The organism is Rhodococcus sp. NPDC060086 (assembly GCF_042730275.1).
In the GTDB taxonomy this organism is placed as follows: domain Bacteria; phylum Actinomycetota; class Actinomycetes; order Mycobacteriales; family Mycobacteriaceae; genus Rhodococcus.
In genome coordinates this window covers 1-43,017 of record NZ_JBHWWZ010000041.1, presented here as the reverse complement: position 1 = coordinate 43,017, position 43,017 = coordinate 1, and the positions used below count along the sequence as shown (strand labels likewise).

42 protein-coding genes, 5 tRNA genes and 1 pseudogene are annotated in these 43,017 nt (G+C 65.9%); 26 read left to right on the top strand and 22 right to left on the bottom strand.

The annotated features are described in order from the left end of the window. Positions 1–482, bottom strand: a pseudogene (locus ACFWB0_RS19645) (cytochrome P450); the annotation flags it as partial. 86 nt (positions 483–568) lie between these two features. Between ACFWB0_RS19645 and ACFWB0_RS19640 the strand changes: the two are divergent. The 8 genes from ACFWB0_RS19640 (at position 569) to ACFWB0_RS19605 (ending at position 7,757) form a co-directional block, all read left to right on the top strand. Next, positions 569–1,168, top strand: a complete 600-nt coding sequence (locus ACFWB0_RS19640) for a TetR/AcrR family transcriptional regulator (RefSeq protein WP_378492132.1) — start codon at positions 569–571, stop codon at positions 1,166–1,168. 210 nt (positions 1,169–1,378) lie between these two features. Beyond that, positions 1,379–2,848 (top strand): aldehyde dehydrogenase, encoded by a 1,470-nt coding sequence (locus tag ACFWB0_RS19635; RefSeq protein ID WP_378492131.1) that lies wholly within the window; start codon positions 1,379–1,381, stop codon positions 2,846–2,848. A gap of 41 nt (positions 2,849–2,889) precedes the next feature. Beyond that, complete coding sequence (locus tag ACFWB0_RS19630) at positions 2,890–3,639, top strand: SDR family oxidoreductase (RefSeq protein ID WP_378492130.1); 750 nt, start codon at positions 2,890–2,892, stop codon at positions 3,637–3,639. Further along, positions 3,636–4,523, top strand: a complete 888-nt coding sequence (locus ACFWB0_RS19625) for an NAD(P)-dependent oxidoreductase (protein ID WP_378492129.1) — start codon at positions 3,636–3,638, stop codon at positions 4,521–4,523. The genes ACFWB0_RS19630 and ACFWB0_RS19625 overlap by 4 nt, the downstream gene beginning before the upstream one ends. Further along, positions 4,520–4,888 (top strand): carboxymuconolactone decarboxylase family protein, encoded by a 369-nt coding sequence (locus ACFWB0_RS19620; RefSeq protein WP_378492128.1) that lies wholly within the window; start codon positions 4,520–4,522, stop codon positions 4,886–4,888. Before ACFWB0_RS19625 ends, ACFWB0_RS19620 begins: the two co-directional genes overlap by 4 nt. Continuing rightward, positions 4,885–5,991 (top strand): TIGR03857 family LLM class F420-dependent oxidoreductase, encoded by a 1,107-nt coding sequence (locus ACFWB0_RS19615; protein ID WP_378492127.1) that lies wholly within the window; start codon positions 4,885–4,887, stop codon positions 5,989–5,991. Before ACFWB0_RS19620 ends, ACFWB0_RS19615 begins: the two co-directional genes overlap by 4 nt. Further along, positions 5,988–7,025, top strand: coding sequence for a phosphotransferase (locus tag ACFWB0_RS19610; protein WP_378492126.1), 1,038 nt, complete (start codon positions 5,988–5,990; stop codon positions 7,023–7,025). The genes ACFWB0_RS19615 and ACFWB0_RS19610 overlap by 4 nt, the downstream gene beginning before the upstream one ends. A gap of 81 nt (positions 7,026–7,106) precedes the next feature. Next, the gene (locus ACFWB0_RS19605) at positions 7,107–7,757 is read left to right on the top strand and encodes a class I SAM-dependent methyltransferase (RefSeq protein ID WP_378492125.1); all 651 of its coding nucleotides are present in this window, start codon (positions 7,107–7,109) and stop codon (positions 7,755–7,757) included. 45 nt (positions 7,758–7,802) lie between these two features. Here ACFWB0_RS19605 and ACFWB0_RS19600 read toward each other — a convergent pair whose 3' ends face one another. From ACFWB0_RS19600 to ACFWB0_RS19565, 8 genes are all read right to left on the bottom strand, one after another. Beyond that, the gene (locus ACFWB0_RS19600; protein ID WP_378492136.1) at positions 7,803–8,876 is read right to left on the bottom strand and encodes a prenyltransferase; all 1,074 of its coding nucleotides are present in this window, start codon (positions 8,874–8,876) and stop codon (positions 7,803–7,805) included. Between the two features lies 1 nt (position 8,877). Next, positions 8,878–9,609 (bottom strand): class I SAM-dependent methyltransferase, encoded by a 732-nt coding sequence (locus ACFWB0_RS19595; protein WP_378492124.1) that lies wholly within the window; start codon positions 9,607–9,609, stop codon positions 8,878–8,880. Beyond that, positions 9,609–10,841 (bottom strand): glycosyltransferase family 4 protein, encoded by a 1,233-nt coding sequence (locus tag ACFWB0_RS19590; RefSeq protein WP_378492123.1) that lies wholly within the window; start codon positions 10,839–10,841, stop codon positions 9,609–9,611. Before ACFWB0_RS19590 ends, ACFWB0_RS19595 begins: the two co-directional genes overlap by 1 nt. 185 nt (positions 10,842–11,026) lie before the next feature. Continuing rightward, positions 11,027–11,100 (bottom strand) — tRNA-Asp (locus tag ACFWB0_RS19585). Positions 11,101–11,205: 105 nt separating this feature from the next. Next, positions 11,206–11,279 (bottom strand) — tRNA-Phe (locus tag ACFWB0_RS19580). A 38-nt stretch (positions 11,280–11,317) separates the two neighbouring features. Continuing rightward, positions 11,318–11,391, bottom strand: a tRNA-Asp gene (locus ACFWB0_RS19575). A gap of 54 nt (positions 11,392–11,445) precedes the next feature. Further along, positions 11,446–11,518: transfer RNA gene (locus ACFWB0_RS19570), tRNA-Glu, on the bottom strand. Between the two features lie 109 nt (positions 11,519–11,627). Continuing rightward, positions 11,628–12,269, bottom strand: a complete 642-nt coding sequence (locus tag ACFWB0_RS19565) for a TetR family transcriptional regulator (protein ID WP_378492122.1) — start codon at positions 12,267–12,269, stop codon at positions 11,628–11,630. Between the two features lie 235 nt (positions 12,270–12,504). Here ACFWB0_RS19565 and ACFWB0_RS19560 point away from each other — a divergent pair. Beyond that, a tRNA-Lys gene (locus ACFWB0_RS19560) sits at positions 12,505–12,577 on the top strand. 61 nt (positions 12,578–12,638) lie between these two features. Here ACFWB0_RS19560 and ACFWB0_RS19555 read toward each other — a convergent pair. Next, the gene (locus ACFWB0_RS19555; protein ID WP_378492121.1) at positions 12,639–13,283 is read right to left on the bottom strand and encodes a hypothetical protein; all 645 of its coding nucleotides are present in this window, start codon (positions 13,281–13,283) and stop codon (positions 12,639–12,641) included. Between the two features lie 127 nt (positions 13,284–13,410). Between ACFWB0_RS19555 and ACFWB0_RS19550 the strand changes: the two genes are divergently transcribed. The 6 genes from ACFWB0_RS19550 to phoU all read left to right on the top strand — a co-directional run bounded on the left by ACFWB0_RS19550 (position 13,411) and on the right by phoU (position 20,334). Next, positions 13,411–13,866 (top strand): hypothetical protein, encoded by a 456-nt coding sequence (locus ACFWB0_RS19550; RefSeq protein ID WP_378492120.1) that lies wholly within the window; start codon positions 13,411–13,413, stop codon positions 13,864–13,866. Between the two features lie 69 nt (positions 13,867–13,935). Further along, a complete protein-coding gene (locus ACFWB0_RS19545) occupies positions 13,936–14,556 on the top strand; it encodes a DUF937 domain-containing protein (protein WP_378492119.1) in 621 nt (206 codons plus the stop codon). 249 nt (positions 14,557–14,805) lie between these two features. Beyond that, a complete protein-coding gene (locus ACFWB0_RS19540; RefSeq protein ID WP_378492118.1) occupies positions 14,806–15,762 on the top strand; it encodes an acyl-ACP desaturase in 957 nt (318 codons plus the stop codon). 163 nt (positions 15,763–15,925) lie between these two features. Further along, entirely contained in the window at positions 15,926–17,068 is a 1,143-nt protein-coding gene (dusB, locus tag ACFWB0_RS19535; protein ID WP_378492117.1) for a tRNA dihydrouridine synthase DusB, read from the top strand. Positions 17,069–17,477: 409 nt separating this feature from the next. Next, complete coding sequence (locus ACFWB0_RS19530) at positions 17,478–19,544, top strand: LCP family protein (RefSeq protein WP_378492135.1); 2,067 nt, start codon at positions 17,478–17,480, stop codon at positions 19,542–19,544. An 85-nt stretch (positions 19,545–19,629) separates the two neighbouring features. Continuing rightward, positions 19,630–20,334: a phosphate signaling complex protein PhoU gene (phoU, locus tag ACFWB0_RS19525; RefSeq protein ID WP_378492116.1), complete on the top strand. Its 705-nt coding sequence runs from the start codon at positions 19,630–19,632 to the stop codon at positions 20,332–20,334. Between the two features lie 104 nt (positions 20,335–20,438). Here the strand turns inward: phoU and pstB are convergent, their stop codons facing one another. The 6 genes from pstB to ACFWB0_RS19495 all read right to left on the bottom strand — a co-directional run bounded on the left by pstB (position 20,439) and on the right by ACFWB0_RS19495 (position 26,355). Next, positions 20,439–21,215 carry a phosphate ABC transporter ATP-binding protein PstB gene (gene pstB, locus ACFWB0_RS19520; RefSeq protein ID WP_378492115.1) on the bottom strand — a complete coding sequence of 259 codons (777 nt, stop codon included), beginning with the start codon at positions 21,213–21,215 and terminating at the stop codon, positions 20,439–20,441. A gap of 51 nt (positions 21,216–21,266) precedes the next feature. After that, positions 21,267–22,175, bottom strand: coding sequence for a phosphate ABC transporter permease PstA (gene pstA / locus ACFWB0_RS19515; RefSeq protein WP_378492114.1), 909 nt, complete (start codon positions 22,173–22,175; stop codon positions 21,267–21,269). Positions 22,176–22,178: 3 nt separating this feature from the next. Then, positions 22,179–23,228, bottom strand: coding sequence for a phosphate ABC transporter permease subunit PstC (gene pstC, locus ACFWB0_RS19510; RefSeq protein ID WP_378492113.1), 1,050 nt, complete (start codon positions 23,226–23,228; stop codon positions 22,179–22,181). Between the two features lie 95 nt (positions 23,229–23,323). After that, positions 23,324–24,442, bottom strand: a complete 1,119-nt coding sequence (gene pstS, locus ACFWB0_RS19505) for a phosphate ABC transporter substrate-binding protein PstS (protein WP_378492112.1) — start codon at positions 24,440–24,442, stop codon at positions 23,324–23,326. A gap of 237 nt (positions 24,443–24,679) precedes the next feature. Then, the gene (gene mshD, locus ACFWB0_RS19500; RefSeq protein WP_378492111.1) at positions 24,680–25,615 is read right to left on the bottom strand and encodes a mycothiol synthase; all 936 of its coding nucleotides are present in this window, start codon (positions 25,613–25,615) and stop codon (positions 24,680–24,682) included. 17 nt (positions 25,616–25,632) lie between these two features. Beyond that, positions 25,633–26,355, bottom strand: a complete 723-nt coding sequence (locus ACFWB0_RS19495) for a winged-helix domain-containing protein (RefSeq protein ID WP_378492110.1) — start codon at positions 26,353–26,355, stop codon at positions 25,633–25,635. Between the two features lie 134 nt (positions 26,356–26,489). Here ACFWB0_RS19495 and ACFWB0_RS19490 point away from each other — a divergent pair, with 134 nt between their 5' ends. From ACFWB0_RS19490 to ACFWB0_RS19460, 7 genes are all read left to right on the top strand, one after another. Further along, the gene (locus ACFWB0_RS19490) at positions 26,490–27,272 is read left to right on the top strand and encodes an LmeA family phospholipid-binding protein (protein WP_378492109.1); all 783 of its coding nucleotides are present in this window, start codon (positions 26,490–26,492) and stop codon (positions 27,270–27,272) included. Then, entirely contained in the window at positions 27,269–27,694 is a 426-nt protein-coding gene (locus tag ACFWB0_RS19485; protein WP_378492108.1) for a TlpA family protein disulfide reductase, read from the top strand. The genes ACFWB0_RS19490 and ACFWB0_RS19485 overlap by 4 nt, the downstream gene beginning before the upstream one ends. Before the next feature lie 57 nt (positions 27,695–27,751). Then, positions 27,752–27,838, top strand: a complete 87-nt coding sequence (locus ACFWB0_RS19480; protein ID WP_378492134.1) for a putative leader peptide — start codon at positions 27,752–27,754, stop codon at positions 27,836–27,838. Between the two features lie 132 nt (positions 27,839–27,970). Further along, on the top strand, positions 27,971–28,423 hold the full coding sequence (locus ACFWB0_RS19475) for a DUF4395 domain-containing protein (protein WP_378492107.1): 453 nt from the start codon (positions 27,971–27,973) through the stop codon (positions 28,421–28,423). Positions 28,424–28,477: 54 nt separating this feature from the next. Beyond that, positions 28,478–29,311, top strand: a complete 834-nt coding sequence (locus ACFWB0_RS19470; protein WP_378492106.1) for a sulfurtransferase — start codon at positions 28,478–28,480, stop codon at positions 29,309–29,311. Positions 29,312–29,316: 5 nt separating this feature from the next. Further along, a complete protein-coding gene (locus ACFWB0_RS19465; RefSeq protein ID WP_378492105.1) occupies positions 29,317–29,622 on the top strand; it encodes a DUF1416 domain-containing protein in 306 nt (101 codons plus the stop codon). Positions 29,623–29,833: 211 nt separating this feature from the next. Next, positions 29,834–30,487: an FABP family protein gene (locus ACFWB0_RS19460; RefSeq protein WP_378492104.1), complete on the top strand. Its 654-nt coding sequence runs from the start codon at positions 29,834–29,836 to the stop codon at positions 30,485–30,487. Between the two features lie 23 nt (positions 30,488–30,510). Here the strand turns inward: ACFWB0_RS19460 and ACFWB0_RS19455 are convergent, their stop codons facing one another. From ACFWB0_RS19455 to ACFWB0_RS19430, 6 genes are all read right to left on the bottom strand, one after another. Further along, positions 30,511–32,247, bottom strand: coding sequence for a BCCT family transporter (locus ACFWB0_RS19455; RefSeq protein WP_378492103.1), 1,737 nt, complete (start codon positions 32,245–32,247; stop codon positions 30,511–30,513). Positions 32,248–32,563: 316 nt separating this feature from the next. Next, positions 32,564–34,210 (bottom strand): thiol reductant ABC exporter subunit CydC, encoded by a 1,647-nt coding sequence (cydC, locus tag ACFWB0_RS19450; protein WP_378492133.1) that lies wholly within the window; start codon positions 34,208–34,210, stop codon positions 32,564–32,566. A gap of 50 nt (positions 34,211–34,260) precedes the next feature. Next, entirely contained in the window at positions 34,261–35,973 is a 1,713-nt protein-coding gene (gene cydD / locus ACFWB0_RS19445) for a thiol reductant ABC exporter subunit CydD (RefSeq protein ID WP_378492102.1), read from the bottom strand. Beyond that, positions 35,970–37,007, bottom strand: a complete 1,038-nt coding sequence (gene cydB / locus ACFWB0_RS19440; RefSeq protein ID WP_378492101.1) for a cytochrome d ubiquinol oxidase subunit II — start codon at positions 37,005–37,007, stop codon at positions 35,970–35,972. The genes cydD and cydB overlap by 4 nt, the downstream gene beginning before the upstream one ends. Before the next feature lie 9 nt (positions 37,008–37,016). Continuing rightward, positions 37,017–38,537 carry a cytochrome ubiquinol oxidase subunit I gene (locus ACFWB0_RS19435; protein ID WP_378492100.1) on the bottom strand — a complete coding sequence of 507 codons (1,521 nt, stop codon included), beginning with the start codon at positions 38,535–38,537 and terminating at the stop codon, positions 37,017–37,019. A 195-nt stretch (positions 38,538–38,732) separates the two neighbouring features. Beyond that, positions 38,733–39,587: an aminodeoxychorismate lyase gene (locus ACFWB0_RS19430; protein ID WP_378492099.1), complete on the bottom strand. Its 855-nt coding sequence runs from the start codon at positions 39,585–39,587 to the stop codon at positions 38,733–38,735. Positions 39,588–39,642: 55 nt separating this feature from the next. Between ACFWB0_RS19430 and ACFWB0_RS19425 the strand changes: the two genes are divergently transcribed. The 4 genes from ACFWB0_RS19425 to ACFWB0_RS19410 all read left to right on the top strand — a co-directional run bounded on the left by ACFWB0_RS19425 (position 39,643) and on the right by ACFWB0_RS19410 (position 42,792). Further along, positions 39,643–40,773, top strand: a complete 1,131-nt coding sequence (locus tag ACFWB0_RS19425) for a YgfZ/GcvT domain-containing protein (protein WP_378492098.1) — start codon at positions 39,643–39,645, stop codon at positions 40,771–40,773. Continuing rightward, positions 40,770–41,441 (top strand): MOSC domain-containing protein, encoded by a 672-nt coding sequence (locus ACFWB0_RS19420; protein WP_378492097.1) that lies wholly within the window; start codon positions 40,770–40,772, stop codon positions 41,439–41,441. Before ACFWB0_RS19425 ends, ACFWB0_RS19420 begins: the two co-directional genes overlap by 4 nt. Next, the gene (locus ACFWB0_RS19415; RefSeq protein ID WP_378492096.1) at positions 41,438–42,394 is read left to right on the top strand and encodes an asparaginase; all 957 of its coding nucleotides are present in this window, start codon (positions 41,438–41,440) and stop codon (positions 42,392–42,394) included. The genes ACFWB0_RS19420 and ACFWB0_RS19415 overlap by 4 nt, the downstream gene beginning before the upstream one ends. A 194-nt stretch (positions 42,395–42,588) precedes the next feature. Next, on the top strand, positions 42,589–42,792 hold the full coding sequence (locus ACFWB0_RS19410) for a DUF3073 domain-containing protein (protein WP_378492095.1): 204 nt from the start codon (positions 42,589–42,591) through the stop codon (positions 42,790–42,792). The last annotated feature ends 225 nt before the right edge of the window (positions 42,793–43,017 follow it).

Here is a 43,017-nt window from a genome sequence, read left to right as displayed (position 1 = left end):
TCGGCAGGTGCTCCGAGCAGCGCGGCGATCACCTCGAGCGGCAAAGGTGCGGCCGCGACCGGAACGAAGTCGACGACCTGCCCGTCGCGGCCCGCTTCGATCAGGTCGTCGACCACGCGCGCACAGATGTCGCGAATGTGGCCCTCGAGCTGCTTGATCACGCGCGGTGTGAATCCGCGGCTGACGAGCTGACGCAGCCGGGTGTGATCGGGCGGGTCGAGATTGAGAAGCATGGAGGCCTGCTTGAGCCGGGTCTCCTCGTCGAATTCGTCGATCTGGGTGGAACCCATCGCGGTCGAGAACGTGGTGTCGCGCGAGACGCCGATGACATCGGCATGGCTCGTCACCGCCCAGTACCCCGGCCCGTCGTCCTCCGGTTGCCAGTAGACCGGGCATTGCCGGCGAAGGTCGTCGAAGAAGGCGTGCGGGACGCCCTGGGTGTAGAGGTCGGGGTTCTTCAGATCGATGTGGGATGTCGTCATGGTGCGCCTCACGAGTCGGTGGCGAACGGCTATCGTCTATAAACTACATATCTTCGTTTGTAATGGAAGCCCCTTAGAATGAATTCATGGCACGTGACAATTCCAAGCCCATCCGACGACGAACTCTCACGCGCGACAAGGTGATCGACGCCGCCCTCGCCGCCGTCGACGAGTCGGGATGGGAACAGCTCACGATGAGCACGCTGTCGAGCCGGCTCGGTATCGTCGCCGCCTCGCTCTACAACCACGTCCGCGGCCTCGACGACGTCCGCGCCGCGGTGCAGGCGCGCGCGATGACGGATCTCGGGCTTCACCTGCGCGAAGTGGCGATGGGCCGTAGCGGAAGAGCGGGCCTGCGTGCCCTGATCGACGCACACAGAGCCTGGGCCACGGCCCACCCGAGGCGTTACCAAGCGCTCACCACTGCTCCGGTCGATCGGGCGGCACTCATCACCGCCGGACTCGATGCCAACGGCGCTCTGGGGTCCATGCTGCACTCGTGCGGAGTCCCCGAAGAACGGGCGCTCGAAGTCACGATCGGGATGTTCTCGGCTCTGCACGGCTTCGCGGTCCTCGAGAGCAGCGGGTTCCTCGGCAACGAGATCGATCTCGACCGAATCTACGAATCCGTGGTCCAGGGCGCGCTCGCCCACCTACCCACCCCCTCCGCAGCGACATCGACGTAAACTGATTACAGTCGTCCCCAGATGGGGAAGCGTGCGCATACGTTCGAGCGTGCAGTTGTTGTCGATTCTCACGAGGAATACGACAACAACTGCACGCTCGCTCTCGTCGTATCAGACTCCCCCGTAACGACATCCATTCGAACCATTGCATTCTCGGAACATGTCGAACTATAGTCCAGACACCTGTCCAGAACGTAAGGGAATCGTCTGATGACATTGCGCCCGACCGACAGTTCCACGCTCCTGATCGACGGAAAGCTCGTCCCCGGCAGCGACGGCACGTTCGAGATCCTCGATCCCAGCACCGAAGAGGTCCTCGGCCACGCGGCCGACGGCACCGCCGCCGATCTCGACGCCGCCATCGACGCTGCGCGCCGCGCCTTCGACCACACCGACTGGTCCCGCGACCACGCCTTCCGCGCGCACTGCCTGCGGCAACTTCGCGACGCCATCCGCGGCCACATCGAGGAACTCCGGGAGATCACGATCGCGGAGGTCGGCGCACCCCGGTTCCTGACCTCCGGCGCCCACCTCGAAGGGCCCGTCGACGACCTGCTGTGGTTTGCCGATCTCGCCGAGAACTATTCGTGGAAGAAAGATCTCGGCAACGCCTCTCCCATGGGGATTCCCACCCATCGGTATCTGCTCCGGGAAGCCGTCGGCGTGGTCGGTGCGATCACCCCGTGGAACTTCCCTCACCAGATCAACTTCGCCAAGATCGGGCCCGCACTCGCCGCGGGCAACACCGTGGTGCTCAAGCCCGCCCCCGACACACCGTGGTGCGCAGCGCTGATCGGCAGGATCGCCGCCGAGGAAACCGACATCCCGGCAGGCGTTCTCAACATCGTGACCTCGAGCGACCACCGCATCGGAGCGCTCCTCGCCGAAGACCCGCGGGTGGACCTGATCTCGTTCACCGGGTCCACAGCCACCGGCAAGTCGGTCATGCGGGCCGCGTCGGAGTCACTCAAGAAGGTCTTCCTCGAACTCGGCGGAAAGTCTGCATTCGTCGTACTCGACGACGCTGATCTCCGCGCGGCATGCTCCATGGCGGCGTTCACCGTTTCCACGCACGCCGGGCAGGGTTGCGCGATCACCACGCGCCTCCTGGTGCCACGCGCCCGCTACGACGAGGCCGTCGCGGCCACCGCGAAGACACTGCAGAATCTGCGCCCCGGCGATCCACACGACCCCGGCACCATCTGCGGCCCATTGATTTCGGCGCGGCAGCGCGAACGCGTCGAAGGTTACATCCGCCTCGCTGTGGAGGAGGGCGGCACGATCGTGGTCGGAGGTGGACGACCCGCCGAACACGATCGTGGCTTCTTCGTCGAACCCACCCTGATCTCGGGCCTCGACAACTCTGCGCGCACGGCACAGGAGGAGATCTTCGGACCGGTGCTGGTGATCCTGCCCCACGACGGCGACGACGATGCGATCCGCATCGCCAACGACTCCCCGTACGGGCTCTCCGGCGCGGTGTACGGCACCGACCCCGACCGCATCGACCGGGTGGTCGCGGGAGTCCGCACCGGCACCCTCGGAGTCAACGGCGGCATCTGGTACGCCGCCGACGCACCGTTCGGTGGTTACAAGCAATCCGGGATCGGCCGGGAAATGGGGCTGGCCGGATTCGAGGAATACCTGGAGACCAAGCTCGTCGCAGAACCCGCGAACTGACTTCGTCGCCCACCCGCGACACATCCGAAAGGACCAGCACCATGGCCAGATTCACCGGTCGCACCGCGATCGTCACCGGAGCCGCCCAAGGAATCGGCGAGGCGTACGCACGAGCGCTCGCAGCCGAGGGCGCATGCGTGGTGGTCGCCGATATCGATGCCGAGCTCGGCGAGCAGGTCGCCAAGCAGATCGTCGTCGACGGCGGCGCCGCCACCTTCCTGCCCGTGGACGTCTCCGATCCCGATTCGGCAAAGGAACTCGCCGAGAAAACCGTCGAGACTTTCGGCGGCATCGATCACGTCGTCAACAACGCCGCGATCTACGGAGGAATGAAACTCGACCTCCTACTCACCGTGCCGTGGGACTACTACAAGAAGTTCATGAGCGTCAATCTCGACGGTGCCCTGAACATCACCCGCGCCGTGTGGCCGCACATGACGAGCAACGGCGGGTCGATCGTCAACCAGTCGTCCACCGCCGCGTGGGTGTACTCGGGCTTCTACGGGCTCGCAAAAGTCGGAATCAACGGCCTCACACAGCAACTCGCCGTCGAGCTCGGCGGATCGAACATCCGCATCAACGCTATCGCACCCGGACCCATCGACACTGAAGCCACCCGAACCACCACCCCCTCGAACATGGTCGCCGACATGGTGAAACAGTTGCCGCTCAAGCGGATCGGCACCCCCGACGACCTCGTCGGCATGTGCTTGTTCCTGCTCTCCGACGAAGCAGGCTGGGTCACCGGCCAGATCTTCAACGTCGACGGAGGTCAGGTGATCCGCTCGTGAAGGCTCGAATCGGCTATATCGGTCTCGGCAACATGGGCGCACCGATGGCTCGCCGCCTGCTGGACCACCACGGCAGTGTGACCGTCCTCGATACCAACCCCGATGCGCTCAGTCCCTTCATCGAAGCGGGCGCCCACTCCGTCTCGGACGCAGCAGAACTCGCATCGGTCAGCGACATCGTGTGCGTGACGGTGCTCGACGACGCCCAAGTGCGCGACGTCGTCGCCGGTCCCGGCGGACTGCTGTCCACCGCGACACCGGGCACGGTGATCGCCGTGCACTCGACGATCTCCGACACCACGGCCGTCGACCTGGCCGAACAATGCACCGCACGCGGGGTCGAGTTCGTCGATGCACCGGTCAGCGGCGGCGCGGCGGGCGCGAAGAAAGCCGCTTTGGCCGTCATGGTCGGAGCATCCGACGAGGCTTTCGCGACGATCCAAGAGCCGTTCAGCGCGTTCGCCGCGCTGGTCGTGCATGCCGGCCCGGTCGGTGCGGGTACCCGGATGAAACTTGCCCGGAATCTGCTTCACTTCGTGTCGTTCACCGCCGCGACCGAAGCCCAACGACTCGCCGAAGCCGCCGGAATCGACATCACCGAACTCGGAAAAGTCGTCCGGCACACCGACGCGATCACCGGAGGTGCCGGTTCGATCATGTGGCGCGACAACACCTCCCCGCTCGAACCCGACGATTCCTGGTTTCCGATCTTCTCGCACGTGCGCGCACTGGGCGAGAAGGATCTGGCGCTCGCACTGGCTCTCGGCGACCGACTCGAGGTCGAACTTCCACTCGCGGCACGCGCCCTCGCGGGCCTCGGCCCCGGCCTCGGAGTCGGGATCGGCGACACCGCACGCACCCACAGCATGGAGGAACAGTCGTGACCGACGACAAGCGCGAACGCGGACTCGAGATGATGGGGAAGGTCTACGGATTCGAGTTCCAGGACGGACCGGGCGCCCATTTCGCCGCCACCGCCGATCACCTGTTCGCCGACATCTGGTCGCGACCAGGACTGAGCCTCCGCGACCGACGCCTGCTGCTGCTCGGCGCCCTGGCCGCGCAGGGGCTGAGCGACGTCGCCGAGATCCAGATCGGCGCCGCGCTGCACAACGAAGAACTCGACGAGGAGCAACTGCGGGAGATCGCATTGTTCCTGTCGCACTACGTGGGCTGGCCCCTCGGAACGAAACTGGACAACGCGGTCGGCAGTGCACTGCACGCACGTCGTTCCTCTGCACGCTCATGACAGTGGGCGCGCTCGCCGCTCCCGAGTTTCTCGAACTCGGCTTCTATGCGCTTGCCGGGCACGCTCCCGACCCGCGCGAGTTGCTCCATGAGATCCGCTACGGCGAACAACTCGGTCTCGGCGCGGTATTCCTGTCCGAACGATTCGACGCCAAGGACGCGGGCGTGCTCGCCGGGGCAGTCGCGGCCATCAGCGAATCGATCGGGATAGGTACCGCCGCGACGAACCCCCAGACCCGTCATCCGATGGTGACCGCGACCATGGCCACCACCGCCCACCGGCTCAGTGGAGGCCGCTACGCCCTTGGGCTCGGCCGCGGCTTCGGGGCCCTGTTCGACCTGATGGGTCTGCCGCGAGTGTCGTCGGCACGGCTCGACGACACCGTCGGGCTTCTCCGCACACTGTTCCGCGGCGACGCGGCAGTCGGCCACGACGGTCCCGCAGGCACGTTCCCGTACCTGCGTCGCACCGCCGACGGAACAGATCACATCCCGATTCTCATGGTCGCACTCGGCGACCGATCACTCGAGCTCGCCGGACGCATCGCCGACGGCGTGGTCCTGCACACCTTCTTCTCCGACGCAACGGTGGCGCGGGCCGTGAAGATCGTGCGCGACGCCGCTGCCGGCGCCGGCCGCGACCCCGCCTCCGTCCGAATCTGGTCGGTACTGGCGACCGTCGAAGAGTCCATCCCCGACACCGAACGACGACGCAAACTCGTGGGCAGACTCGCCACCTATCTCCAGGGCTACGGCGACGTGCTGGTCAAGGCCAACGGGTGGTCCCCTTCCGACCTCGAGCGGTTCCGCGCAGACCCGATCGTGCAGCAACACCAGGGCGCATTCGATGCGACCGGCACCGACGAGGTGCTCCGGCACCTGGAGGTGCACTTACCCGAACACTGGCTCGCGGCGTCGGCCACCGGCACATCCCAGCAATGCGCCGAGCGGATCGCCGACCAGTTCGACGCAGGCGCCGACAGCGTGATCCTGCACGGGGCCACTCCCGCAGAGCTGGCTCCGGTTCTCGACGCGTGGCGGCACATCCGCACTCCCCGCCGTTTCGCACATCTGCCCGCAAATCCCGGATGGAGTACTCGGTGAGCAGCACCGTCGTGTCCGATATTGCAGAGCTGACCCCCGAGTGGCTCAGCGCCGCCCTCGACGCCCCCGTACACACCGTCCGCGCGGAGCCCATCGGTACCGGGCAGGTCGGTACGTGCCACCGGCTCGAACTCACCGGCGACGGGGTGCCGGAACGACTCGTCGCCAAGCTTCCCGCAGCCGACACCGGTATGCGCGCGATGCTCGCCGGCGCGTACCGCGGCGAAGTCCGGTTCTACACCGATCTCGCAGCGACCGTCGCCGTCCGGGCTCCCCGATGTCACTTCGCGGCCCTCGGCGACGACGGGAACTTCACGCTCCTGCTCGAGGATCTCGCCCCCGCCCGGCAGGGTGATCAGATCCGCGGATGTACACCGGTAGAAGCACTCGACGCCGTTCGCAATCTCGCCGATCTGCACGCCCCGCGGTGGAACGATGCGGATCTGCTCGGCCTGGAATGGCTCGGACGGCCCGACGAGGCTCAGGCCCGCATGCTCTCGGAGTTGTACGGGCCTGCGGTGGATACCTTCGTCGCGGATCTGGGCGACCTGCTCGACGACAGCGACACCGATACCTTGCGCTCATGTGTCGACGCCACCGAACGGTGGATGACCGCTCGCAGTGAACGTTTCACCGTGCTGCACGGCGACTATCGCCTCGACAACCTCATGTTCCCCGACGACGGTGCTCCCGGTGTGACGGCCGTGGATTGGCAGACGATCACCCTGGGCCTTCCCGCCCGCGACCTCGCGTATTTTCTCGGCACATCGTTGCCTCCCGCCTTGCGTCGCGACCACGAACACCATCTGGTCACCGCGTACCACCGCAGGCTCGTCGAGCAGGGTGTGGAGCGCTTTGCATTCGTCGAGTGCTGGGACGACTACCGGTTCGGTGTACTGCAGGGCCCGCTCATCGCGGTATTCGGATGTGCCTTCGGCACCCGGACCGAGCGGGGAGACCGGATGTTCGCAGCAATGGTGGCGCGTTCGTGTGCAGCGATCCGCGACCTCGACAGCTTCGGCGTCATCGGATGACGGCGGTATCGCACACCGAGCACGCTCGGTAATGTGACGCATCGAACGCTCAGCTCGTCCGACGAACGGAGACCGACCGCGATGACTCGCACCACCCTCCCCCGCGAGGCGATCGAACTCGCAGAAGCAACACCGGGTTTCATGCCCATCGACGAGGGCACGGCGCTGCACGACGCAGCCGTTCGCTATCTCGGCGACGGGGTGGGCGTCGAGATCGGCACCTACTGCGGCCGCTCGACGGTGTATCTGGGCGAAGCTGCGAAGGCGACGGGCGGGTCCATTGTCACCGTCGATCACCACCACGGTTCCGAAGAACACCAGCCGGGTTGGGAGTACCACGATTCGTCGCTGGTCGACCCGCACACCGGCAGGCTGGATACGGTCGGAAAACTTCGGCACACCCTCTCCGACGGAGCCCTCGAGTCGCACGTCGTCGCGATCGTGGGTAGTTCCCCTCAGGTCGCGGCATTCTGGCGCACACCACTTTCCTTCGTCTTCATCGACGGCGGGCACAGCAGCGAAGCAGCGCAGGCGGACTACGCGGGCTGGGCACGGTGGGTGGAACTCGGCGGTGCCCTGATCATCCACGACGTGTTCCCCGACCCTGCCGACGGCGGACGTCCGCCGTACGAAATCTATTGCCGCGCACTCGAAAGCGGGGAGTTCACCGAGGTCTCTGTCGCAGGGTCGTTGCGGGTGCTCGAACGCACCGGGGGCGTCGTCGGGTCGTAGGAGCACTTACAACGCTCCATACGAGCCGGTGCCCCCGGTCGGGCGTCAGACGAATACCTCGCAGCGCTCGGTGCAGTGATCCGGGCCCAACTGCGCCGGGGGCACCGCGGCGTCGCGGAACAGCGCATTTCCTCCGGTCGTCCGCGACAACGCATCTGCCGCGAGGATCACCGCCGCACTCGTCCACGAACTGACCTCGACGGGCCACCGTTTGCCGTCGTCGTAGACGAGTCCCGTCCAGTACGAGCCGTCCGGGTCGCGCAGGTGTTGCATGGCTGCGAACAGCTCGTTCGCTCGCGCGCTGTCGCCGAGAGCATCGAGCGCGAGGACGAGCTCGCACGTTTCGGCACCGGTCACCCACGGTTTGTGGTCGACACAGCGGATCCCGAGTCCGTCCACGACGAAATCGGACCATCTCTCCCGGATGCGCCGATGCGCTTCTGGGCCGCGCAATGCACCGCCGAGTATCGGGTAGTACCAGTCCATCGAATACTCGGGCTTCGGCGTGAACAACTCTGGGTGCCTGCGCAGGGCATGTCCCAATCGATACAGTGCCACTTCCCATTCCGGCTGCGGGTCGTCGACGAGTTCGGCGAGCTGCACACCGCACCGCAAGCTCTGGTGGATGCTGGCGCATCCGGTGAGCAGTGCCTCGTCGACGAGGCCCCCGGATCCTCGCGCCCACGCGATGTGCCCACCGGGAAACTGCATGTCGACGACGTGGTCGAGCGCTGCCCGCACCGTCTGCCACATCCCGGTGGTGAACATCCGGTCGCCGGTGACGAGATGGTGATGCCACACCCCCACGGCGATGTATGCGGTGAAATTGCTGTCGGTATCGGTGTTCTCGATGATCCCGTTGTGGTACTTCACGGGCCACGAGCCATCGGACCGCTGCGTCCTGCGCAGGAAGTCGAAGGCAGCCGACGCTTCGTCGAGCAGTCCGGTGACGGTGAGCGCCATTGCGGATTCGATGTGATCCCACGGATCGGTGTGGCCACCGGGAAACCAGGGAATCGCCCCGGACGGCTCCTGCATACGCGCAATCGCACGCCCCGTCGCCAGGCACTCGTCGCGCGACAGGACGCCGGGCACATGCGGCATCATCTGCCGATGCAGCTCACTGCGGCGCACCGGATGCACCCGGCTTCTCGAGATAGAACACGACGCTCTTTCCGATGACGGGGTCGAGCAGCTTCTCCGCGGTGCGGGTCAACCACGGCCCCTCCATCAGATCCCACACGAGCATCCGGTGATACGCCTTCGTCAGCGGATTGTTCTCGTTGTCGACGCCGACCGCGCACTTGAGCCACCAGTACGGCGAATGCAACGCGTGGGCGTGATCGGTCCCGCGCACCGTCAAACCCGCCGCGGTGAGCTTCGACGCCAGCTCGTCTGCCTTGTAGATGCGCACGTGCCCGCCCTCGACCTCGTGGTAGGCATCCGACAGTGCCCAGCAGATCTTCTCGGGGAACCACCGCGGGACAGTCACCGCTGCAACACCACCGGGCTTGAGAACCCGGACGACCTCTGCGATCGCGCGCTCGTCCTCGGGAACATGTTCGAGCACTTCGGAAATCAGGACCACATCGAAAGTGTCGTCGGCATACGGCAGCGCCAGCGCGTCACCCACCTCGGCGCGGGCGAGAGCGCCCTCGGGAGCCTGACCCTCGAGGTCCATCGCCACGAACATGTCGGCGACCGCCTTCATGTCGTCGGCGCTGCGGTCGAATGCGACGACGTCCGCGCCACGCCGGTACAACTCGAACGAGTGCCTGCCTGCACCGGCACCGATGTCGATCGCGCGGCACCCCGGCCGCACCCCCAGCCGGTCGAAGTCGACGGTCAGCATCAGTCGGTCCTTCCTTCGTGTGCAGCGATCGCGCTCTCGTAGACGGCCGCGGTCTGCGCAGCGACGGCGGCCCAGCTGTACTTCTCTTCGACGCGCGAGCGGGCGGCAGCGCCGAGTCGGGCCCGCCGATCCGGGTCGTCGAACAGCGCCGCGATCGCGGCGGCCAACTGCTCGGCGTCGCCGGGTGGCACGAGCTCGCCTGCATCACCGACCACCTCCGGTATCGCACCCGCGCGACTGGCCACGAGCGGAGTCCCGCATGCCATGGCTTCGACCGCCGGCAGTGAGAAGCCCTCGTACAGCGACGGCACTGCAGCGACCTCCGCCGACGCGAGGAGCTCCGCGAGCGCAGCGTCGTCGATCCCCGACACGGTTCGCACGACATCACCGATGGCGAGGTCGTCGATGAGGCGCTCGGTGGCACCACCGGGGGCGAGCTTGGAGACGAGCACGAGCTCGATCTCACGCTCGGTGTGCAGCTTGGCGACGGCCTCGAGCAGCGTCGGCACCCCCTTGAGGGGGGCGTCCGCGCTGGCCACGCACACGATGCGCCCCGCGACCCTGGGCGTGGACGGCGGCGCGAACAGGTGGGTGTCGACGCCGAGTGGGATCGTGTGGAGGCGGTCCGGCTCGATGTCGAAGGCAGTGCGGATGTCGTCGGCGGAATTCTCTGAGACCGTGAGCAACGTCGGTATCTTCCGGGCGACCCGCCCCTGCATGCGCAGGAATCCGTACCAGCGCCGCAACGTGAGCTTGCGACGCAGTGTGGGGGCCGACGCGAGATCGAGTTCGCGGTCGCGGGTGATCGGATGGTGGATGGTCGCGACCAGCGGTAGATCCTTCGCGATGCGGAGAAGGCCCGAACCGAGTGACTGGTTGTCGTGGACGACGTCGAAATCGGCGACTCGGTCGCGCAGCAGCCGAGCCGCGCGAAGCCCGAAGGTGCGTGGTTCCGGGAATCCGGCGGTCCACATGGTGGCGACTTCGAGAACGTCGATCAGGTCTCGGTACTCGCCGGGTCGCGGCGTGCGGAACGGGTCGTCGTCGCGATAGAGGTCGAGGCTGGGTACCTTCGTCAAAGTCACGGCAGGGTCGAGTTCCGGGTACGGCTGACCCGAGAGCACTTCGACGTCGTGACCTCGGGCTGCGAGCTCCCGACTGAGGTGGCGGACGTAGACACCCTGACCACCACAGTGCGGTTTGCTCCGGTACGACAGCAGAGCTATGCGCACATCAACCCCCGGAATTGTTCGGACACGTGTCCATTCAGTTACGTAGGGCACACACTAGAACATGTTCACCCGGTCGCGGTAACAGGAGTGGTCCGGCCTCGGCAACAGTATCGGACTGCAACGGCATCGGACTGCAACGACGACGAAGGTCCGGTATCTCATCGATACCGGACCTTCGTGTGGAGCGACCCTGACGGGACTCGAACCCGCGACCTCCGCCGTGACAGGGCGGCGCGCTAACCAACTGCGCTACAGGGCCATAGGAGCCCACTGGGCTCTCATAGCGGGACCCACCGCACGCGGTGGGTCCGTCGTATTCATTTGCCTGTATTCATTTGTCGATAGTCGAACTCGACCATCGTTGTGGCCAGGGCCGGGATCGAACCGGCGACCTTCCGCTTTTCAGGCGGACGCTCGTACCAACTGAGCTACCTGGCCGGATGGCACCCGAACCGAATGCCGATCGCATACCTCTGCGACCCTGACGGGACTCGAACCCGCGACCTCCGCCGTGACAGGGCGGCGCGCTAACCAACTGCGCCACAGGGCCTTGCTATTCAATTCTCTGCCAGCGTACTGCACACATCCGGCCGAAACCGAAGTGTACCCCCTACGGGATTCGAACCCGCGCTACCGCCTTGAAAGGGCGGCGTCCTAGGCCGCTAGACGAAGGGGGCCCGACCGGATTCCTCCGGCACGCACCCTCAACGGGATTTTCCGTTCCGCTGGGAGCTTGGACAGCTTATGTCACAGCATTCCTGATTCACAAATCCACAGGTCATGCCACTAATCCGGCGTCTGCGGCCAACCATGCTCGCGCCACCGAGTCAGCCACTGTTCCGAGGCCATCGCTTCGAGAGGAACCTCGAGGCACGCCTCGAATTTGGACTTGACGTCGATCTCCGGGGACGTGAGGTCGGCGAGGTAGCGCTGGCCGGCCAGCGACGACCCGACCGCTTCGATGAACCTGCGGATGTCCACGCCCGGACGGAACAGTCCTTGCTCTTGGGCTTCGATCGCGAGCCGATAGCCCGCCCTGCCCCAGATGTAGCTGCCGCGCAGTTGCGCTTCGCTCATGAACTCGGGTTCGGTGACGAGCCTGAACTCGGCCGCGATCACGTCGTCGTTGCGCAGCGCCTCCCCGAGGTCCGCGACCATTCCGTGCAGACGTTCGAACGGGTCCAGGTCTGCCGCCTCGACCCAGTGCGTCACGATCGTCCGGTAGTGCTCGAGTCCTTCTTCGAGGACCGCGCGGGCGAGTTCGTCCTTGGATGCGAAGTGGAAGTACATCGCGCCCTTGGTGGCGTTCGAATGTTCGAGAATCGAGTTGATCGACGCGGCGCCGTAGCCGCGCTTCGCGAACTCGACGGCAGCCGCCTTGATGATCGCGGAACGCGTACGACGCGCACGTTCCTGTTGACGTGACATGAACGAATCGAGCCCTCCGAATATCCGACCCCCGCAGGAAACTCTAGTCGCGCAGCATCCGAAGCGGCCGGGTGACCTGCTCCGCAGAACGCCGTGAACCACAGAACACACCGAGTGGTATGCTTTCCGCGGCTCGGGTGCGGAAGCAGGGGGTGTGCACCCGAGCCCATCGAAGTATTCGGATTTCGTGTCCGATACGATCTGGCTGCACAGTGTGGTTACACTGTGCGCCCATGCCCCTATAGCTCAGTTGGTAGAGCTACGGACTTTTAATCCGCAGGTCGTAGGTTCGAGCCCTACTGGGGGCACAGAGAACGACCCGGCGTTCCGCAATTACGGACGCCGGGTCGTTTCCGTTCGTGTGGGAGGTCAGCGGCCGGTAGGCCCAGAGGCCGGATCTTCCGGAGGCAGCCCTTCCGCAGCGGGGGCACCGCCCGCCGAATCGGAGTCGCGCCTCTCGGCTTCGGCCGCCTTCCGTTCGAGGTCGGCGCGCGCAGCCCGCAGATCCTTCCCCCGCTTCCGGTATCGAACCACCGCAACGACGAGCATCACGAACACGAGCACACCGATGACGGCCCCCACCAGCGAGGCACCGCGGAATCCGGGTGCGTCGACATCCATGATCCGTTCACCGGCGTGCGCCGCGTTTCCACCGCCGAGTACGACGCTGAGCGTCATCAGGTTAGGTATCGCCACGACGAGTGCGAGGACCGTGAGCGCAATCTGGACACCGCGACCGTACTTCCACCCGCGTACCTGCCAGACCCACACGATCAGGATGAGTGGGATCGCGGTGCACAGGATTCCGAACAGCAGGCCCCACATGATCCCGCGGGAGAATCCGCCTTCGGCAAGTCCCGCGATGCGTTGCGCCCACCATCGGGGTACGAATGCGGCGAGCACGAAGTAAGTGATGACAAGTACGAGCAGGGCCGCGACCACCGTGACGATCTTCTTGAGCCACGGCGGCATTCCCGCTCGCCCGATTTCGGACGATGTCCTGGCGTCAGACATGGGACACAGCGTACGGTTCGCGTCGGCCCAACAGCATCAATTGCTTGCCCTCGCGTTTCCCACCGCGTTTACCGCTCCGTTTTGGATAGTGTGATCACGCGCTAATCGAATCCGGGGTGGGAGGCACATGCGCAGTTTTGTGGATCTGGGCCTGTTCCTGGCTGCAGTGGCATTGGGTATCGGCACCGTCTTGCCCATGGTCGGAGGAGCTCGCTCCACCGAAATCCCCCTCTCTGGACTCCGCGACGGTTTTCCCGGCGGGGATCCCACAAGCCTCGTCGTTGCGGAACTACCGCTGTACGAGTCCCTTGCGATTCCACTCGCGGCGGCATCGGTGCTGCTGTTGATCGCCGCACTGTTCGACTCCGTAATCACCGGCTGGGCAGGCACCGTCCTCGCATTGTCGGTGTGTGTGGCCGCCGCGGTGCGTATCTTCCAGTCGCACGGCGCCTATCTGGCGGAGAACCACAGCACGGCATTGACCAACCAGAACGGATTCGTGCTGCTGGCCAGCGGCACCCTCGTCGGCTTGGTGTGCTGCCTGGTCTCGCTGCGCCCCTCCCGGCAGCGGGCACGCAGCTGACGGCGGCACTGTCGATACGCTCAGCCCACCGGCGTCCATCGGGTGGCGCCCCTGACCAGGCGAGGGTCCATGGCAAGTCTTGACGAACTGATCTCTCAGGTACCGATCGATCAGGTGGCGCAGAAGCTCGGCGTCGACACCGCAACGGCGGAGACCGCTGTCCGCGCGGCCCTCCCGACCCTCGTCGGTGGCCTGGACGCGAACGCGCAGGACGCGGCGGGAGCTGCCTCTCTGATGTCGGCCGTGAACAAGCATTCGGGTTCGACGATCCTCGACAACGGAGTCGACGTCGCGAAGGTCGACACCGCCGACGGCAACAAGATCGTCGCCAACGTGTTCGGCAACAACAAGGACCAGGTCATCAGCACGCTGGGTTCGGTCAACGGTTCCGGAGGCAAAGACCTCATCGCACAACTGCTGCCGATCCTGGCGCCGATCGTCCTGTCCTACATCGCGAAGCAGATCACCGGAGGCTCCGCTTCCACCACGGCCCCCACCACGACGACGGCAAGCGCAGGCAACCAGGGCGTCCTCGGCGATCTGCTCGGCGGACTGTTGAAGAACGCAGCGGGCGGCTCCGGTAACACCGGCGGCGGACTGGGCGACATACTCGGGGGCGTTCTGGGCGGCAATTCCAGCGGCGGACTCGGCGGGCTTCTCGGCGGCCTCCTCGGCGGAGGAAAGCGCTGATCGGCACCATCTGAACTCACGTTCGGACGCGGACCCCGGAACCCACCGGGGCCGCTTCCCGATCCGGGGACTTCAGGCGGTACACAGTAGGGACCCGGTACCGTAGCCACGGACGTTTGTGACGGGGAACATTGTGGATTCCGGTCGGCCGCCCGGTTCGGTGTGCGACGACAGATTCGACGGACACCAACCTACGGTCCCGTAGGCTGGGCCACCGAAACGACATCACACGGACAGGGGTACGAATCAATGACGCGAGTCCTGACTCAACTGGAGCTACTGCGTGAGCTGGAGCCCGTGGCCGAGGCGAACGTCAACCGACACCTCTCGATGACCAAGGATTGGCATCCCCACGACTACGTGCCGTGGGACGAGGGACGTAACTTCGCAGCCATGGGTGGGCACGACTGGGAGCCCGAGCAGTCGAAGCTGGGCGAGGTCGCCAAGGCAGCGATGATCACAAATCTGCTCACCGAAGACAATCTGCCCTCCTACCACCGCGAGATCGCCGTCAACTTCTCACGTGACGGCGCATGGGGCACGTGGGTCGGACGGTGGACCGCAGAGGAGAACCGTCACGGCATCGTGATGCGCGACTACCTCGTCGTCACGCGCGGCGTCGATCCCGTCGCTCTCGAGAACGCCCGCATCGAGCACATGACGAACGGCTTCGCGTCCCCGAGCGAGGACACCGGCCTGTTGCGCTCGGTCGCGTATGTCACCTTTCAGGAGCTTGCAACGCGCGTCTCCCACCGGAACACCGGCCACGCGTGCAACGACCCGATCGCCGACAAGATGCTCCAGCGCATCGCCGCCGACGAGAACCTGCACATGATCTTCTACCGCAACATCTGCGAAGCCGCCCTCGACATCGCGCCGGTCCAGGCCCTCGAAGCGATCACCGAGATCCTGAAGAACTTCCAGATGCCCGGCGCAGGCATGCCCAACTTCCGTCGCAACGGCGTCCTGATGGCCAAGCACGGCATCTACGACCTTCGCCAGCACCTCGACGATGTCGTGATGCCCGTTCTACGCAAGTGGAAGATGTTCGACCGCGACTTCGGTAGCGCCGGCGCACAGACGCTCGACGAACTCGGTACCTTCCTCGAAGACCTCGAGAAGCAGGCCGTGAAGTTCGAGGAGATGCGCGACCGCTCGCTCGCTCGCGAAGCCGCCAAGCGCGAGCGCACCGTCGCCGTCTCCTGATCTGCGCGGGGCCATATCCGGGTCCGACCGATTCGGGCTCCGCCACCACCAGCGGTTATCCTGTGCCCGGCACCGTCCTCGGTGCCGGGCACAGGCGTCCCGCCCACTTTCCGCAGGACCCTGTTCGCATTCCTTTGCACTACAACGCTTTCCCGAGGTTCCCATGTCTGCCCTGAAGATCGGCTCGCTCGAGTTGGACAGCCCCGTCGTGCTGGCTCCGATGGCCGGGGTGACGAACGTCGCATTTCGCACCCTGTGCCGCGACCTCGAGCTCGAGCGCGCAGGCAGCACATCGGGCTTGTACGTGTGCGAGATGGTCACCGCGCGGGCCCTCGTCGAACGTCACCCGGTCACGATGCACATGACCACCTTCGGCCCCACCGAGACACCCCGCTCACTGCAGCTGTACACGGTCGATCCCGACACGACGTACGCCGCGGCGAAGATGATCGTCGACGAGAACCTCGCCGACCATATCGACATGAACTTCGGGTGCCCCGTTCCCAAGGTCACCCGTAAGGGCGGCGGTTCGGCACTGCCCTACAAGCGTCGCCTGTTCGGACAGATCGTCGCGGCCGCAGTGCGCGCCACCGAAGGCACGAACATCCCGGTCACGGTCAAGTTCCGGGTCGGCATCGACGACGAGCACCACACCCACCTCGACGCGGGGCGGATCGCCGCTGCCGAGGGGGCTGCTGCCGTGGCACTGCACGCCCGCACTGCTGCGCAGCGTTACTCGGGCACCGCGGATTGGAACGAGATCGCCCGCCTGAAAGACCACGTCACAGACGTGCCCGTCCTGGGAAACGGCGACATCTTCGATGCCGAGGACGCCGAGAAGATGATGGCTCAGACCGGATGCGACGGAGTCGTCGTCGGACGAGGATGCCTGGGACGCCCCTGGTTGTTCGCCGAATTGAGCGCGGCGTTGAACGGCCGGGAGATCGCCACCCCGCCGACGCTGGGCGAGGTCACGGTGATCATGCGCCGCCACGCCACACTGCTCGCCGACCACCACGGCGAGGACAAGGGCATGCGCGAGATCCGCAAGCACATCGCCTGGTATCTGCGGGGCTTCCCCGCAGGTTCGGAAGTGCGGAGCAGCCTTGCACGGGTGTCGTCGCTGGGTGAGTTCGACGACCTTCTCGGGCAGCTCGATCCCATGGTCCCGTTCCCTGCCGACGCCGAAGGGCCCCGCGGCCGCCAGGGCTCTCCCAGTGCCGTGGCGCTGCCGGACGGATGGCTCGACGACCCCGATGACACACTCGTCCCGGTGGGCGCCGACATCATGCATTCCGGTGGCTGACCTGCACTGATTCACCTTACTGTCGAGACAAAGCTCGTAGGTCTCGGTGGACCGCCCTGCAATCAGTATCATTGCGGAGTCGCCCGGACCGAGGGCGAACACGACAAGTGCGGGAACGCGACGCGGAGAGGTCAGGACATCGGTGGGTGAGGAGCACGATCCGGGTTCGCCCGACAGTCGTGCGCCGTGGGAGCGACCGATCGCCGACACCTCCTATCACGACTCGCACTCCGACCGAATCCACCGGGGCCGGCCCGACGATGCAGGAACGGACAGCGCCCGGTCGAAAAGTGGACGGTCGGAAAGTGGACGTAGCGCCAGTGGCCGCTCCGGTGGCCGCCGCGAGACCGGACGCAGCAGACGCGACGACCCGGCTGACAAGTCGAAGCAGCTCACCGTCGCGGAGCTGATGAACAAGGTGGACCGAGAGAAGAACTCGCCCCCTTCTCCCACGGCATCGCCCCCGCCGGCATCGCCCCCGTCCGCAGCACCCCCCGCTCCGGCAGCACCCCCCGCTCCCGCAGCACCACGACCTCCCGCACCGAAGCCTCCCGCGACACCCCGCGCGCCCGATACTCCTTCCCCACCTCGAACGCCGCAGGCCCCACCGCGGACGCCGCAGCCTCCGCGCGCGTCCCAGCCCCCGCGGCCTCCGCAGCCCCGAAAATCTCCTGAAGCGCCGGTACCTCCGCAGGCACCCCCGCCGCGGCCGAGTGCGCCTCCTCGAACCGCGTCAGCGGCGCTGCCTCCCCCGAAACCACCCACTGCTGCTCCCCGTGAGCGCGTCCCCACACGCGCGACCCCGGCCGACAACGCCCTCACCCGATCGGTCGCCCCGGTCTCTGCCGCGGCCCCGCCGCCACCGGAAACCGGGCCCGACGACCTCGACGACGATGTCGCACCCGAGCCCACGGCCACACCGCAGGCGGTGGGCAGCAACGGGCTGAGCCGGCTGTCGCTGAGCAAGAAACGCAAGCAGAGAAAGTTGCGGCTCGCTGCACGTGTCACGGTGTCGCTCGTATCGGTCCTCGCCCTCCTCGGTACGGGGTCGGTCTGGAGTTACCTCCGCGCGACGGAGGCGGGGTTCTCCCAGATCGCTGCCCTCGACACCGAGTCCGAGGACATCGTCGATCCCATCGGACAGACCGGCGACGAGACCTATCTCATCGTCGGTACCGATTCGCGTGCAGGGGCCAGCGGTGAGGTGGGTGCCGGAGGCCTCGAGGACGCCGAGGGTTCTCGCGCCGACGTCGCGATCCTCGTCAACATCCCCGCCGATCGCAGTCGTGTGGTCGCGGTGTCGTTCCCCCGCGACCTCGATGTGGAGCGTCCGGTGTGTCTCGCATGGGACAGCGACTCCGGCGACTACAGCTCCGAGGTCTATCCCGCGGCGGACGGCGACAAGCTCAACGCGGTGTACGCACTCGGAGGGCCGAAGTGCCTGGTCAAGACGATCCAGAAAATGTCGGGTCTGAAGATCGGCCACTTCGTCGGTATCGATTTCGCCGGTTTCGAATCGATGGTCGACGAGGTCGGTGGCGTCCAGGTCTGCACTCCGACTCCGTTGGTCGACGGTGAGCTCGGCACGATCATCGACACGGCGGGCACTCATCTTCTCGACGGTCGTCGGGCGCTCGACTACGTTCGGGCGCGAAAGGTCGAATCCGAGATCAACAGCGACTATTCGCGGATCAACCGCCAGCAGAAGTTCCTGTCGTCGCTGCTGCGGTCCGCGTTGTCGAACAAGGTTCTGCTCGACCCCGGGAAGCTGAACGGGCTCATCGGTGCCTTCACTCGCGCTACGTTCGTCGAGAATGTCAACGCCGATTCGCTGGTGAAGCTCGGCCGATCGCTGCAGAATGTCGATGCCGGTGCCGTGACGTTCCTGACTGTGCCCACCGCAGGCACCACCGACTGGGGCAACGAGATTCCCCGGCTCGACGACATCAAAGCGATCTTCACCGCGATCATCGACGATCAGCCTCTCCCCGGAGAGAAGCGCGACGCACCCCCGGCCGAGGCTGCGGCTGCGGAGGCTCCGGTGATGGCCCCCTCACTCTCCGCTGTCGATCCATCGTGGGTGTCGGTGCAGGTATCGAATGCGTCGGACATGTCCGGTCTCGCGGCCGGCGTCGCGGACGAGCTCGCCGCATACGGATTCCCCATCTATCACACGGGCAACTACACGGGCACCAGCACGCACACCGTTGTACGGTTCGCCCCCGGGATGGAAGCCGCGGCAATGACGGTCGCCTCGGCGTTCCCCGGCACGGTGCTGCAGCGGGCGTCGGATTCCACTCTCGGGAATGTGGTCGAGGTCGTCCTCGGAGCCGATTACAACGGCGTCGTCGCCTCTCCCACTCCGCCCGGAAACCCGCTCGAACCGGTCTCGATCGAAGAGGCCCACGACGAGGGGGCCGTACAGCTTCCCGCCGACCTGACCGTAACCAATGCCGGTGCCGATCCCTGCAGCTGAGAGCGCTGAACTTCCGGTCATCGTTTACCTCCGGTTCACTCTGTGATCGTGATACGTACCGCTGGAGCCCGTATGGTGTGACGTTATGCGCGTCGCTTACAACGAACAGATGGATGAACTCACCGGGCTACTCGGCGAAATGGCCGGGCTCGCCGGAACGGCGATGGAACGGGCCACCCAAGCCCTCCTCCAGGCCGACCTCCCCCTCGCGGAGATGGTGATCGAAGAGCACGACAAGATCACCGAACTCGGTGCCGTGTGCGAAGAGAAGGGTTTCGCGCTTCTCGCGCTCCAGGGCCCCGTCGCGGGCGACCTGCGCGCAGTGGTCAGCGGCATCCAGATCGTCGCGGACATCGATCGGATGGGTGCGTTGGCCCTGCACATCGCGAAGGCCACGCGTCGGCGTCACCCCAACCACGTGCTTCCCGATGAGGTCAGCGGTTACTTCGCGGAGATGGGCCGGATCGCCGTGTCCCTCGGCGTCGCCACCCGCGAGATCCTCGAGACTCGCGACCCCGAGCGTGCAGCACGCCTCCATGAGGAGGACGAGGCGATGGACGATCTCCACCGTCACCTGTTCAGCGTGCTCATGGACCGTGAGTGGAAGCACGGGGTGGCCGCAGCCGTCGACGTCACTCTCCTCGGCCGCTTCTACGAGCGTTTCGCCGACCACGCCGTCGAGGTGGGTCGCCGCGTGATCTTCCTCGTGACGGGCAAGCTGCCCACCCTCGAGGACTTCAACGCGATGCAGCAGCGGGTAGACAAGCTCACGGTGTACCCGGAAGCCTGAGTTCGCCTACGTCGCACGCGCAGAGCCCCGACCGGACGATCCGGTCGGGGCTCTCCTATTCGTATCCGTAGCCGAGCAACCGGGTGACTTCCCGGGATGACAACTCAGCCGAAGCGACCCGAGATGTAGTCCTCGGTGGCCTTCTGCGTCGGATTCGAGAAGATCTTCTCGGTGTCGTCGATCTCGATGAGCTTGCCGGGCCTGCCGGTGGCCTCGAGATTGAAGAACGCGGTCTGGTCACTCACGCGGGCTGCCTGCTGCATGTTGTGCGTGACGATGACGATCGTGAAATCCTGCTTCAGCTCCGTGATCAGATCTTCGATCGCGAGCGTGGAGATCGGGTCGAGAGCGGAGCACGGCTCGTCCATGAGCAACACATCGGGCTGCACTGCGATCGCACGGGCGATGCACAGGCGCTGCTGCTGACCACCGGACAAACCTCCACCGGGCTTGTCGAGGCGATCCTTGACCTCTGTCCACAGGTTTGCGCCGCGCAACGATTGCTCGGCGATCTCGTCGAGCTTCTTCTTGTCGCGCATGCCCTGGAGCTTCAGTCCCGCCACGACGTTGTCGCGAATGGACATCGTCGGGAAGGGGTTCGGCCGCTGGAACACCATGCCGATGGTCTTGCGGACGCCCACGGGATCGATGGCCGCGTCGTAGATGTCCTCGCCGTCGAGGAGCACCGACCCTTCGACGTAAGCGCCGGGGGTGACCTCGTGCATGCGGTTGAGAGAGCGGAGCACGGTGGACTTGCCGCAACCGGACGGGCCGATGAACGCGGTGACGTTGCGAGGCGGTACCGCCAGCGTCACGTCGGATACCGCGTGGAACTTCCCGTAGTAGATGTTGACGTCCTTGAGGTCCAGACGCTTGGCCATTACCGGCTCCCTACTGATCGAAAACGAAGTGTGTGGTCATCGGCGGATCGCCTACTTGGAGCCGACCTGCGACAGGCGGCCGATCAGCTTGGCTCCGATGTTGAGGATCGCGATGATGAGGATCAAGGTGAGTGCCGCGCCCCAGATGCGCATCGAGCCCGCTTCGGTGGGATTGTTCATCTCGGCGACCATCAGGCCCGGCAGGGTGGCCATCTCGCCACCGAACAGGTTGAAGTTGATGAACGGTGCGTAGCCCACGAGGATCAGCAGCGGTGCGGTCTCACCCATCACTCGCGCAAGCGCGAGCATGATGCCGGTGATGATGCCTGCGAGCGAGGTCGGAAGCACGATCCGGGCGATCGTCTTCCACTTCGGAACGCCGAGCGCGTACGACGCTTCTCGCAGGTCCTGGGGAACGATCCGCAACATTTCCTCGGTGCTGCGCACCACGACCGGCACCATGAGGAGCACCAGCGACAGCGACACAGCGAACGCCGACTTGGGGAACCCGAACGTCGCGACCCACAGGGCGTAGATGAACAGTGCGGCGACGATGGACGGAACGCCACTGAGGATGTCGACCATGAACGTCGTGATGCGGCCGAGCTTCGACTTACCGGCGTATTCGACGAGGTAGATGGCGACGAACACCCCGAGCGGAATCGAGATGACTGCGCACACCAATCCTTGCAGCAGGGTGCCGACGATCGCGTGGTAGACACCGCCGCCCATGGACGAGGCGGTCAGTCCGCTCAGCGAATGGGTGAACCATGTGGACGAGAGCAGCGCAGGCATGCCCTTGGAGATCACGGTGATGAGGACCCATGCCAGCGGCACGAGAGCGACGAGCACCGAGAGGGTGACCAGCACCGTGGCCGCGACGTCCTTGGCACGACGAGCACCGCTGACCCGTTGGAACGTGGGTTTCTTGACAGGCGATGTGAGGGTTGTCGTCGTCATGGCTCAGTCCTTCTTTCCAGCGACGATCATGCGGGCTGCGGCGTTGACGACGAAGGTCAGGATGAACAGCACCAGGCCTGCCGCGATGTAGGCACCTGCCTGAATGTTGTTGTTGAACTCGGCGTAACCCAGGGCGATCTTCGATGCGATGGTGGCGCCGCCGTCGAACAGCGACCAGGAGAATGCTTCCGACGTGGTTCGCAGGATCAAGTAGAGGGCCATGGTCTCGCCGAGTGCACGTCCGAGACCGAGCATGGAACCGCTGACGTAGCCGGACTTGCCGAACGGGATGACCGTGGTCTTCACGACCTCCCAGCGGGTCGCGCCGAGTGCGAGCGCAGCCTCGATGTGAGCGGTGGGGGTCTGGACGAACACCTCACGGCTGACCGCGGCGATGGTGGGCAGGATCATCACTGCGAGCACGATGCCCGCGGTGAAGATCGTGCCACCCCCGATGATCGAGCCGCTGCCCGTCGCGAACAACGGGAACCAGCTGAGATTGGTGTTGAGGAACTCCGCGACGGGACGCAGGAACGGCGCGAGGATCAGCATCCCCCACAGGCCGTAGACGATCGACGGCACCGCGGCGAGCAGGTCGATCACGTACGCGAGCGTCTTCTTGATCTTCTCGGGGCAATACGAGGACAGGAAGATCGCGATACCGAGCGCCACAGGCATCGCGAGGACCAGTGCGAACAGCGACACGAGGACGGTCACCTGGAACAGGTCGAGGACACCGAAGGCCATCGCCTCGATGTCCTGCGTGATCCACTCGCGGCTGGTGAGAAAGTTGACGGTGTTGCGCTGCAATGCCGGAACGGCGCGCCACACGAGGAACACCGCGATCGCGGCGATGATCACCGAGACCAGGACAGCGGACCCGGAAGCCAGCGAACTGAAGATCCGGTCGCCTGGGCGAACGACGGACTTCTTCTTGGTCTGTGGGGAAGTAATCTTGGCCTCCGGTGTACTGCCGTGCGGACCGCCCGGTCCTGACCCGGTCGGGTCAGGACCGGCGGCGCGAGTAGCCGAGGAGCTCGGCGCGTCACTCATGTGAACTCGCAATCTATCTTGTCGTGGATCTCAGGAACGGGCGGTCCGTCGGTGCAGACGATCAGGCTGTGCAGACGATCAGGCTGTGCAGACGCTCAAGCGATGGCGTCGATCGACTCGGTCAGCTTCGACTTGAAGGCATCCGGAAGCGGAACGTAGCCGACCTCGTCGAGACCCTCCTGGCCTTCGTTCGCCGCACTGGTCAGGAACGACTTGACCGCCGCCGTGGTGTCGGCGTCGTATCCGCCCGAGCACACGATCTGGTAGGTGGCGAGCACCAGTGGGTACGCACCTTCGGTGCTGGTACCGAAGATCGACGACAGGTCGAGGGTCAGGTCGCCGCCACCGGCGCTGGCGAACTCGGCGCCGTCGATGGCTGCAGCCGCAGTCTCGGCGGTCAGCTCGACCGGGCCGCTACCGGTGTCGATCGCAGCGATGCCGAGACCACTCTGCTCGGCAAACGACTGCTCGACGTAGGTGATCGAGCCCGGTGCACCCGAAACAGCCTGCGCGACACCCGCAGAGCCCTTCGCGCCCTCACCGATACCGCCGGTGAAGTCGGAACCGGCACCGGTGGTCCATGCACCGTTGGAAGCGGCCTCGAGGTACTGCTGGAAGTTGTCGGTGGTACCGGACGAATCCGAACGGACGATTGCGGTGATCGGGGTATCCGGCAGCTCGACACCCTCGTTGAGCGCGGCGATCGCCGGGTCGTTCCACGTGGTGATCTGGCCGTTGAAGATCTTGGCGGCGGTCTCACCGTTGAGGACGAGGTTGTCGACGCCCTCGAGGTTGTAGGCGAGCGCCACCGGACCGAACACGAGCGGCAGGTTCCATGCCGGGTTGCCTGCACAACGCTCGGCGGCCAGCGCGGCCTGCTCACCCTCGATCGCGGAGTCGGAGCCTGCGAAATCGATCTGGCTCGCGATGAACTGCGTGCGGCCGTCACCGGACCCCGACGGGTTGTAGGCCACGTTGACCGTGGAGCCCTTCTCGTTGCAGACGGCGATGTAGGTCGAGACGAAGTTGTCCATCGCGTTCTTCTGCGCTGACGACCCCGCGCCGGAGAGGTTCGCCTTGCCCTCGCAGGTCGCGCCCGACGCGTCTGCGTCGACCTCGACGGAACCCGCATTGTTGTCGCTACCGCAAGCGGAGAGCGTGAGGGCGCCGGCCGCAAACAGTCCGAGCAGAGCACCATTGCGCTTCAGGTTCACCTGTACTCCTTCAGGAATATCGCTTCCGCCACACAAGGCTGGGTGGCGACTTCGAGGCGCGGGAGGACCCCTGCGCCGAGTCGACAACGTCCGACCCGTATGCAGAAGGTAGGCGGATCCGGTGGACGGATACTCTCTCGGCGGTTAACAGGAGATGAACACGCCGGATACAGGCGCTAGTGGTGTTGCGACAATCACTCGAACTTCACCGGACAACCACGTGTCGTCGGGAGATGTTCACTTCTCGTATGCGACATCCACGTGGAACCGCTCGAATCCGAGCTTGCCGTAGGTGTTGAGCGCGGCCGTGTTGTCGCCCTCCACGTAGAGCAGGACCGTGGGCAGTCCGCGCTCACGCAGATGATGCAGACCGGCAAGAGTGAGGAGACGGCCGAGACCCCGGCCCTGTGCCGCCGGATCGATACCGACCACGTAGACCTCACCGAGCGACGGTTCCGTCGGCCCTCCCGGATGCACCTTCGTCCAGTGGAACCCCAGGAGGCGATCAGGATCGGCGACGTCGAATGCGAGGAACAACCCCTCCGGGTCGAACCACGACTCGGCACGACGGTCGGCAACGTCGCTCGCCGACATTCGTCCCTGCTCGGGATGCCATTCGAAGGCGGACGCGTTGACCCGGAGGAATTCCGGATCATCGGACGGTCCTCGATATGTGCGCAGCTCGATCGAATCGGGCACCTCGATTTCGGGGAGCGCAAGATCGAGCGACCGACGCAGCTGAAGTAGTTCGCGCACGCCCGTCAGGTGGAGTTTCGCGGCGACAGCGCGCGCGGCGGGAAGGTCTCCGTGCGCCCACACGCGAGTCTCGGGTCCGCCCTCGGTCAGCGCTGCGCCGACGAGCTCGCTACCGAGACCGCGACCTCGATGCGCCGGATCGACGACCACCTCGGACATCGACGGATGCTCGCCGTGCGCAGGCGTGAGGTTCGCGTACCCGGCGACCGCACCGTCCACGACGGCGACCAGGTGGCGCGCATCGGTGTCGCGGGTCAAGGAATGGACTGCCTGCTCCGACACCGGAGCGGTTCCGTCCTGCGCGGTCGCGCGGTCGACAAGGGCTTGAACCCCGGCGGCGTGCTCCGCGGTCGGACGCTCGACGAACCACTGCTGCTGCGATCGGAGCTCATTGTTCTCGTGGGGCCCGGGCTTCATGCACCCGAGGGTAGCCACTACTCGACGTACTCGTCCTCGGAGGCCGCGACCGTGTGGCCGCCTTTGGTGCGGCTGCTCGGCCGGACCGCCTTGTAGCCGACATTGCGGACGGTACCGATGAGGGCTTCGTGTTCGGGGCCGAGCTTGGCGCGGAGTCGTCGCACGTGCACGTCGACCGTGCGGGTGCCGCCGAAGAAGTCGTAACCCCACACTTCCTGCAGCAACTGCGCGCGGGTGAAGACCCGGCCGGCGTGCTGGGCGAGGTATTTGAGGAGTTCGAATTCCTTGTACGTGAGGTCGAGCGGTTTTCCGCGCAACCTCGCTGTGTACGTGTCCTCGTCGATGGTGAGCTCGCCGAGAGTGATTCGGCCGGACGCCTCGGTACCGACCGCATTACCGGACCGCGATAGAAGCAGTCGCAACCGGGCGTCGAGTTCTGCTGGTCCGGTGCCGGTGAGCAGGATGTCGTCGAGCGACCACTCGGGATTGACCGCGACAAGCCCGCCTTCGGTGAGGACAGCGACCACGGGGATGGCCGATCCGACTCCCCCCAGCAGGCGACACAGTCCGCGCGCTGCGGCGAGATCGGTCCGGGCGTCGACGATCGCGATATCGGCGGTTGCGGCTTCGAGCAACGACGACACTTCGGTCGGGACAGGCCTCACCGAATGTGCCAACAGCGACAGTGACGGCAACACCGCATCCGGATTCGGATCGGAGGTCAGAAGGAGAAGCTCCACCGGGCCTCCGTTTCTTCGCACTGCCTGGGCAGTTCGTTCTGGATGAACGACGTGCTACAGATTAGCCCCCCATTTGTTACCGCCGTGTTAGCTGGCGAGAAGCTCTCTCGGTACGTTCCGTCACAATGGTCTGCGTGCGCAAACTCATTTACGGCCTCGTCGTCCTCGTCGGCCTCGCTCTGCTCGCCGATTTCGGGGCGGCGGCCTGGTCCGAGTACCGCCTGTCACGCGCGCTGCGTGAGGGTGGGGCGCTCGAGTCCGATCCCGCAGTGACGATCCACGGGTTTCCGTTTCTGCTGCAGGCACGCAACGGGCACTACGAGAACGTCGAGATCACCGCGGACCGGGTTCCCACCGAGACGCTCGGCGACATCACGGTCGAAGCGAACCTGGTGGGTGCCCACGCGGAGGCGTCGAATCTCCTCGACGGATCGATCCGGTCGGTGCCGGTCGATCTGCTCTACGGACGCGTCATGATCGACGCCACCGAACTCGGTCAGGCACTCGACATCCCCGATCTGCAGGTGTCCGCGCCACCGGACAGCAAGTCCGACGGCACGGGCGGGTCGGGCGGGTCCGGCCCCACCACCGCCGGCGGTGTCGTGCTCACCGGCACCGTGCCCGTAGGCCCGCTCTCGACGCAGGTCAGTGTCCAGGCCGACCTCGTGCTGGACGGTGACCAGGTGCAGATCATCGCGTCCGACCTGTACTTCGGCCCTGAAGGACATACCGACTTCTCGGTCCCCGAACCGTTGAAGCCTCTGGTGCTGGGACTGTTCACCACCACGATCGCGCCGCAGGATCTACCGTTCGGTGTCTATCCCACGTCGGTGGAGGCGCGCGGCTCGAGGATCGTCATCGAGGGCGAAGCGCACAACGTGACGATCGACCTCGCGGACGTGCAGCGTCCCTCATGATCCCGCTCGTCGTCCTCGCCGTCGTGGTCGTCGCGACGTGCGTCGCGGGTGTGGTGATGCGCGCGCACTCGGGTCGGCTGAAGGAACGTCGGGCCACCGGCATATCGGCCGTCGACCCTGAACTCGGCGGGGTCGGCGTCGGTGACGGTGTGCCGGTGATCCTGCATTTCTCGGCGCCCTGGTGCGGGCCGTGTGCCGCCGTACGCCGGGTGGTGGCAGGGGTGGTCGAGAACAGCGGCGACACCGAGGTGACTGCGCGCGACATCGAGCTCGACTTCGATGAAAATTCTTCCCTGGCCACGCAACTCGGAGTACTCTCACTTCCCACGACGTTCGTGTTCGACGGCGGCGGACACCAGCGGTTCAGGGTCTCCGGGGTTCCCAGCGCGACCGACCTGCGGCACGCGCTGGCCTCGCTGTAGAAATCCGGCGGGCACCTGGCCCTTCCCTGTGCCGAATTCTCGGTTAGACTCCGACTCGTGCAACACCGCCAAGAGCTGCTGCTCACCCGACGCCGCGCAGTCGATCTGTGCCGCCTCGGCGGCTGTTGTTGTACCTGCTGCTGATCACAGCGCGGGCGCATCCTGTCCCCGGCTTGCCGGTACGGCATTGCGCCACCCTCGCCGATGTGATCAACCCGCGGTGACCTACCGCAATTCGACTCGCCCCAGCGATATCGATCCAGCAGGAGCACACTCATGTCCACTTCATCACCCGCACATGTCGATGTCCGCGGCCCACGGTTCGCCGCCTGGCTCACCACCGCGGTGCTCGCGGCGGTACTCGTCATCGCTTCGTTCTCGCCCACGGCAGCAGGCATCGTTCTGGCAGCGCAGACCCTCGCGTTCGCCTTCGGTGCGGTACTCGGTCCGCGGCGCAGCCCGTACGGCGCGTTCTTCGCCACCGTCGTCGCACCCCGCCTGACATCCCCCACCGAAACCGAACCTGCTGCGCCCTTACGGTTCGCGCAGGCCGTCGGTTTCGTCTTCGCCCTCATCGGCGCCGTCGCATTGCTCACCGGCGCCGTCACCCTCGGCCTCGTCGCCGCAGGATTCGCGCTGTTCGCAGCCCTGCTGAACGCCGCATTCGGAGTGTGTCTCGGCTGCCTCATGTACCCGCTGATCGTCCGGCTGCGGCCGGAACCGACCTGAGTTCGACATCTACCTTCTTCAGCTTCTTCAGTGTCACCACCGAAAGGAAAAACCATGGCTCGCTCCGATGTTCTGGTCTCCGCCGATTGGGCTGAGCAGAACCTGCAAGCGCCGAAGACCGTCTTCATCGAGGTCGACGAAGACACCTCCGCCTACGAGGGCGGCCACATCGAGGGCGCGATTCGACTCGACTGGCGCAAGGATCTGCAGGACGCGGTCCGTCGCGATTTCCTGAACCAGGAGCAGTTCTCCGCTCTGCTGTCGGCCAAGGGTGTCGCGAACGACGACACCGTCGTGCTGTACGGCGGCAACAACAACTGGTTCGCCGCGTACGCGTACTGGTACTTCAAGCTGTACGGCCACCAGGACGTCAAGCTCATCGACGGCGGTCGCAAGAAGTGGGAGCTCGACGGCCGTCCGCTGTCGAAGGACGAGGTGACCCGTCCGGCCACCGAGTACAAGGCCGCCGCGCCCGACACGTCGATCCGCGCGTTCCGCGACGAGGTCATCGACGCCATCGGCAGCAAGAACCTCGTCGATGTGCGTTCGCCCGATGAGTTCTCCGGCAAGATCCTCGCTCCCGCGCACCTTCCGCAGGAGCAGGCGCAGCAGCGTGGACATGTTCCCAGCGCGATCAACATCCCGTGGAGCACCACCGCCAACGAGGACGGCACCTTCAAGTCCGACGAGGAACTCACCGCTCTGTACGTGGAGAAGGGCTTCGACGACGGCAAGGAAACCATCGCCTACTGCCGTATCGGCGAGCGTTCGAGCCACACCTGGTTCGTGCTGCAGGAGATCCTCGGCAAGCAGAATGTCAAGAACTACGACGGCAGCTGGGTCGAGTACGGCTCGCTCGTCGGCGCACCGATCGAATTGGGAGCATAAGAGATATGTGTGGAGCACCCGTCCAGTCCCAGACCCTGCCGTCGAACGTCGACACCGAGAAGGAAACGGTCATCACCGGCCGTGTTCTCGCAGCCGACGGACAGCCCGTCGGCGGCGCCTTCGTGCGTCTGCTCGACAGCACCGATGAGTTCACCGCCGAGGTCGTCGCGTCGGCGACCGGCGACTTCCGGTTCTTCGCCGCCCCCGGCGACTGGAAGATCCGTGCGCTGTCCAGCACGGGCAACGGCACCGCAACCGTGAACCCGACTGCCGCCGGCGTGCACAACGTCGACGTGACCGTCGCGAAGTAAGCAGACCGGCAGGTCGCCTTACGGCTTCCGGGCCCCGCTCCGACGCAGGAGCGGGGCCCTTCGCGTTCCACCCGGCCGAGTCGTGCCCGTCGACGCCGAGGGGCTAATATGTGCCCGTGGTCATTTTCTTCGAAGTTCTCCTGGTCCTGGCAGCGCTGCTCATCATCTGGTTCACGCTGTACACGATCTACCGCCTGGTCACACAAGACTGATGTCGGCCGACGATCCTCGCCGCAGCGGTAACGACGCGATCGCCGAGGCGGAGAAACGCGCCGCGGCCACCGCTGAGCGCAACATTCCTGTGCTGCCCGGCCTGCCCGGCCCGGAAGATACCGCGAATCTGAGGCTCGGCCCCGACCTGAACCCGGCGATGCTGGCATTGCTGCCACTGGTCGGTGTGTGGCGCGGGGAAGGCGAAGGACACGATCCCGAGACCGGCGATTACCGCTTCGGTCAACAGATCGTCGTCTCGCACAGCGGATCCGACTACCTCGCATGGGAAGCACGCTCGTGGCGCCTCGACGAGGCAGACGAGTTCAGTGCACCCGATCGCCGCGAAAGTGGATTCTGGCGTGTGTCGGGCACCGACGCCGCAGGCAGCGAGGATCCCGAGACCGTCGAACTGCTGCTCACCCACAGCTCCGGTGTCGTCGAGCTGTACTACGGAACGGCCCTGACCCAGTCGTCGTGGGAACTCGCGACGGACGTGGTGATTCGCACGAAGTCCGGCGAGGCCGTCGGCGGCGCCAAGCGGCTCTACGGCATCGTCGAAGGCGGCGACCTCGCCTACGTCGAAGAACGCGTCATCGCCGATGGAGACCTGACCCCGCGCATGTCGGCACGGTTGTCGCGCTACATCGGCTGATCTTCCTCATCGCTCGGGCCGAATCACTTCGACTCGGCAGTGGCGGTGTCCGATTCGGGGCTGTCCTCGCCCGACCCGGCCTCACCCGACCCGGCCTCACCCGACTCGCCCTCCGGGATTGCGTGCGTGACCACCACGACCTCCGGCGCGGGTAGCTCGTCGGCCGCAGCGAGTGCCTCGGGTGTATGCACCTGGGGCCACTGACGGGTCACCGGCTCCGGACGCTCACCGAGATCCTCGCGGATTCCCCGCACCAGGCTGTACATCATCACCCAGCCCATCACGAAGAACGGCAACCCGACCACCGTGATGACCTGTTGCAGCGCATCGAGGCCGTCCTTTCCGGTGGCGACGAGCATGGTGGCCGCGACAACGCCCATGAGGACAGCCCAGAACAGGCGCTGATGAATGGGTGCCTTCTCCTCGTGACCGGATGCCATCATGTCGAGCACCATCGCCGTCGAATCGACCGAGGTGACGAAGAAGATCACCACAAGCACGATGGCGATGAACGACACCACCGCGGCGAACGGGAAATTGCCGAGGAATTCGAAGAGCGCACCGGGTATGTCACCATCGCCGACGACGCGGTCCACCAGTCCGCCGTCGCCATTGAGTTCGATGTCGAAGGCGCCCATGCCGAAGATGCTGAACCAGATCACCGAGAACAGCACGGGAAGTCCGAGCACACCGCCGACGAATTCGCGGACTGTGCGGCCGCGGGAGATACGGGCGATGAAGATGCCGACGAACGGCGACCAGGTGATCGTCCACGCCCAGTAGAACACTGTCCACGTGTTCTGCCAGCCGGAGTTCGCGAAGGTGTCGTTCCAGAATGCGAGTCGCGGCAGGGCTTCCGCATAGATGCCGACCGATTCGATCATGCCCTTGAGCAGAAACAGGCTCGGGCCGGTGACCAGCACGAACACCAGAAGACCTACGGCCATACCGATATTGAGATTCGACAATCGCTTGATGCCCTTGTCGAGACCGAGTGCTACCGAGACGCCCGCCATCACCGTGACGATCGCGATCAGCGCGATCTGCAGGATCCCGGACTCTTCGATGTCGAACAGCTGCGCGAGGCCTGCGTTGATCTGCAGGGTTCCCAGACCCACGGATGTCGCGACACCGAACACGGTGCCGATGATGGCGACTACATCGATGGCATGGCCGATCGGCCCATAGATGCGACCACCGAGAATCGGCGCGAAGATCGAACTCACCCGCGGCGGCAGGTGCCGCTTGTAGATGAAATATCCGAAGCACAGGCCGGGCAGCGCGAAGATCGTCCAGGTGTGCAGACCGAAGTGGTAGAGGGCGAAGCCCATTGCTTCGTTCGCGGCCTCGACAGAACGGGGTTCGACGTCCTGCCTCGGTGGGTTCGCGAAGTGCGAGATCGGTTCTGCAACGCCCCAGAACATCAAGATGGTGCCGATACCTGCAGCGAACAGCATCGAGAACCAGGTGATGTTCGAGTGTTCCGGCCGCTCGTCGTCACCGCCGAGCCGGACCCTGCCGTATCGAGTGAACGCAATCCCCACGAGGAAGAGCAGAAAGGTGGTGACGCCGAGGATGTAGAACCAGCCCAGGTTCGTCATGATCCAGGTCGACGCGGTGCTGAAGATCTCGTCGACCGTGCCGGTGAACGCGATGGTCACGACGACGAACAGGATGGCGACCGCAGCCGATGCGAAGAAGATGCCCGGCGAGGTACGCAGCCGGAGGGCATCGTGGGCACGCTGCAGAATCGGCATCATCCATATGTACCCCGCTGAGTCCGCCGATACACCCGGTTCGTCGAGAGGCAGATCACACCGTTTCAGGGTTCACGGCGCCGAGAGATACGCAGACGGCCCCCGAGCTTCCGACGCGACACGAACATCGTCCGTGACGGTCGGATCCGGTCCGGACAGACCGGGGCTCGGGAGCCGGGTGACCATCTGGGATTCGCCTACCGCGTGCGGCGGGTGAATTCCGTCGTCACACTGCTAGCGGATGGTCACCTCACGCGTCCGAATATCACTCACTTCCAGACCACCTCCTTTCTCGTGTACCTGAGAAAGTACGCTCGGATCACGGCGTCGGCAACGCATTTTTCTCGACGCGTATCACCAGGTCGGCGGCGGTGCGCTCCGGCAGGCTGTGCGTGACCACAACGACGGTGCGCCCGGGATCGACGAGACCCGAGCCTGCGTCGAGGAGCTGCCGCTGCAGGTGCGCGGCGTCCTCGGCATCGAGGTGTTCGGCCGGTTCGTCGAGCAGCAGGATCTGTGCCGGCGACAGGAGCGCGCGTGCCAGGAGCAGCCGGCGGCGTTGTCCGCCCGAGATGTCGCGCGCACCGGATGCGAGCACAGTGTGAACTCCGTCCGGCAGCGCGTCGACCCACTGTCCGAGCCCCACCGACGCGAGAGCGGTCCGCGCTTCGTTCTCGTCGACGGTGCCCCGCGCAACTCGAAGATTCTCGAGGATCGACGTGTCGAAGATGTGAGCGTCCTCGGCGAAGAACGCGACACGTCGCCGGAGCGCAGCCTGTTCGATCTCGGCAAGATCCACACCGTCGAGGGTGACCGAACCACCCTGCGGTGCCAGCAACCCGGCGAGTGTCATCACCGTGGTGGTCTTACCGCTACCGCTGGCCCCGACGATCGCGACCCGGGAGCCGGGAGCCACATCCAGATCGACGGGGTCGGCGCTCGAGCCACCCGGCCATCCGCTCCGCAACGCGCAGGCGCGGAGCCTGCCGGGGCCGTCTGCAGATGCGGTGCCGTGGGCAACGGGTCGATCAGCGCGGTCGAGCAGGTCGACGATGCGCCGTGCCGCGAGGCGTGCGCGGGTGAGCGTCTGCGCTGCTGCGGTAAGCGGTGCGGTGGCTTCGAAGGCGGACAAAGGCAGCAACACGAGGATGCCGAGCATCGTGGGGCTCATCGCCGCGGCATCAGGTCCGAAGAGGGTGATGCCGATCAGCAGTGCCCCGAGCACGCTCGCCCCCACTGCGAGTGGCGCCGCCGCGTCCGCGAACGCGGCGGGGATCGCCGAGCGGTCGGTGGCGCGCACCGATTCGAGATTCGCCGCCCGTGCCCGCCCGGTCACGACGGTCAGCCGTCCGGCAACACGCAGTTCCGCGGCGTGATCGAGCGCGGTCACAGCGTCCTCACCGAAGCGGGTTCGGGCGGCGTCACCGTCGGCCTCCGCCCGGGCCGCAGCGGATGCCGACAACCACGGCGCGACGACCCCTGCCACGAGCAGCGCAACGGCGAGGACCGCGCCCGCAGTCGGGGCGATCACCCCGACCGTGATCACGGCGGCAAGACTCAGGACGACCGCGACGGCGATGGGAACGAGGGCGCGCACCACCACGTCGCCGAGTGCATCGACATCGGATCCGGTGCGGGAGAGCAGATCTCCGCGTCGCAGTCCGGCGGAGGCGGCGGGATCGCCCTCCGCGAGACGCTCGTACAGTCGCGACCGCGCGGACGTCATACCGCGCAGCGCGGTGTCGTGCGTGGCGAGCCGCTCGAAGTAACGGAAGAGTCCACGTGAGATGCCCAGCGCGCGCACCGCGACGACCGCGACGGTCAGATCGAGGACCGGTGGCATCTCCCACGCGCGCACGATGAGCCACGCCGAAAGCCCGGCGAGCAGCAGTGCGCTGCCGAGTGTCGCGACACCCGCGACCACAGCGATCGATACCCGGCGGGGCTCGAGTTCGAGCAACGACATGGCCCGGCGCAGGGACGACTTCCCATCGCTCCGCTCTACGAGATCTCCCTTCACCGAGCACCACCTTCCACAGTGACCACCCGGTCCGCGATCGCGAGCAGCGACGGGCGGTGCGCGACGACCACGACGGTGCGGCCCGCCCGCGCACGGGCGCGAAGGGTATTCAGGACGGTGGCTTCCGTGGCATCGTCGAGGTGCGCGGTAGGTTCGTCGAGCAGCAGCACGTCCCGCGGTGACGCCAAGGTCCGGGTGAGCGCGAGCCGTTGCCGCTGACCGAGCGACAGACCGGTTCCGTCGGCACCGACGACGGTATTCCACCGCTCCGGAAGTTCGGCCAGTACGACGTCGAATCCCGTTGCTCCGCAAATCTCGTCGAGGTCCGGAGCCTCGGGGTCGACTCCGGTGAGCCGCAGGTTGTCGGCGAGAGTTCCGGGAAGCAGCACCGGCCGCTGCGGCAGCCACACGACCCGTTCCCACCACTGATCGGCGCCCACCGCCGGGGTGCCGTCGACGGTGACGGTCCCTTCCGCCGGTTCGGCAAGGCCGAGGAGCGCGAGCAACGCGGTCGACTTGCCGCAGCCGTTGGGCCCGGTGAGGACGGTGATCGCACCGGGGCGACACACCGCGTCGAGCCGGTGCGGGGCGTGCCCGTCACGGCCCGCGACACTCAGCCCGTCGAACATCAACTCCGGCGCGGTGTCGGGACGGTGATCGGGGCGCTCCCCCACCACTGCCGATGCAGATCGGGAAACATCGGTTCCTGCGGTATCGAGGATCGCGAACGCTCTTTCCGCGGCGGCCATTCCGTCCTCGGCGGCGTGGAACTTGCTACCCACGGTGCGCAGCGGGAGGTAGGCCTCCGGCGCGAGGATCAGCGCGATGATGCCCGCCTCGAGCGGCATTCCGCCGTAGACGAGCCGCATGCCGATGGCCACCGCGACGAGCGCGACCGAGAGGGTCGCGAGGAACTCGAGGACGGTGCCCGACAGGAACGCCACCCGGAGCGCGGACATCGTGGTGCGGCGGTGATCGTCGCCGAGTTCGCGAATGCGGGCTTCCGGTCCGCGTTCACGGCCCAGCGCACGCAGCGTCGGCAAGCCCGCGACCAGATCGAGCAGCTGCGACGACAGCGCGGTCATCGCCGACAGGGTGCGATCGGCCTTCCCTTTGGTAAGGAAACCGATGAGGATCATGAAGATCGGGATCAGAGGAAGGGTGACCACGACGATGATCGCCGACGTGAGGTCCTGTGTGGCGATGACGACGATCGTGATCGGCGTGAGCGTGACGGCAAGAAGCAGCGCCGGAACGTAGCCGGTGAGGTAGTCGCCGAGGCCGTCGAGGCCGCGGGTGAGCACGGTGGCGATCTCGTCGCGGCGTGGGTCCAGCTCGCGGGGCGGCAGAGCCGACGCGGCATCCAGGACTTCGTGTTCGAGTTCCGCGATCACGCGCGTTGCGGAGCGGTGCGCGTAGCGGGAATGCAGCCAGGTCACCGCGACCCGCACGACGACGGCCGCAGCGAGGACGGCGAGCTCGGTGTTCCAGTCGCCGAGCGACCGTGCGTCGGTCGTGATGACCCCGGCGAGGACCGTGCCGATCATGAGTGCGGTCACGATCACCATGGCCACGTCGACGAGTGATGTGACGACCGTGAGGACGAGATACCCGCGAGCCGCGGCCGAGTAACGCCACAGCCTCGGATCGATCGGTCCCCGTCGACGTGCGCGCACATCGACGGGGACAGCGGCGGCTGGGACCGTCACTTCGCTCCGATTTTCAGCCCGATGGACTTGGGGATCTGCGCGGTCGAGATGCGTTGGCGGAACACCCAGTACGTCCAGCCCTGGTACATCAGGACGACCGGGGTCATGATCGCGGCCGCCCAGGTCATGACCTTCAGGGTGTACGGACTCGACGACGCGTTCTCGATCGTCAGCGACCACGCGGGATCGAGAGTGGACGGCATGACGTTCGGGAACAGCGACGCGAACAACAGGACGATGGTCGCCATGATCGCAACGGTCGTGAACGTGAATGCCCAGCCCTCACGTTCGGCAGCCGTGAGCGCGACGACCGCAAGCAGCGACAGAGCCGCAGCGACCACGAGGATCCACGTCCAGTCCTTGCCGTAGGCGAGCTGGGTCCACAGGACGAACCCACCCGCGACCGGGATGGTCGGGATCGCAAGGCGGCGAGACAGTTTCACGGCGTCCTCGTGCACATCCCCGGCGGTCTTGAGTACAATGAACACGGCCCCGTGCAACGCGAACACCAGCGCGGTGGTGGCTCCACCGAGTAGCGCGTACGGATTGAGCAGGCCGAAGAACCCGCCGACGTACTGCTTGTTCTCGTCGATCGCGACACCGCGGACGATGTTCGCGAATGCCACGCCCCACAGCACTGCGGGTACCCACGAGCCGAAGATGATGCCCCAGTCGCAGCGGCGACGCCACGTCGGATCGTCGATCTTGCCGCGCCATTCGATCGCACAGACTCGGACGATGAGTGCGAGCAGGATCAGCAGCAGCGGGAGGTAGAACCCCGAGAACAGGGTCGCGTACCACTCGGGGAAGGCTGCGAACAACGCGCCGCCTGCGGTGATCAGCCACACCTCGTTGCCGTCCCACACGGGACCGATGGTGTTGAGCAGCACGCGTCGTCGGGTGTCTGCGCTCTCGCTCCTGCCGCGTCCGAGCACCGGCATGTGCATGCCGACGCCGAAGTCGAATCCCTCGAGGACGAAGTATCCGGTGAACAGCACGGCGATCAGGATGAACCAGACTTCGGGAAGTCCCATGACCGTCTCCTAGTACGCGAAGGACAGCTGTGTGGGCTGTCCGTTGTCGTCGGACTCGTCGTCGTGCTCGCCGGGTGGCTGCGCGTCGTGCTCCAAGGGGCCTTCCCTCGCGTACTTGCGGATGAGCCAGAACCACACGACACCGAGGCCCGCGTAGACGAGGGTGAAAGCGACGAGCGAGGTGATCACGGTGCCGGGCGCGTGATCCGATACACCCTGTTCGACGGTGAGCCGGATCATGTCGACGCCGGTCGGGTTCGGGTGCACCACCCAGGGTTGGCGGCCCATCTCGGTGAAGATCCAGCCGGCGCTGTTCGCGAGGAACGGTGTGGGGATCGCTGCGATGCTGAGCCATCCGAACCACTTCTGATCGGGCACCCGTCCGCGCCGGGTGACCCACAGGCCCGCGAGGGCCAGTGCCGCGGATCCCGCGGCGAGACCGATCATCGCGCGGAACGACCAGTAGGTGACGAAGAGATTGGGCTTGTAGTTGCCCGGGCCGTACTGCTGTTCGTACTGGGCCTGCAGGTCTTCGACACCCTGCAATGTCACCCCGCTGAGCTTGCCTTCGGCGAGGTAGGACAGCACGAACGGCATGTCGAGGACGTGGATGACGCCGTCGCAGTCGTTGTGGGTGCCGATCGTGAGGATCGAGAAGTTCGGGTCTGTTTCGGTATGGCACAGCGATTCTGCCGAGGCCATCTTCATGGGCTGCTGCTCGAACATGAGCTTGGCCTGGACATCACCCGTCACGAACAGGCCGACACCCGAGATGATCATGACGAGCAGGCCCAGCCGGGTCGCGGGGCGGAACATCGTGCGCGCGTCCCCTTCGAGACGCTCGGCTTCGAGCACGTCCACCTCCGCGGTGCCCGATTCTCGGATCTGCTTGGCGCGACGCATGTTCCGCACCATCCACCAGCCGGCGATGCCTGCAACGAAGGTCGACGCGGTGAGGAAGCCGCCTGCCACCGCATGCGGGAACGCCGCGAGCGCGGTGTTGTTGGTGAGCAGCGCCCAGATGCTCGTCAGTTCGGCGCGGCCGGTGTCCGGGTTGTAGATGGCACCGACGGGGTGCTGCATGAACGAGTTGGCGGCGATGATGAAGTAGGCGGACGCGTTGACGCCGATGGCGACGAGCCAGATGGTCGCGAGGTGAACGAGTTTCGGCAGGCGGCTCCAGCCGAAGATCCACAGTCCGAGGAATGTGGATTCCATGAAGAAGGCGACGAGGCCCTCCAATGCGAGCGGTGCGCCGAACACATCGCCGACGAAGCGCGAGTACTCGCTCCAGTTCATGCCGAACTGGAACTCCTGGACGATGCCTGTGGCCACGCCGAGGGCGAAGTTGATCAGGAACATCTTCCCGAAGAACTTGGTGAGCCGATACCAGTGATCCTTCTTGGTGATCACCCACATCGTCTGCATTATCGCGATCAGCGGGGCGAGCCCGATGGTCAGCGGAACAAGAATGAAGTGATACACCGTTGTGATCCCGAATTGCCATCGGGACAGGTCGAGCACATCCATTGCCACTCCGAGTGAAGCCCAGTACGGGGACCGGATCCGACCGCGGTTCCACGTCGGATTCTTCGCACGAGGCCACGCTCGACCGGCGAGCACGACCTTGTTACTACGAACGGTAGTAGAAAATGTCGGTGCCGCCCACCATCCGTGGTCACAACCACACCTCGGCCGCCCGCGCGGCCGAGCTCACTCGAAATGTCAGCGCGCGGCGGCAATCGCCTTGTCGACCAGCTTCTCGATCTCCCTGTCGAGGGCCTCGGTGGCGAGCGCGTGCCCGTCGAGCGTGTGCACGCGTGCGGCGAGCGCCACACTCGACAACAGCCACACGCCGTCGGCGACGATGAGATCGGCGGGCCGCAGCGCCTCGTAGCGCACCGTGAAGTCGTGATCGGGCGCCGCGTCGAACAGCGCCTGCTGGGTGGTTCCCGGCAGGATGCCCTGTTCCGGCGGTGTCGTGAGCAAGGTCCGTCCGCGCGCGATCACCACCGTCGACCGCGGACCTTCCAGCACGTGCCCTTCACTGCTCGTGTAGATCACATCATCGGCACCCACCGATTCCGCGTGCCGCAACGCGGCCATATTGGTCGCGTACGACAGGGTCTTCGCACCGAGGAGCTGCCAGGGCGCTTTCTGCGCCAGATCCACCGAGAATCCGCGTTCGAGCGACACCACCGAGACACCGTCGCGTCGTGCGGTCTCCACACGGTCGGCCACCGGCGTCACCAACAGGAACGAGGTGGGTTCGTTGCCGGCCTCCCTGCCGCGCGTGTACACGAGACGAAGCGCGCCTTCCCGCTCGTCGCCCCACTGCTCGACGGCGAGATCGATCGCCAGTCGCCAGTCGTCGAGGTCGGGGGCGGGCAGATCCGCCGCGGATGCCGACGACGCCAGCCGGGCGAGATGCAGCTCGACCGCACGGGCCTTCCCGCCTCTCACCAGCAGCGTTTCGAAGACACCGTCCCCACGCAGCACTCCGAAATCGTCGGCGTGCAGCAGGGGTGCATCAGCATCCCTCACCTCGCCATCCAGTGTCACCAGCACCCGATCAGCCATGCCGACCACCCTATCCACTACTCCCCCTCCGTTCGCTTCCCCATAGACTGGTGTCGTGGCCGAGTTTCCGATCGTGTCCGAGAGCCCATTGCTCACCTTCCCCGATGCCGTCGCGTCGCTACCCGGAAGTCCCGATGAGGGCCTGCCCTGGCACTACGGGGATCCACTGGGAGAACAGCGCGCGGCTGTCACCTCCGTCGCCGTCGTCGACCGCTCGAACCGCTTCGTCATCGCGATTCCCGGCGACGAACGTCTGAGCTGGCTGCACACCATTTCCAGCCAGGACGTGCAGTCGCTGCCCGACGGAACCTCCGCCGAGAATCTCAGTCTCGACCTCAACGGACGCGTCGAGCACCACTTCATCCAGACCGATCTGGGCGGCGTCACGTGGATCGACACCGAGCCCGATCGCGGGCCGGGCCTCCTGGGGTTCCTCACCAAGATGGTGTTCTGGTCCAAGGCCGAGCCGCGCGACGGCAACGAACTCACGGTGCTGACCTTGCTGGGGCCGGCTGCAGGCAGTGCGCAGATCCTCGCTGTACTGGGCCTCGACGCGCTGCCCACCGAAACGTACGCGGCCGTCGCGCTTCCCGGTGGCGGATTCCTGCGCCGGATGCCGTGGCCCACCGAGCACTCCTACGACCTTCTGGTGCCACGCGAGAAGCTCGCCGAGACCTTCACCGCCCTCACGGACGCCGGGGCTCGTGCCGCAGGTATCTGGGCGTTCGAAGCACTGCGCGTCGCCGACACGCGACCGCGGGTGGGTCTCGACACCGACGACCGCACCATCCCGCACGAGGCGAGATGGATCGGCAGTCCCGCCGAGGCAGGCGCCGTACACCTCGACAAGGGGTGCTATCGCGGCCAGGAGACCGTCGCCCGCGTCCACAATCTCGGTAAACCCCCGCGAAACCTGGTTCTGCTGCATCTCGACGGCTCGGCCGACGGCCGCCCCGAACCCGGCGAGGCGATCACCGCCGGAGGCCGGTCGGTCGGACGTCTCGGCACCGTCGTCGATCACCACGAACTGGGCCCGATCGCGCTGGCCCTCGTCAAGCGGAACATCGCGCCGGACACCGCGCTCGTCGTCGGCCCGTGTGCTGCAGCGATCGATCCGGATTCGGTGCCCGCCGACGACACGGTCCAGGCCGGCCGCCTCGCGGTCGACCGGCTGCGCGGCCGGTGACTGCCGCACCGAATCCCGGCCGGGTCGACGCCGTGTGTGTGGTGCACGAGATCCGGGCCAGCGGCACGCGCCGCGTCCCCGTCACCGGGATCGACAAGCGACCGGTGGATGACGCTGTGCACGTCGGCGGTCTCGGCCTGACCGGCGACCGGCAGTGCGACACCGAACATCACGGGGGACGGTTCAAGGCCGTCTACGCGTACGGCGACGACGAAGCCCGGCGCTGGGCCGACGACCTCGGACGCGACCTCCCCGCCGGATGGTTCGGGGAGAACCTTCGGACCAGCGGAATCGCGACCAGCGACGCGGTCATCGGCGAGCGGTGGCGGGTGGGCGACGCCGGTCTCCTGCTCGAAGTGACGGGTCCCCGCACACCTTGCGGCACGTTCGGCGTGTGGTCGGGCGAGGCGGGCTGGGTCAAGCGGTTCTCGGCCCGGGGCGACACCGGCGTCTATCTGAAGGTGATCGACGAGGGCCCGGTACGGGCCGGCGACCGGATCGTCGTCGAGGATGTGCCCGAGCACGGGGTGACCGTGCGGGATCTGTTCACCGGACGCGACCCGGAGCGGATCGCGGTGATGCTCGAGCTGCAGGACGATCTGTCGCCGAGTGTCGCGGACAAGGCCCGGCGACGGGTCGCCGGACGAGAGGTACGGGTGGCGTATTGAGCGTCGAACTGGTCGAAGTGGTGCGCTCCGGGTTCCGCGAGTGCGTACATCGAGGATCTCTGGTGGTCCTGGATCCGCGCGGTGAGGTGATCGTCTCGCTGGGCGAGGTCCACACACCCATCTACCCCCGCTCGTCGAACAAGCCGCTGCAGGCGACCGCGCTGCTTCGGCTGGGGTTCGCGCCGCGCAACACCGCCGAACTGGCCATCGCGACGGCGTCGCACGAAGGCGAATCGGACCACATCGAACTCGTCGAGGAACTGCTCGCCTATTCCGGCTTCGAGGAACGTGCGTTGCTGTGCCCCGCGGATCTGCCCGGCAACGAACTGGCCCGCGCCGAGGTTCTCGCGGCGGGTCGTGTCCCTCGGCCCGCCTACATGAACTGCTCGGGTAAGCACGCCGCGATGCTGGCGACGTGTGCCGCCAACGGTTGGCCCACCTCGAGTTATCTCGACTCCTCCCACCCCCTGCAGCAGGCGGTGGTGGAGACGATCCTCGAGCTCACGGGCGACATCGAAGAGACCGATCTCGGCATCGACGGATGCGGCCTCCCGATCGTCCCGGTTCCGCTGATCAACCTGGCCCGCGCGTACTCCCGGCTGGCGACGGCCGAGCTCGACACGCCCGAGCGCGCCGTGGCCGATGCGATCCGCGAGCACCCGTTCCTCATTTCCGGATCGGGCAAGGACGACCTGCGGCTGATGCAGGCCGTTCCCGGGCTGATGTGCAAGGCCGGAGCCGACGGCATCCACGCGGGCGCATTTCCGGACGGCTCGGCGTTCGCGTTCAAGATCGACGATGGTCACGAGCGTGCCCGGCTTCCCCTCACCGCCGCTGTCCTCACCCGGCTCGGAGTCACTGCTGATGAGAAGCTCGCGGCCCTCGCCTCACAACCCGTACTCGGTGGTGGGGTGAGGGTCGGTACCGTCCGAGCCGTGCCGGGGGTGTTCTGAGCCCCATCTTCACACATGTGAAAATCGTATTACCGCAGGTCGGGTGCCAATGAGATGTAACGGACACCCGCCCGGACGGGTGGGTGGGAGCGGAACTGAGTTTTCCAAGCTAAAGTGGGGCACAGGAAAATACTCAACATACCGGGGCCGCCAAATTCCCCAGGCCGCCCCGTCAAAGCGCGAGGGGGTTGGCCATGGGCCGCGGCCGAGCTAAGGCAAAGCAGACCAAGGTTGCAAGGCAACTGAAGTACAGCTCGCCATCCACCGACTTCGAGAGCCTTCAACGAGAGTTGTCGGACGGAGAGTTGTCGGGCGGTGCACCCAACTCGCACAGGGACGAGGTCTTCGCCGACCAAGGTTCCGGTTGGGACGACAACGACGACGACTGGCGTCGCTGACCAGACGCTGACCACTAGTGGAGGGGGAGCCGGCATCGGCTCCCCCTCCGCTAGTGGTGACGTCGACCGATCGAGTGGTCATCGTGCGTGTGCGACGCAACGACCGCGAGTTCACATGAACACGAACAAGGGTCGGGGATCCACGCTCCAGCACGTCCTGGCCGAACTGGCCGTCGCCGACGAGCTGGCGGACGGACCGCTGACCGTCGCCGAGCTCGCCGTACG

Bases quoted from the DNA above. Each gene is read 5' to 3' on its own strand.
- ACFWB0_RS19640 (WP_378492132.1), top strand. From the start codon at position 569: ATGGCACGTGACAATTCCAAGCCCATCCGACGACGAACTCTCACGCGC.
- ACFWB0_RS19635 (WP_378492131.1), top strand. From the start codon at position 1,379: ATGACATTGCGCCCGACCGACAGTTCCACGCTCCTGATCGACGGAAAG.
- ACFWB0_RS19630 (WP_378492130.1), top strand. From the start codon at position 2,890: ATGGCCAGATTCACCGGTCGCACCGCGATCGTCACCGGAGCCGCCCAA.
- ACFWB0_RS19615 (WP_378492127.1), top strand. From the start codon at position 4,885: ATGACAGTGGGCGCGCTCGCCGCTCCCGAGTTTCTCGAACTCGGCTTC.
- ACFWB0_RS19605 (WP_378492125.1), top strand. From the start codon at position 7,107: ATGACTCGCACCACCCTCCCCCGCGAGGCGATCGAACTCGCAGAAGCA.
- ACFWB0_RS19595 (WP_378492124.1), bottom strand. From the start codon at position 9,609: ATGCTGACCGTCGACTTCGACCGGCTGGGGGTGCGGCCGGGGTGCCGC.
- ACFWB0_RS19565 (WP_378492122.1), bottom strand. From the start codon at position 12,269: ATGTCACGTCAACAGGAACGTGCGCGTCGTACGCGTTCCGCGATCATC.
- ACFWB0_RS19555 (WP_378492121.1), bottom strand. From the start codon at position 13,283: ATGTCTGACGCCAGGACATCGTCCGAAATCGGGCGAGCGGGAATGCCG.
- ACFWB0_RS19550 (WP_378492120.1), top strand. From the start codon at position 13,411: ATGCGCAGTTTTGTGGATCTGGGCCTGTTCCTGGCTGCAGTGGCATTG.
- ACFWB0_RS19545 (WP_378492119.1), top strand. From the start codon at position 13,936: ATGGCAAGTCTTGACGAACTGATCTCTCAGGTACCGATCGATCAGGTG.
- ACFWB0_RS19540 (WP_378492118.1), top strand. From the start codon at position 14,806: ATGACGCGAGTCCTGACTCAACTGGAGCTACTGCGTGAGCTGGAGCCC.
- dusB (WP_378492117.1), top strand. From the start codon at position 15,926: ATGTCTGCCCTGAAGATCGGCTCGCTCGAGTTGGACAGCCCCGTCGTG.
- ACFWB0_RS19530 (WP_378492135.1), top strand. From the start codon at position 17,478: ATGAACAAGGTGGACCGAGAGAAGAACTCGCCCCCTTCTCCCACGGCA.
- phoU (WP_378492116.1), top strand. From the start codon at position 19,630: ATGCGCGTCGCTTACAACGAACAGATGGATGAACTCACCGGGCTACTC.
- pstB (WP_378492115.1), bottom strand. From the start codon at position 21,215: ATGGCCAAGCGTCTGGACCTCAAGGACGTCAACATCTACTACGGGAAG.
- pstA (WP_378492114.1), bottom strand. From the start codon at position 22,175: ATGACGACGACAACCCTCACATCGCCTGTCAAGAAACCCACGTTCCAA.
- pstC (WP_378492113.1), bottom strand. From the start codon at position 23,228: ATGAGTGACGCGCCGAGCTCCTCGGCTACTCGCGCCGCCGGTCCTGAC.
- mshD (WP_378492111.1), bottom strand. From the start codon at position 25,615: ATGAAGCCCGGGCCCCACGAGAACAATGAGCTCCGATCGCAGCAGCAG.
- ACFWB0_RS19485 (WP_378492108.1), top strand. From the start codon at position 27,269: ATGATCCCGCTCGTCGTCCTCGCCGTCGTGGTCGTCGCGACGTGCGTC.
- ACFWB0_RS19475 (WP_378492107.1), top strand. From the start codon at position 27,971: ATGTCCACTTCATCACCCGCACATGTCGATGTCCGCGGCCCACGGTTC.
- ACFWB0_RS19470 (WP_378492106.1), top strand. From the start codon at position 28,478: ATGGCTCGCTCCGATGTTCTGGTCTCCGCCGATTGGGCTGAGCAGAAC.
- ACFWB0_RS19465 (WP_378492105.1), top strand. From the start codon at position 29,317: ATGTGTGGAGCACCCGTCCAGTCCCAGACCCTGCCGTCGAACGTCGAC.
- ACFWB0_RS19460 (WP_378492104.1), top strand. From the start codon at position 29,834: ATGTCGGCCGACGATCCTCGCCGCAGCGGTAACGACGCGATCGCCGAG.
- ACFWB0_RS19455 (WP_378492103.1), bottom strand. From the start codon at position 32,247: ATGATGCCGATTCTGCAGCGTGCCCACGATGCCCTCCGGCTGCGTACC.
- cydC (WP_378492133.1), bottom strand. From the start codon at position 34,210: ATGTCGTTGCTCGAACTCGAGCCCCGCCGGGTATCGATCGCTGTGGTC.
- cydB (WP_378492101.1), bottom strand. From the start codon at position 37,007: ATGGGACTTCCCGAAGTCTGGTTCATCCTGATCGCCGTGCTGTTCACC.
- ACFWB0_RS19435 (WP_378492100.1), bottom strand. From the start codon at position 38,537: ATGGATGTGCTCGACCTGTCCCGATGGCAATTCGGGATCACAACGGTG.
- ACFWB0_RS19430 (WP_378492099.1), bottom strand. From the start codon at position 39,587: ATGGCTGATCGGGTGCTGGTGACACTGGATGGCGAGGTGAGGGATGCT.
- ACFWB0_RS19410 (WP_378492095.1), top strand. From the start codon at position 42,589: ATGGGCCGCGGCCGAGCTAAGGCAAAGCAGACCAAGGTTGCAAGGCAA.